The organism is Paenibacillus sp. CFBP13512 (assembly GCF_005233705.1).
Taxonomy (GTDB): Bacteria; Bacillota; Bacilli; order Paenibacillales; family Paenibacillaceae; genus Saccharibacillus; species Saccharibacillus nuruki.
The window spans coordinates 1-57,671 of sequence record NZ_QGAD01000005.1 but is presented as its reverse complement, the minus strand read 5'-3'; the positions used below and the strand labels follow the sequence as shown (position 1 = coordinate 57,671).

Annotated in this window: 59 protein-coding genes (1 of these 59 running past the window's edge); 20 read left to right on the top strand and 39 right to left on the bottom strand. The window is 37.8% G+C overall.

The genetic code is table 11. From position 1 onward, the window contains the following. From PaeCFBP13512_RS08965 to rpiA, 6 genes are all read right to left on the bottom strand, one after another. On the bottom strand, nucleotides 1-941 hold the 5' portion of the coding sequence (locus PaeCFBP13512_RS08965) for an ABC transporter substrate-binding protein (RefSeq protein WP_137222608.1). It extends 595 nt beyond the left edge of the window; only the first 941 of its 1,536 coding nucleotides appear in the window; it begins with the start codon at nucleotides 939-941; its stop codon lies beyond the left edge, outside the window. Nucleotides 942-975: 34 nt separating this feature from the next. Beyond that, a complete protein-coding gene (locus PaeCFBP13512_RS08960) occupies nucleotides 976-2,208 on the bottom strand; it encodes a M20 metallopeptidase family protein (protein ID WP_137222606.1) in 1,233 nt (410 codons plus the stop codon). Then, nucleotides 2,205-2,963 (bottom strand): FadR/GntR family transcriptional regulator, encoded by a 759-nt coding sequence (locus PaeCFBP13512_RS08955; protein WP_069326341.1) that lies wholly within the window; start codon nucleotides 2,961-2,963, stop codon nucleotides 2,205-2,207. Before PaeCFBP13512_RS08955 ends, PaeCFBP13512_RS08960 begins: the two co-directional genes overlap by 4 nt. Nucleotides 2,964-3,181: 218 nt before the next feature. Continuing rightward, a complete protein-coding gene (locus tag PaeCFBP13512_RS08950; protein ID WP_425415566.1) occupies nucleotides 3,182-3,664 on the bottom strand; it encodes a MarR family winged helix-turn-helix transcriptional regulator in 483 nt (160 codons plus the stop codon). Between the two features lie 127 nt (nucleotides 3,665-3,791). Continuing rightward, entirely contained in the window at nucleotides 3,792-4,418 is a 627-nt protein-coding gene (locus PaeCFBP13512_RS08945) for an FMN-dependent NADH-azoreductase (RefSeq protein ID WP_137222604.1), read from the bottom strand. Between the two features lie 194 nt (nucleotides 4,419-4,612). After that, nucleotides 4,613-5,299: a ribose-5-phosphate isomerase RpiA gene (gene rpiA / locus PaeCFBP13512_RS08940; protein ID WP_137222602.1), complete on the bottom strand. Its 687-nt coding sequence runs from the start codon at nucleotides 5,297-5,299 to the stop codon at nucleotides 4,613-4,615. A gap of 176 nt (nucleotides 5,300-5,475) precedes the next feature. On the opposite strand from rpiA, the gene PaeCFBP13512_RS08935 reads away from it, so the two are divergent. The 4 genes from PaeCFBP13512_RS08935 to PaeCFBP13512_RS08920 all read left to right on the top strand — a co-directional run bounded on the left by PaeCFBP13512_RS08935 (nucleotide 5,476) and on the right by PaeCFBP13512_RS08920 (nucleotide 13,310). Next, nucleotides 5,476-5,673, top strand: a complete 198-nt coding sequence (locus PaeCFBP13512_RS08935) for a hypothetical protein (protein WP_069326338.1) — start codon at nucleotides 5,476-5,478, stop codon at nucleotides 5,671-5,673. Between the two features lie 489 nt (nucleotides 5,674-6,162). Further along, a complete protein-coding gene (locus PaeCFBP13512_RS08930; protein WP_069326337.1) occupies nucleotides 6,163-7,920 on the top strand; it encodes a methyl-accepting chemotaxis protein in 1,758 nt (585 codons plus the stop codon). A gap of 185 nt (nucleotides 7,921-8,105) precedes the next feature. After that, complete coding sequence (locus PaeCFBP13512_RS08925; protein ID WP_137222600.1) at nucleotides 8,106-11,828, top strand: non-ribosomal peptide synthetase family protein; 3,723 nt, start codon at nucleotides 8,106-8,108, stop codon at nucleotides 11,826-11,828. Nucleotides 11,829-12,098: 270 nt separating this feature from the next. Then, nucleotides 12,099-13,310 carry a S8 family peptidase gene (locus tag PaeCFBP13512_RS08920; RefSeq protein ID WP_137222598.1) on the top strand — a complete coding sequence of 404 codons (1,212 nt, stop codon included), beginning with the start codon at nucleotides 12,099-12,101 and terminating at the stop codon, nucleotides 13,308-13,310. Between the two features lie 263 nt (nucleotides 13,311-13,573). Here PaeCFBP13512_RS08920 and PaeCFBP13512_RS08915 read toward each other — a convergent pair whose 3' ends face one another. The 4 genes from PaeCFBP13512_RS08915 to PaeCFBP13512_RS08900 form a co-directional block, all read right to left on the bottom strand. Further along, entirely contained in the window at nucleotides 13,574-14,359 is a 786-nt protein-coding gene (locus PaeCFBP13512_RS08915) for a hypothetical protein (protein ID WP_069326334.1), read from the bottom strand. Between the two features lie 342 nt (nucleotides 14,360-14,701). Next, entirely contained in the window at nucleotides 14,702-16,090 is a 1,389-nt protein-coding gene (gene fumC, locus PaeCFBP13512_RS08910) for a class II fumarate hydratase (protein ID WP_069326333.1), read from the bottom strand. Nucleotides 16,091-16,199: 109 nt separating this feature from the next. After that, complete coding sequence (locus tag PaeCFBP13512_RS08905; RefSeq protein ID WP_137222596.1) at nucleotides 16,200-16,874, bottom strand: uracil-DNA glycosylase; 675 nt, start codon at nucleotides 16,872-16,874, stop codon at nucleotides 16,200-16,202. 121 nt (nucleotides 16,875-16,995) lie between these two features. Continuing rightward, nucleotides 16,996-17,895: a methyl-accepting chemotaxis protein gene (locus PaeCFBP13512_RS08900; RefSeq protein ID WP_241669332.1), complete on the bottom strand. Its 900-nt coding sequence runs from the start codon at nucleotides 17,893-17,895 to the stop codon at nucleotides 16,996-16,998. Nucleotides 17,896-18,385: 490 nt separating this feature from the next. Here PaeCFBP13512_RS08900 and fsa point away from each other — a divergent pair, with 490 nt between their 5' ends. From fsa to PaeCFBP13512_RS08885, 3 genes are all read left to right on the top strand, one after another. Then, a complete protein-coding gene (gene fsa / locus PaeCFBP13512_RS08895) occupies nucleotides 18,386-19,066 on the top strand; it encodes a fructose-6-phosphate aldolase (RefSeq protein ID WP_069326331.1) in 681 nt (226 codons plus the stop codon). A gap of 222 nt (nucleotides 19,067-19,288) precedes the next feature. Then, nucleotides 19,289-19,750, top strand: a complete 462-nt coding sequence (locus PaeCFBP13512_RS08890) for a MarR family winged helix-turn-helix transcriptional regulator (RefSeq protein ID WP_083243340.1) — start codon at nucleotides 19,289-19,291, stop codon at nucleotides 19,748-19,750. Between the two features lie 33 nt (nucleotides 19,751-19,783). Next, on the top strand, nucleotides 19,784-21,157 hold the full coding sequence (locus PaeCFBP13512_RS08885; RefSeq protein WP_137222594.1) for an MFS transporter: 1,374 nt from the start codon (nucleotides 19,784-19,786) through the stop codon (nucleotides 21,155-21,157). Between the two features lie 202 nt (nucleotides 21,158-21,359). Here the strand turns inward: PaeCFBP13512_RS08885 and yicI are convergent, their stop codons facing one another. Then, complete coding sequence (gene yicI / locus PaeCFBP13512_RS08880) at nucleotides 21,360-23,672, bottom strand: alpha-xylosidase (protein WP_137222592.1); 2,313 nt, start codon at nucleotides 23,670-23,672, stop codon at nucleotides 21,360-21,362. Nucleotides 23,673-23,737: 65 nt separating this feature from the next. Beyond that, entirely contained in the window at nucleotides 23,738-23,932 is a 195-nt protein-coding gene (locus PaeCFBP13512_RS08875) for a hypothetical protein (protein ID WP_137222590.1), read from the bottom strand. Nucleotides 23,933-24,260: 328 nt separating this feature from the next. Between PaeCFBP13512_RS08875 and PaeCFBP13512_RS08870 the strand changes: the two genes are divergently transcribed. Next, nucleotides 24,261-25,193, top strand: a complete 933-nt coding sequence (locus PaeCFBP13512_RS08870) for a helix-turn-helix transcriptional regulator (RefSeq protein ID WP_342671975.1) — start codon at nucleotides 24,261-24,263, stop codon at nucleotides 25,191-25,193. Between the two features lie 83 nt (nucleotides 25,194-25,276). Here PaeCFBP13512_RS08870 and helD read toward each other — a convergent pair whose 3' ends face one another. From helD to PaeCFBP13512_RS08805, 13 genes are all read right to left on the bottom strand, one after another. Then, on the bottom strand, nucleotides 25,277-27,634 hold the full coding sequence (gene helD, locus PaeCFBP13512_RS08865; protein WP_137222588.1) for an RNA polymerase recycling motor HelD: 2,358 nt from the start codon (nucleotides 27,632-27,634) through the stop codon (nucleotides 25,277-25,279). A 234-nt stretch (nucleotides 27,635-27,868) separates the two neighbouring features. Then, nucleotides 27,869-28,612: a type I methionyl aminopeptidase gene (map, locus tag PaeCFBP13512_RS08860; RefSeq protein WP_069326327.1), complete on the bottom strand. Its 744-nt coding sequence runs from the start codon at nucleotides 28,610-28,612 to the stop codon at nucleotides 27,869-27,871. Between the two features lie 285 nt (nucleotides 28,613-28,897). Next, the gene (locus tag PaeCFBP13512_RS08855) at nucleotides 28,898-29,230 is read right to left on the bottom strand and encodes a four-helix bundle copper-binding protein (protein ID WP_069326326.1); all 333 of its coding nucleotides are present in this window, start codon (nucleotides 29,228-29,230) and stop codon (nucleotides 28,898-28,900) included. 80 nt (nucleotides 29,231-29,310) lie between these two features. Next, nucleotides 29,311-29,751: a MarR family winged helix-turn-helix transcriptional regulator gene (locus tag PaeCFBP13512_RS08850; RefSeq protein WP_069326325.1), complete on the bottom strand. Its 441-nt coding sequence runs from the start codon at nucleotides 29,749-29,751 to the stop codon at nucleotides 29,311-29,313. A gap of 50 nt (nucleotides 29,752-29,801) precedes the next feature. After that, the gene (locus PaeCFBP13512_RS08845) at nucleotides 29,802-30,887 is read right to left on the bottom strand and encodes an FUSC family protein (protein ID WP_069326324.1); all 1,086 of its coding nucleotides are present in this window, start codon (nucleotides 30,885-30,887) and stop codon (nucleotides 29,802-29,804) included. Between the two features lie 93 nt (nucleotides 30,888-30,980). Then, on the bottom strand, nucleotides 30,981-31,517 hold the full coding sequence (locus PaeCFBP13512_RS08840; protein ID WP_069326323.1) for a DUF2062 domain-containing protein: 537 nt from the start codon (nucleotides 31,515-31,517) through the stop codon (nucleotides 30,981-30,983). 168 nt (nucleotides 31,518-31,685) lie between these two features. Then, entirely contained in the window at nucleotides 31,686-32,426 is a 741-nt protein-coding gene (locus PaeCFBP13512_RS08835; protein ID WP_137222584.1) for a glycerophosphodiester phosphodiesterase, read from the bottom strand. 171 nt (nucleotides 32,427-32,597) lie between these two features. After that, nucleotides 32,598-34,034, bottom strand: coding sequence for a serine hydrolase (locus PaeCFBP13512_RS08830; RefSeq protein ID WP_137222582.1), 1,437 nt, complete (start codon nucleotides 34,032-34,034; stop codon nucleotides 32,598-32,600). A gap of 205 nt (nucleotides 34,035-34,239) precedes the next feature. Continuing rightward, nucleotides 34,240-35,163: an ABC transporter substrate-binding protein gene (locus PaeCFBP13512_RS08825; protein ID WP_161594242.1), complete on the bottom strand. Its 924-nt coding sequence runs from the start codon at nucleotides 35,161-35,163 to the stop codon at nucleotides 34,240-34,242. Between the two features lie 312 nt (nucleotides 35,164-35,475). Beyond that, the gene (locus PaeCFBP13512_RS08820; protein ID WP_137222580.1) at nucleotides 35,476-36,090 is read right to left on the bottom strand and encodes an alpha/beta hydrolase; all 615 of its coding nucleotides are present in this window, start codon (nucleotides 36,088-36,090) and stop codon (nucleotides 35,476-35,478) included. A 97-nt stretch (nucleotides 36,091-36,187) separates the two neighbouring features. Continuing rightward, nucleotides 36,188-36,661 carry a DinB family protein gene (locus tag PaeCFBP13512_RS08815; RefSeq protein ID WP_137222578.1) on the bottom strand — a complete coding sequence of 158 codons (474 nt, stop codon included), beginning with the start codon at nucleotides 36,659-36,661 and terminating at the stop codon, nucleotides 36,188-36,190. A 31-nt stretch (nucleotides 36,662-36,692) separates the two neighbouring features. Further along, a complete protein-coding gene (locus PaeCFBP13512_RS08810; RefSeq protein ID WP_069326318.1) occupies nucleotides 36,693-36,899 on the bottom strand; it encodes a hypothetical protein in 207 nt (68 codons plus the stop codon). Nucleotides 36,900-36,980: 81 nt separating this feature from the next. Then, nucleotides 36,981-37,550 (bottom strand): DUF1572 family protein, encoded by a 570-nt coding sequence (locus tag PaeCFBP13512_RS08805; RefSeq protein WP_137222576.1) that lies wholly within the window; start codon nucleotides 37,548-37,550, stop codon nucleotides 36,981-36,983. A 370-nt stretch (nucleotides 37,551-37,920) separates the two neighbouring features. On the opposite strand from PaeCFBP13512_RS08805, the gene PaeCFBP13512_RS08800 reads away from it, so the two are divergent. After that, nucleotides 37,921-38,637, top strand: a complete 717-nt coding sequence (locus tag PaeCFBP13512_RS08800; protein WP_069326316.1) for a TetR/AcrR family transcriptional regulator — start codon at nucleotides 37,921-37,923, stop codon at nucleotides 38,635-38,637. Here the strand turns inward: PaeCFBP13512_RS08800 and PaeCFBP13512_RS08795 are convergent. Then, the gene (locus PaeCFBP13512_RS08795; protein WP_137222574.1) at nucleotides 38,632-40,575 is read right to left on the bottom strand and encodes a bifunctional 2',3'-cyclic-nucleotide 2'-phosphodiesterase/3'-nucleotidase; all 1,944 of its coding nucleotides are present in this window, start codon (nucleotides 40,573-40,575) and stop codon (nucleotides 38,632-38,634) included. The two genes, PaeCFBP13512_RS08800 and PaeCFBP13512_RS08795, sit on opposite strands and share 6 nt — an antisense overlap. Before the next feature lie 353 nt (nucleotides 40,576-40,928). On the opposite strand from PaeCFBP13512_RS08795, the gene PaeCFBP13512_RS08790 reads away from it, so the two are divergent. The 4 genes from PaeCFBP13512_RS08790 (at nucleotide 40,929) to phnE (PaeCFBP13512_RS08775) (ending at nucleotide 44,440) form a co-directional block, all read left to right on the top strand. Next, a complete protein-coding gene (locus PaeCFBP13512_RS08790) occupies nucleotides 40,929-41,876 on the top strand; it encodes a phosphate/phosphite/phosphonate ABC transporter substrate-binding protein (RefSeq protein ID WP_069326314.1) in 948 nt (315 codons plus the stop codon). Nucleotides 41,877-42,024: 148 nt separating this feature from the next. After that, the gene (phnC, locus tag PaeCFBP13512_RS08785) at nucleotides 42,025-42,864 is read left to right on the top strand and encodes a phosphonate ABC transporter ATP-binding protein (protein ID WP_137222572.1); all 840 of its coding nucleotides are present in this window, start codon (nucleotides 42,025-42,027) and stop codon (nucleotides 42,862-42,864) included. Further along, nucleotides 42,861-43,646: a phosphonate ABC transporter, permease protein PhnE gene (gene phnE / locus PaeCFBP13512_RS08780; RefSeq protein WP_083243336.1), complete on the top strand. Its 786-nt coding sequence runs from the start codon at nucleotides 42,861-42,863 to the stop codon at nucleotides 43,644-43,646. The genes phnC and phnE (PaeCFBP13512_RS08780) overlap by 4 nt, the downstream gene beginning before the upstream one ends. Further along, nucleotides 43,643-44,440: a phosphonate ABC transporter, permease protein PhnE gene (phnE, locus tag PaeCFBP13512_RS08775; protein WP_069326312.1), complete on the top strand. Its 798-nt coding sequence runs from the start codon at nucleotides 43,643-43,645 to the stop codon at nucleotides 44,438-44,440. The genes phnE (PaeCFBP13512_RS08780) and phnE (PaeCFBP13512_RS08775) overlap by 4 nt, the downstream gene beginning before the upstream one ends. 176 nt (nucleotides 44,441-44,616) lie before the next feature. Here the strand turns inward: phnE (PaeCFBP13512_RS08775) and PaeCFBP13512_RS08770 are convergent, their stop codons facing one another. Next, nucleotides 44,617-45,234 (bottom strand): sugar O-acetyltransferase, encoded by a 618-nt coding sequence (locus PaeCFBP13512_RS08770; RefSeq protein ID WP_137222570.1) that lies wholly within the window; start codon nucleotides 45,232-45,234, stop codon nucleotides 44,617-44,619. Nucleotides 45,235-45,418: 184 nt separating this feature from the next. On the opposite strand from PaeCFBP13512_RS08770, the gene PaeCFBP13512_RS08765 reads away from it, so the two are divergent. Then, nucleotides 45,419-46,399 (top strand): ROK family protein, encoded by a 981-nt coding sequence (locus tag PaeCFBP13512_RS08765; RefSeq protein ID WP_342671974.1) that lies wholly within the window; start codon nucleotides 45,419-45,421, stop codon nucleotides 46,397-46,399. Nucleotides 46,400-46,536: 137 nt separating this feature from the next. On the opposite strand, the gene PaeCFBP13512_RS08760 is transcribed toward PaeCFBP13512_RS08765, so the two are convergent. Both PaeCFBP13512_RS08760 and PaeCFBP13512_RS08755 read right to left on the bottom strand, forming a co-directional pair. Next, entirely contained in the window at nucleotides 46,537-47,265 is a 729-nt protein-coding gene (locus PaeCFBP13512_RS08760) for a class I SAM-dependent methyltransferase (protein WP_137222568.1), read from the bottom strand. A 122-nt stretch (nucleotides 47,266-47,387) separates the two neighbouring features. Further along, complete coding sequence (locus tag PaeCFBP13512_RS08755; RefSeq protein WP_069326309.1) at nucleotides 47,388-47,897, bottom strand: hypothetical protein; 510 nt, start codon at nucleotides 47,895-47,897, stop codon at nucleotides 47,388-47,390. 454 nt (nucleotides 47,898-48,351) lie between these two features. On the opposite strand from PaeCFBP13512_RS08755, the gene PaeCFBP13512_RS08750 reads away from it, so the two are divergent. Both PaeCFBP13512_RS08750 and PaeCFBP13512_RS08745 read left to right on the top strand, forming a co-directional pair. Further along, nucleotides 48,352-49,083 (top strand): superoxide dismutase family protein, encoded by a 732-nt coding sequence (locus tag PaeCFBP13512_RS08750; RefSeq protein ID WP_137222566.1) that lies wholly within the window; start codon nucleotides 48,352-48,354, stop codon nucleotides 49,081-49,083. Between the two features lie 216 nt (nucleotides 49,084-49,299). Continuing rightward, complete coding sequence (locus PaeCFBP13512_RS08745) at nucleotides 49,300-49,611, top strand: hypothetical protein (RefSeq protein WP_069326307.1); 312 nt, start codon at nucleotides 49,300-49,302, stop codon at nucleotides 49,609-49,611. A 31-nt stretch (nucleotides 49,612-49,642) separates the two neighbouring features. Here PaeCFBP13512_RS08745 and PaeCFBP13512_RS08740 read toward each other — a convergent pair whose 3' ends face one another. The 5 genes from PaeCFBP13512_RS08740 to PaeCFBP13512_RS08720 form a co-directional block, all read right to left on the bottom strand. After that, nucleotides 49,643-50,176: a hypothetical protein gene (locus tag PaeCFBP13512_RS08740; RefSeq protein WP_137222564.1), complete on the bottom strand. Its 534-nt coding sequence runs from the start codon at nucleotides 50,174-50,176 to the stop codon at nucleotides 49,643-49,645. 79 nt (nucleotides 50,177-50,255) lie between these two features. Next, complete coding sequence (locus PaeCFBP13512_RS08735) at nucleotides 50,256-50,777, bottom strand: HPP family protein (RefSeq protein ID WP_241669331.1); 522 nt, start codon at nucleotides 50,775-50,777, stop codon at nucleotides 50,256-50,258. Nucleotides 50,778-50,927: 150 nt separating this feature from the next. Beyond that, nucleotides 50,928-51,416: a GNAT family N-acetyltransferase gene (locus tag PaeCFBP13512_RS08730; RefSeq protein ID WP_137222560.1), complete on the bottom strand. Its 489-nt coding sequence runs from the start codon at nucleotides 51,414-51,416 to the stop codon at nucleotides 50,928-50,930. A 45-nt stretch (nucleotides 51,417-51,461) separates the two neighbouring features. Further along, on the bottom strand, nucleotides 51,462-51,950 hold the full coding sequence (locus PaeCFBP13512_RS08725; protein ID WP_137222558.1) for a tetratricopeptide repeat protein: 489 nt from the start codon (nucleotides 51,948-51,950) through the stop codon (nucleotides 51,462-51,464). Nucleotides 51,951-52,102: 152 nt separating this feature from the next. Further along, nucleotides 52,103-52,669, bottom strand: coding sequence for a ribonuclease domain-containing protein (locus tag PaeCFBP13512_RS08720; protein WP_441343326.1), 567 nt, complete (start codon nucleotides 52,667-52,669; stop codon nucleotides 52,103-52,105). 157 nt (nucleotides 52,670-52,826) lie between these two features. On the opposite strand from PaeCFBP13512_RS08720, the gene PaeCFBP13512_RS08715 reads away from it, so the two are divergent. From PaeCFBP13512_RS08715 to PaeCFBP13512_RS08705, 3 genes are all read left to right on the top strand, one after another. Further along, nucleotides 52,827-53,096 carry an AbrB/MazE/SpoVT family DNA-binding domain-containing protein gene (locus PaeCFBP13512_RS08715; RefSeq protein WP_241669330.1) on the top strand — a complete coding sequence of 90 codons (270 nt, stop codon included), beginning with the start codon at nucleotides 52,827-52,829 and terminating at the stop codon, nucleotides 53,094-53,096. Then, complete coding sequence (locus tag PaeCFBP13512_RS08710) at nucleotides 53,093-53,428, top strand: type II toxin-antitoxin system PemK/MazF family toxin (RefSeq protein ID WP_137222552.1); 336 nt, start codon at nucleotides 53,093-53,095, stop codon at nucleotides 53,426-53,428. Before PaeCFBP13512_RS08715 ends, PaeCFBP13512_RS08710 begins: the two co-directional genes overlap by 4 nt. Before the next feature lie 69 nt (nucleotides 53,429-53,497). Next, nucleotides 53,498-53,773 carry a hypothetical protein gene (locus tag PaeCFBP13512_RS08705; RefSeq protein WP_137222550.1) on the top strand — a complete coding sequence of 92 codons (276 nt, stop codon included), beginning with the start codon at nucleotides 53,498-53,500 and terminating at the stop codon, nucleotides 53,771-53,773. Nucleotide 53,774: 1 nt separating this feature from the next. Here the strand turns inward: PaeCFBP13512_RS08705 and PaeCFBP13512_RS08700 are convergent, their stop codons facing one another. Together PaeCFBP13512_RS08700 and PaeCFBP13512_RS08695 are read right to left on the bottom strand one after the other, a co-directional pair. Further along, complete coding sequence (locus PaeCFBP13512_RS08700) at nucleotides 53,775-54,227, bottom strand: WapI family immunity protein (protein ID WP_137222548.1); 453 nt, start codon at nucleotides 54,225-54,227, stop codon at nucleotides 53,775-53,777. Nucleotides 54,228-54,279: 52 nt separating this feature from the next. After that, a complete protein-coding gene (locus tag PaeCFBP13512_RS08695) occupies nucleotides 54,280-54,732 on the bottom strand; it encodes a WapI family immunity protein (protein WP_137222546.1) in 453 nt (150 codons plus the stop codon). Between the two features lie 145 nt (nucleotides 54,733-54,877). Here PaeCFBP13512_RS08695 and PaeCFBP13512_RS08690 point away from each other — a divergent pair, with 145 nt between their 5' ends. Then, complete coding sequence (locus tag PaeCFBP13512_RS08690; RefSeq protein ID WP_137222544.1) at nucleotides 54,878-55,150, top strand: hypothetical protein; 273 nt, start codon at nucleotides 54,878-54,880, stop codon at nucleotides 55,148-55,150. On the opposite strand, the gene PaeCFBP13512_RS08685 is transcribed toward PaeCFBP13512_RS08690, so the two are convergent. The 3 genes from PaeCFBP13512_RS08685 to PaeCFBP13512_RS23200 form a co-directional block, all read right to left on the bottom strand. Beyond that, on the bottom strand, nucleotides 55,125-56,729 hold the full coding sequence (locus PaeCFBP13512_RS08685) for a DUF2326 domain-containing protein (protein ID WP_137222542.1): 1,605 nt from the start codon (nucleotides 56,727-56,729) through the stop codon (nucleotides 55,125-55,127). The two genes, PaeCFBP13512_RS08690 and PaeCFBP13512_RS08685, sit on opposite strands and share 26 nt — an antisense overlap. After that, nucleotides 56,713-56,946 (bottom strand): ABC-three component system middle component 7, encoded by a 234-nt coding sequence (locus PaeCFBP13512_RS23640; protein WP_441343325.1) that lies wholly within the window; start codon nucleotides 56,944-56,946, stop codon nucleotides 56,713-56,715. Before PaeCFBP13512_RS23640 ends, PaeCFBP13512_RS08685 begins: the two co-directional genes overlap by 17 nt. Further along, on the bottom strand, nucleotides 56,943-57,671 hold a 729-nt coding region (locus PaeCFBP13512_RS23200), incomplete at its 5' end, for an ABC-three component system protein (protein ID WP_161594241.1). The genes PaeCFBP13512_RS23640 and PaeCFBP13512_RS23200, both read right to left, overlap by 4 nt.

Genomic DNA, 57,671 nt, shown 5'->3' with positions numbered 1-57,671 from the left:
CCACCTGCAATACTGTCTACAATCCCTTGCTTGTCAATCGCCAAGTCAATTGCTTCACGTACTTTCGGATCAGCTGTGACTGTACCTTCTGTTTCACGCAAAATTAATTGAAGTACACGTTGGATTGGAGCTTTAACGATTTGTTTGCCTTCTTCGCTCTGAATACGTTCTACATCAGTAGAAGGAATACCTGAAGCAATATCAATGCCTCCTGCTAACAATTCAGATACACGGGTAGAAGCTTCAGGGATTGAGCGGAACACAACCGTATCCCATTTAGGTGCTTCTCCAAAATACTTATCGTTTTTGACCAGTTCTACACGGTCATCTTTTGTCCATTTGCTGAACTTGTAAGGACCTGTCCCGACTGGACTTTTAAGAAAAGCATCGATTCCTTTTTCTTTGATATATTTTGAAGGTAGAATGCCTGCTCCCATTTTGGACAAACGATTTAATAATAGTGGATCAGGACCATCTGTGATCATATCAACGGTGTAATCATCGACTACTTTTACTTCTTTAATAGATTTGAAATACGAGTTTTGTTTGAGCGCACTATCTTTGGCTACACGATCAATCGTGTATTTCACATCTGCCGCTGTGAACGGATCACCATTATGGAAAGTAACGCCTTCACGTAGCTTGAATCTCCATGTTGTATCGTTTACTTGTTCCCATGAAGTAGCCAGCACCGGCACTTTCTTTTGTTCATTATCATTTTTGACTAAATAATCGAACATATTGACCAGTACAGCTTCACTAGAGGTATTGTTATTGTTATGTGGATCAAAGCTTTCAATATCAGTCGCATTCCCGATCGTTAATATTTTGCTATTCGTAGCTGAATCTGTAGATGATTCTTTGCTATTACCACACCCTGCTAATACAATCGCGACTACTAACAATAATAATCCACTGGTTATCCATGATTTTGTTTTCATTTTCTCCACTCCACCCTTTTAAATCGTACTTTTTTTATTGATGCGTGTGACGGATCGGTTGATCCAAATAATGTAATGCCATAGCAGACAACATCGCTACACCATAAGGAAGTGCAGATTCATCAAGATCGAACATGGGATGATGCAATGGATATGAAGTCTCAGGTTGTCCATTACTTGTCCCTAAACGGAAAAACACAGCAGGTACTTGTTCAGCATAAAAAGCAAAGTCTTCGCCACCTGTAGAAGGTCGAGTATATTGCCACTCCGGCCCTTCTGCCATCAGATCGCAAGTAGCAGTCAAAAAATCAACCATTTGATTATCATTTTTGACGACAGGATAATTCATGTGGTAATCGAGTTCGTAATCAGCTCCAAAGGAACCTACAATCCCTTCAATAACCTGCTTAATCTTCGTAGGCATTTGCTGACGGATATCCGCAGATAATGTGCGTACTGTGCCTACCATTTCAACTTCAGAAGCAATCGCAGCTGCCATTGTTCCTCCTCGAATCTGTCCGATACTGACAACAGCTGTTTCTAATGGATCGATCATTCGACTGGTAACATGTTGCAGGGCAGAAATGACTTGCGCTGATACGGCTATCGCATCAATACCTTCATGCGGACGTGCTCCATGTCCTCCTTTACCAATAATACGAAGTGTGAAAAAGTCAGCTGAAGCAAAAGCGACTCCTTTACAAACAGATACTTCACCGATCTGCAAACTCGGATAAACATGTAAGCCTGTCATTGCATCCACATGAGGATGCTCCAGTACCCCATCTTTGATCATGGCATCGGCTCCGGCTAGCCCTTCTTCCGCCGGTTGAAAAACGAATTTGATATTACCGGATGCGGGTATACCCAGACTACTTAGTAATTGAGCTGCCCCCATTAACATCGTTGTATGTGCATCATGACCGCACAGATGAGCTTTACCGGCGGTTTGCGAAGCATAGCTCGTATCTTTGGCATCTTGTATCGGTAAAGCATCCATATCTGCTCGAAGTGCAATTGTTGGTCCGGGTTCTATACCACGCAACAGTCCGACAACACCTGTTTTGCCTATACCCGTCTGCACTTCAAGCCCTAGACTTTGTAAATGCTCTGCTACAATCGCTGAGGTTCGAACTTCCTCATAACCAATCTCAGGATGTCTATGTAGATCACGTCGCCATGTGGTTAATTTTTCTTGCATAGACTGCGCAGCAGGTAATAACTGCGACAGTCTCACTTGTATCCCTTGCGGATCAGAATGATTCATAAGGATTCACTCTCCTTTTCTTGAGTTCGGATATCATGATCAAATACTCGATGATAGATCGAAGAGGCAGACTGTTCAATATGTTGACGCATCAATATTCGAGAGCGTTCCCCATCATGTGCACGCAGTACATCTAACAATTCAAAATGGCTATCTGAATTGCGTACCCGTACTTCTTGACTATAAGGCATAAGATCAAGTGCAGGATTGATCTTGGTACGAATCTCTCGTACTGCTTTTTCAAAATAAGCATTATCAGATGCTTTGGCGATCATCAGGTGAAACTTCACATCCAGCGCACGAAATAACTCGCGTGAACAATCTTGTTCAATACTCATCTCTAGATACTGCTGTAGTTGATGTAACTGTTCGGCTTGAATATGCTGTGCAGCTAGAAAAGCAGCTTCTGGTTCAATAATCAGACGGTATTCAAATACTTTGCTCCATGACTCCCAATTACTCGCAATCTGTTCACGGTGACGATGATGAGAATTGAGCGTTAAAGGTAAAACAAAGGTTCCTCCTTTAGCCCCGACACGCTTTTCAATCAATCCTTCTTCTTCTAATCGAGAAAGAGCCTCACGTACCGCTAATCGGCTAGCATTGAACATAACCGCCATATCTCGTTCATTGGGAAGTTGTTCTTCAGGTAGTAATTCTTTTAAAATAATCGATTCTTCTAATTGGTCGAAAATAAAATCACTAACTTTTTTAGGAGAAACTTTCTCAAATTGTTGTGGAAAATAAGTTCGCATGTCTTCCTCCTGATTTAAAAAGTAATGAGGATATAGTTGTTAATTGTTCTACTTGAATGGTATAAGGTACGAACTTTAGACCATTTAATAAGGCGACAAAAAGTGACTTTTATTTAATATACTCTCTGTTGGAACAGAGGTCAACGATTATTCATACCAAAACGATAGGTTTTATCAATTTCAAATAAAAAAAGCCTAATCAGTGGTATAATCACTGATTAGACTTCTTTGTTCGCGGCAGCATATCCTAGCTTTTTGAGTAATGGAATAATATCTAATTTCTCATCATGATTTAATCCTTGCGTAGCTTTGATAATAGCTTGTTTGTGACCTGTAAAAATGCTCTCAAAAAATTGATTGCCTTCTTCAGTTAGCTCTGCAAAAATAACACGACGGTCATTATCACAAGCACGACGGCATAACATATTTTTCTTTTCTAACTTGTCGACCACATACGTGATATTCCCGCTAGAAATCAGTACTTTTTGCCCTATTTTCTGCAATGGCTGTGGATTCTCGCTGTGATACAAAAAGTCCAATACACCAAATTCAGTCGGGTTCAGACCATAACTTTGAATATCATCATTCACCTGATTCATCACAGCCTGATAAGCGCGTGACAATATAATTAACAAATGAAGAGATTCTTTTTCTTCATCATTTTCCATATCTGGATTCGGTTGAATCGACGAGTGTTTCATCTATGAAACCTCCTAACTATCATAATCGTTATATTCTAAACATATAGCGCCTGCGATGTTTTTCATTTAAATTCAGAAAAATATACGCAGACGCTTTATGATTTTATTTCAATAAAATACGTTTAAATTAGAAGCTTTGTGCAACAGTTGCTGCATTTTGAAGACCATCAGCAACGATTTGTTGTGAACGATCCGGGAATGCGTTGTGACCTTCGATGATGAATTTCTCAACATCTGTAATACCCCAGAAGCCAAGAAATGTTTGTACATAACGTACAGCCAATTCGATATCAGCGCCAGGACCTTCAGAATATACGCCACCACTAGCGTGTAACAACATTACTTTTTTACCGCCAGCAAGTCCTACAGGACCTTCAGCAGTATATTTGAACGTTTTGCCAGCTTGAGACAAGTAGTCGAAGTAGCTATGCAATACAGCAGGAACAGCAAAGTTCCACAATGGGAATGCAATAACCACTTTATCAGCACCCAAAAATTGAGTTAAGTATTTGTTTACACGGTCAACAGCCGCTTGCTCTTCAGCAGATACTTCCATACCTTGAGAAGCTTTGAAGTTAGCACCTAGAACAAATGCATCATAGTAAGGAATATTTTCAGCAAATAAATCAAGTTCTACCACTTCGTCTTGTGGATGAGAAGTTTTGTAGCTGTTTAGGAATGCTTCGTATAGTTGTACGCTGACTGCTTGATCAGCAGGACGGTTATTCGCTTTAACAAAAAGAACTTTAGACATGGATGAAATCTCTCCTTTTATTTGGATACTGTAATAGTATCAATTCATAAATCTTAATTTAAAGATAATATATAAATACACTTTTGTCAACTATAAATTATATAGTGTACTGATAGCAGTTAAACTAAAAGCAACCATCTGATCACTTCCTCTATCAGACAGTTTCTTTTAGTTTTTAGCTTGCTTTATTATATTTATGAACGACGAGCAGGTGCACGTAATACTTCGATAACGCCACTTTCATAAGCAACAACAACTGCACTAGCCATATTGATAAATAATCCATTATCTACAACACCTGGAATATTATTCAACTGATGATGTAATCGTGCTGCATCCTCAATCACATCGAAATGACAATCTACTGTATAGTTGCCATTGTCTGTTTTGAACACATCGCCATCTTTCGTTTGACGCAATACAGGTTTGCATCCAAAGCTAGCTAATTTCTCAATCGTCCACTCATGAGCAAAAGTAACCACTTCTACAGGCAAAGGAAAAGCGCCCAGTTTCTGTACCACTTTATTTTCACCTGTAATGATCATCACTTGACGACTTCGAGCGGCTACGATTTTTTCACGTAGCAATGCGCCTCCGCCCCCTTTAATGAGGTTAAGATTAGGATCGACTTCATCTGCACCATCAATTGTAAGATCAATTTCTCCTACTTCAGCAAAAGGAATGATGGGTATAGACCACTCCCGTGCTAGATTTTCTGATTGAACAGAGGTTGCTACTGCACGTATATGTAGTCCTTGCTTCACACGTTCACCAATTTTTTCAATAGCATAAGCCGCTGTAGAACCTGTGCCTAGACCAACCATCATCCCTTCTTCTACCCAATCCACTGCTTTCTCCGCCGCTAACTTTTTGATATTCATGACCTGTTCACTCCATTATTTAGTCTAATAATTTATTGGATACGATGTTATGGATATGAAATAACAGAATGAGTCTCATCCATAGATTTCATGTAACATTTGCACTATACTGAATACGGGTGAATATTCTCAGCATCATACTATACACATTCACAAATTAAAAGGAGCTTACTATTATGCGAACCGAAAATCAGATCAAATCCAAACTCAACGAATTGACATTGCAGAAAAGAAATATCCAGACACGCCTTGAGGGTCTAACGCCTGAAACTGCTTCTTATACCTCGCTCAATGAACAACTTGCTCGTATCGAAGATATGTCCAATATGCTTGAATGGGTACTTAATGAACCGCTAGGAAAATATCATGCGTAATCATCTTATATCCTATTTTATCTGAATGTATTCAGAATTACAAAAGCAATTCCTCTCTAATTTCTATCCTTCTTATTGCAAAAAATGACAAAAACTATACAATTCTAAATATTTTTTAGGTCTTTTGGTTCAATTCTATAGAACTATGTTTATAAAGTTAAAGAAAATTACTAACTACTATAAATTATTGGAATACAAATTCCGACATATAGAAATGAGTGTTACTGTGCCATTTTTTACAGCTTTATGGAAATAAAGCGACAAATTATTCGAAACAAGCCGATTTATGGGTCATACTAAATACCTAATTTGCTTAGTTCTCTATTAGTTGATTTGTCATTTTATTTCTTATTGATTGTTGTCAACAAACAGGCTCACAACAATCCTTATCCATCTACAAAATCTTAGATTGTTGACTACGTTGACCGATAAGCTTTATAGGGAGTCACGCAACCTTAGATTCACCAACCAAAAATAGGAGTGAGAGCATTGAAGAAAATCAGTAGACTATCTTTTTTCGCTAAAAATTTATTAATCTCAGCAGCTAGTATCATACTTATCGGAGTCATCTTGTTGGTAAGCAGTTATTTTACCCAGAAAACGATCTTAATCAATCAACTTCATGGTCAAGTTCAAGCGGTAACCGACACTTTTGCACAAGGTATTACTCTTGCTGATGTTGAAAAACTTGTAGCTGAAAAAAGTTATGAGGGTGCTAAACAAACAGAAATCCGTAGCTACTTAGATAATATCAACAAATATAATCCTAACATTTCTCAAGCTTACATTTTCGGGACGGAATTGGCAGATGGTAATAAAACATCATTGATCGCTGTGCCAACTAAAGTTATGGAAGCTTTAAAACAGGGAAATATCGATATCGGATATTTGTACGAACAACCTACTGAAATCGTAAACGGAATTCAAGAAATGCTCAAAACGAAACAACCTACATTTACAAGTTTCTACACCGATGATCTTGGACTATGGACGACTATTTTGTATCCTATTCAAAATGGTGACGGTAAAGTTGTTGCTTACTTTGGAGTAGATGCAGATGCAAGTGCTGTACCAGAAGGTCTGAATCAATTGTTAGTACGTGGTATTACGATCATGGTACTCTTCCTTATCGTTATCTTCTTACTTCAATTCTTTGTAGTTCGTAGAACACTAGCTCCTCTTCGCGAATTGATTCGTGGAATTGAAGATGTAAGTAAAGGTAATCTAGATATTCATATCAAAACAGGTAAAGATGATCTAGGGATTATCAATCACAAATTTAACCAAATGGTTGAAAAAATGAACAGTGTTATCGTGAATGTACAATCTGCTTCTCAACAAGTTACTGAATCTGCCAAAATGCTAATGGATACTTCATCTGACAATAGCGAGCGTTCATTAACATTGATTAGCAATATTCAAGACATTGCTAATGGTATGAAATATCAAGAAGAAGCTACTGAAGATACAGCTAAAGCAATGGGAGAAATTTCAACCGTTATTCATACGATTGCTAACAACTCTTCGAACGTAGCAGACCAAGCGTATTCAATGGAGCAAAAATCAGTAGAAGGTAATAAAGTCGTTAACCAAGTCACAGAACAAATGACATTGATCTCTCGTTCTGTACATGATACTTCCAAAGCAGTTGAATTGCTTGAAAGTCGTTCACAAGAAATCGGTAATATTCTAGGTATTATTACAGGAATCTCCGGTCAGACTAACTTGCTTGCTTTGAATGCATCGATTGAAGCAGCACGTGTAGGTGAACATGGACGTGGATTTGCAGTGGTTGCTGGAGAAGTTCGTAACCTTGCAGAACAATCTGCTCAATCTGCGAACCAGATCAGTACTTTAATCACTGAGATTCAAACAGAGATCCAAAATGCAGTAACTGCAATGAAAAAAGGAACAGAAGAAGTGGAATATGGTCTATCTATTGCTGACCAAACTGGCAAACTGTTTGCCGAAATTCAATCTGTAACTAAACAAGTAACCGAGCAAATTCAAGATATTTCTAGTGCTACTCAAGAAATCTCAGCAGGTACAGAAGAAATGACAGCAACTACAGAGAACCTTAAAACAACAGCAAGTGTTGCAGCAGAAAATAGCGCTAAAGTATCTCAGCACGTTGAAGGTCAAAAATCTTCGATTATCTCGACAACAGATGCAGCTAACCAACTTTCAACAATGGCTGAACAACTTCAAGAATTGATCTCTCATTTCCATGTACGTAAAATAGATTAATCTGATTTAGGGAAGAATGCCTTCCACAGAACTTGTGGACGGCATTCACTTTCTATCCTAATATCTTTATTTTAAGAAAATTATATATTTTATTTCATCATTAGATCACATTTAATTCACATATATCGCTTACTCTTTTCTCATATCTACCATTACAGCGATCAACTTCAAAGGAGAGATGTTCTATGTCACTGTCGGAAAATGCCTTTACACCTAACGAATATATTCAATTACCTGCTTTGCAAATTCCACTAGATCAAGCAAGACAACAACAGAAAGATACGTTTGCTGTTTATCGTTTTGACCTAGGTGCCAAAATTGCTTTATACATCGGGACATTAGTCAATCCTATTGAGCGTCAAGCTGTTCTGTTTTCTGCTTACCTTGGATGGCTTTATCGAATCTCGGGGGAACACGAGATTCATGCAGTATCTGGATCAACAACTGGACTTTTCCCTTTTTCTCTTTCTATCGAAGATTATCCTTATTTTCAGTCTTTAGTCGACTATGTTGCTTCACAACTCGATGCAAGCCCAGCTACATCTCCTGTAAAAAGCGAAACGGTTTTTCATTTTGGACAGCAGATTCCTGCACAACCTGGACAAGTCATGAACTGGACATTAGAAGCTCATGCCACCTCACTCTCTATTGCGATTGAATATAACGATTCTTTACTAACAGCAGCAACGATTGAACGCTTTGCGGATTATTATATCCGTTTGTTAGAAGGATTATTAGATAATACAGCACTTGCTATTGGTTCTATTGATATATTAAATGCTCAAGACCACGCGATCTATCAAGAAATGAATAACACTGCTTTCCCTTATCAAAATCAACAAACGTATCATGGCGCTTTTGAAGCTGCTGTAAATAAATACCCTCAACATACTGCTATTTCTTTTCAAGGGACAGAATATACGTATGAAGAGTTGAATCAGCGTGCTAACCAAGTTGCACATTTGTTGTTAAGACAAGGATTGCAACAGGGTGAATTTGTAACGATGTATATTGATCGCAGTCTGGACAGTGTGATCAGCTTACTAGGTATTATGAAAGCTGGCGGTGTCTATGTACCTGTAGATCCTTCCCATCCTGATGAACGCAATCACTATATTGTACAAGATACCCAATCTGCTTTTGTATTGATTCAGCACAAATACAATAATAAAGTTCTTCAACTGACTGAAGGTATTACCACATTACGAGGCATCCTTGATATTGAATATCTGAACTTAACATCTGATCCAGCATTTTTGGTCAATCCGAATATTACTGTATTACCTGATGATCTAGCTTATGTTATTTATACGTCTGGTTCTACAGGTAAGCCTAAAGGTACATTGGTTGCTCATCGTGGCGTAGTCAACTTAGGCGAAATTTTGCAAAGAGAATTTAATGTAACTTCTCAAGATGTGATGACTCAGTTTGCTACTTATAGCTTTGACGGCTCTGTCTGGGAAACAATTGCTGCCCTTTTCCATGGTGCACATTTATTCTTATTAGATGCTGAAGAAAGAGTGTCTATCGAAGAATTTGCAATTGCCATTGAGCGTACACAAACAACAATTGTAACAGCTTTACCTACTGTATTCTTTAATCAATTATCTGCTTATTTGTCTGACGAAGGTTATGCCAGATTAGCCAGTCTCAAATTGATTGCTGCTGCTGGAGAAGCATTGTATGGCAAACGTGTACGGACATTCCAACAGAAAATAGGCAAACCAATTGAAGTGGTCAATGCCTATGGCCCTACTGAATGTACGGTTTGTGCAACTATGCATAAAGTAGATACTACACTTAGTGAAGATGTTGTAAATGTTCCTATTGGACGCCCTATTGATAACTATAAAGTCTATATCATGAACGAATTTCAAATGCTCTCTCCTGTAGGCGTTCCTGGAGAAATTTATATTTCAACTGTAGGTATTGCTCATGGTTATCTGGATCAACCTGAAAAAACAGCCGCAGCCTTTATGCCAGACCCATCCGGTAATGGTGAAAAAATCTATCGTTCGGGTGACTTAGCTAAATTGTTGGCAGATGGTACGATTGAATATGTAGGTAGACGCGATTCTCAGATTAAAATTCGAGGTCATCGTATCGAAATCGGTGAAATTGAAGATAGCCTGAACAAATATCCGAATATGCAAGATGCTGTTGTGGTTCCTAAAGTAGATGAAACCGGTCAAAATATGCTAGTCGCTTACTTTACAACGATTGATGGTACAGCATTATCTCCAGCTGCGATTAAGCAATTTTTGTCTGATCGACTGCCTTCTTATTTTGTACCTAGATTTGTATGTCAGTTAGACGAGATTCCTATCTCTCCAACAGGCAAAGCAGAACGCAAAAAATTGATTGCTTATGATCATATCGAAATGCAAGAAACAGCTACCGATTATGTCGCTCCACAAAACGAAACACAACAATGGATAGCAGATGCATGGTCAGGCGTTTTAAATAAGCAACAAATAGGTATTCACGATGACTTTTTTGAAATTGGCGGAGATTCTCTGAAAGTACTCCATGTTCTTACATTGTTAAAACCACAATTTCCTAATCTCAAAATAGCGGATCTGTTCGCTTACAAAACGATTATCCAGTTAGCCGAATATGCTCTTCAGTTAGACGATAAAATGAATATTGAAGCAACAAGCCCAACGATTGAACACACTATTGATCTGGTGGAGTTCCCTGCTCGTATTCAAACCAGTTATTCAGGATTGCTGAACACCACTCATGTTTTATTAACAGGCGCTACAGGATATCTAGGATCACACTTGCTGTATGAGCTTTTGCAACAAAGTGATGCTCACATCTATGCCCTTGTACGTAAAACAGGTAGTGCAGCTAGTATAGAACGTCTCAAAGGCACAATGGAACTGTATTTCGGACAAGAAGTATTACGTGACTTTGAAAAACGTGTAACTGCTGTAGAAGGCGATCTAGAAAGTAAGCATCTAGGTCTTAGCGATAGCGATTATGAAATGATTACAGAGCATATTGATGCGATTATCCATAGTGCAGCAGATGTTCGACATTTCGGGGATACAGAACAATTTGCCAAATCTAATATTTATTCAACAGCAGAATTACTAGCGATCGCTAGTACACGTCAAGGCATTCGCTTCCATCATATTTCTACGATGGGCATTCCTGAAGATTTATCATTAGAAGGCAAATGGGATCAAGTAAAACAAACCGGCATCCTTGCTGACGATCTTCAAACTGAAAATATGTACACTAACAGCAAGCTAGAAGCAGAAAAATTAATATTTGCAGCTGGAGAACGTGGTATCCCTGTCAATATCTATCGCGCAGGTAACTTATCTAGCCAATCGGTAACTGGTCGCTTCCAACGTAATATAGACAGTAATGCAATGTATCGTATGATCAAAGCGATGCTGTTATTAGGTAAAGCCCCTGCTGCAAATCAATGGATGGACTTTACACCGATAGATTATGCAGGTCGTTCAATTATTCATCTGGCGCTTCAACCGGATACAGCAGGTCAAATGTTCCATATCTGTAACCCACAACAAGTTCACTACGATGACTTGATTGCAATGATCCAAACGTTTGGATATTCGATTGATGTTTTACCAGCTAAAGAATATGCTGAATGGCTGTTAGATTCTTCTATCGAGAAGCAAGCAGATGCTCTTTTGTTAGCAATGGGTCAATTAGATGGTGATGGCGCTAAAGATTCTCCTTACCGACTCGCTAATCCTGAGACTGCCAAGTTGTTAGAGCAACAAGAAGTATTCTGCCCCAAACCTGATTATGAATTTATATCAGCTATGTTGAGTTATGCATCAAGTATCGGTTACTTCCCTACTGCACCTGTACGTGATGTAGCTGATGTCACTGTCGATGAAATGATTTCTAGTGATATGAATAGATAAAATGATAAAAATAAGCGTCTAAATAATTAGGTAAAAGACCCGGTTTATTGAACGGGTCTTTTATTTTTTTGAAATATTTTGCACAACTTAATTGAAAACTATAAACTTTCTCAAAATCGTACCGATATAAATAATACATAATACGACATATTAAGACAAAATAAAACAAAATTTATTTTGTCGATTATTGTATTAATATGTTTCAAAGTGTATAATATGGTTAAATATATAATACTTAATACCTATAATAAGCAGGGAGACCTAAGACTAATGAACTTTAAAAACTCCAAACTAAAATTAACGGCACTTATTGCCACTATCGCTATTCCACTTACGTTGTCACTATATGTACCAACTATGAATACTACAGATACAACTACTCAACGTTATATCGTTTCTTATTCTAACGATCAAGGTAAAGAACAGATTGCACAAGTAGCTGATCAATCTACTAATGATCTTCACGCATTTAACCATCTAAATATGGTTGCTGTCAATCTTACAAATGATCAAAAGAATGATCTTGCTACACAATCAGGCATTACAAGTATCGAACAAAATACAACCTATACTTCGGCTGCTCAAGCTTTTGGTGGAAATATCAAAACAGTAAATGTAAAAGGAAATGAACAAGCTTCATGGGGATACGGTACTATTGATGCTCAAATGGCTTCTGATAGTGGTTACACAGGTAAAGGTGTAAAAATCGCTATTTTAGATACAGGAATTTCTGCTCACTCTGAATTGAATATCGCTGGTGGTGTATCTGAAGTGGGTTACACTCAATCTTATGCAGATGATAATGGACACGGAACATTTGTAGCAGGCGTGATTGGCGCTCAATCGAATGGTAAAGGTCTTGTAGGTGAAGCACCAGACGCTCAAATCTACGCAGTCAAAATTTTGGATAGCAAAGGTAATGGTTCAACAGAAGATTTAGCTAAAGGTGTAGACTGGGCTATTCAGAACCATATGGACATTGTTAACATGTCGATCGCTTTTCCAGAAGATTCTCCAGCGGTTGAACAAGTACTTGCTTCTGCTGATCAAAATGGCATCTTGCTTATCGCAGCTGCTGGTAATAAAGGTACAGCTAGTGCAGCAACAGATACGGTTCAATATCCAGCTAAATCTAGTCATGTGATCGCTGTAGCTGCTATAGACGACAATCTACAACGTGCTGATTTCTCTTCTAGCGGTTCTGATATCGAACTTACAGCACCAGGTGTAGATATTGTGAGTACATCTAGTAACGGTAAATATGAGCTTCGTAGTGGTACATCGGTTGCTGCTCCATTTGTAACAGGTATGGCTGCTATTCTCAAACAAGCTTATCCAGGTAGCACTAATGCACAGATTCGTCAGGCTCTAAACCAAGGCAGTATTGATTTGGGAGCAGCAGGTCAAGACAATCTGTATGGTAACGGTATGATCAGCTTCCAGCATTTATTAGGTAAAGCTTCTATTCTTGCTTCTAAGTAATGATCCCATGTCCACTTTCCCTTGAAAAGCTGGCATGTTCATATAGAGAATACTTTGTCCCTGTTTTGCACTAGATGACGCAGCTTATATCTACTACAACCTACACTATTCATATAGTATTGTGATGATCCACATCAGATAATAATATGCATCCAAATAGCCACGGTTTTATACCTGTGCTCATCCAAAAATAAAAGCGCCGTTCTCAGCCAGAGACACGACGCTTTTATTTTGTTCTTTTATTGTTTCGCTAGAACAAACGTCTAAAGTTCAGCGACAGGCAAGCTACCTTGCATCCAATGAAGCTCACTATCTCGAATGACATAGTCTGCCCATTTCATCTCACCAATTCCCCAATTACGAAACTCGGTAATATGACGGTAAAATTGCTCAATCACAGCTTCTTTCGGTTCAGACATCAACGATTGAATCTGTTCACGTAACCGCTCAGGCTTCTCTCTCACACTGTCTAGTACACGCATCATCCACTTATGTCCGGGATACAACATTTCATTATGTGCAAGCACCATACGGCCACCGAATAGCGCCATATTCATCACTGCTTGATGTAGCAAGTACGTATCATCACGCTTCAACGCTTGTTTGCATTCTCCATACCATGCTTCAAATTGAGCATAAAACCGATGGATATTATTTTGCTTCAGAGACATAGGATATTCTGTGATCGTATTTAATACATCCCGCAGTTCTGGAATATCTGAGAATACGACAATAGCACCTAGAAAAGCAAACCGTGCAGGTTCACTACCACAGCGAGCTACTTTCTCCAAATACGCCATACTAATGTATTTGCCATCTATATTTTGCAAAGAACGTCCTACCTTACATTCGGCTCCATCATAATGCAATGAACCGGATTGGAAACGGTCTTCAAATTCTTGATCTGAAACAATAATCATAATATTCATATCTGAATGAGGTGAAGAATATCCATAAGCGACCGAACCAGTAATCAATAGCCCTTTCACTGATGAATCACCACGAAGATGTTCTGTCAGTTGTGAGAGGCAATCCGATAATATATTCACACGGGCCCTCCTTAATCTCAATTTTTTAGTGTTCGATTGATAATGATAATTATTATCAATTAACTTTGTAACGATATTGTAGCTTATTCAATTTCACTTGGCAAGTATTTATGGCGAATCTGTGTCTATAAAATTCAAACGGTATCGAATGTATTCACAATTACGCTGATAATTGGGATACGAACTAAAGCTTACGCATCTATTGCACCCTATCGCTCAACAGAAAAAAGCCTTTTCTTGTAACTCTGAAGATGAATTCAGAAATCACTTGAAAAAGGCTTCGTCGAATCATTTTATTATACAATACTGTAGTTCACGATCTGCTTTCGCTCACTCTAGCAATTACGCTTTGGGATGAATCATTTGAGAAGGATCAACATATTTGTCGAATTCTTCTTCCGTCAACAATCCACTTTGTAATACAGCTTCTTTCAAAGACAGCCCTTCTTGATGTGCATGCTTGGCAATTTTCGCTGCATTTTCATAACCAATATGTGGGTTTAGTGCAGTTACAAGCATTAATGAATTGTCCAAGTTATGTTTAATCTGATCAACATTCGCTTCAATGCCTACAGCACAATGATCATTGAATGAAATCAATGCATCACCAAGTAATTGAACCGATTGGAGGAAATTATAAATAATTACCGGCTTAAATACATTCAATTCAAAGTTCCCTTGACTTGCCGCAAAACCGATCGCTGCATCATTCCCCATCACCTGCGTAACGACCATCGTCATCGCTTCGGATTGAGTAGGATTGACTTTACCCGGCATAATTGAACTACCCGGTTCATTAGCAGGGATTGTAAGCTCGCCTAGACCGCTACGAGGTCCGCTTGCTAACCAGCGCACATCATTAGCAATCTTCATCAGATCAGCCGCTAGTGCTTTGACAGCGCCGTGTACATAGACCACTTCATCATGGCTTGTTAACGCATGGAATTTATTTGGAGCCGTCACAAATGATTTGCCTGTTAATTCTGAAATTTTCTCAGAAGTTAGTCGTCCAAAATCAGGATGTGCATTAATTCCTGTTCCGACAGCTGTGCCTCCGATAGCAAGTTCTTTCATTTCTTCTACACTATGTGTAATCATGCGTGTACTTTTCGCCAGCATCGCTTCCCATCCACTGATCTCTTGTCCCAGTGTAAGTGGCGTTGCATCTTGCAAATGAGTACGTCCAATTTTGATCAAATCTTTGAACTCTTCTGATTTCTGTGTAAACGTCTGTTGAAGCTTAGCAATCGCAGGAATCAAATGATCTTCTACAGCCAATACACCAGCTACATGTAATGCTGTTGGAAAAGTATCATTCGAACTTTGCGACATATTCACATCATCATTCGGATGTAGACGATCTGTTTTGCCTTGTTCTTCAAGCCACTGATTACCACGATGTGCAATCACTTCATTGACGTTCATATTGGATTGTGTACCGCTTCCTGTCTGCCAGACAACTAACGGGAAGTGTTCATCCCATTGACCTGTTAGAATCTCATCTGCGGCTTGAGCGATAGCTTGTGCTTTATCAGCGGATAATTTACCTAATTGTTGATTGACCAGTGCTGCGCTTTTTTTGAGCAAAGCAAATGCATAGACCACTTGCTTCGGCATTTTTTCTTGACCAATTTTGAAGTTTTCTTTACTGCGCTGTGTTTGTGCACCCCATAATTTATCAGCAGGTACATTAATTTCGCCTATTGTATCTTTCTCTACACGGTATTCCACTCGACAAAATCCTCCTTTGGATCAAATCATCTGTAAAATAGTAGGACAGATTAGCATCATTCTGCTAAAGATCAACCTCTATGATTGTAACGCTTACATGCTCTGCAAATCAATCCTTTATACACCAATCGATTGGTTCCATCCCTTGTGATTCCAAAAATTGATTCGTATGGCTAAATGGCTTACTCCCCATAAATCCTTTGTGTGCTGAAAAAGGACTGGGATGCGTAGAGGTAATCACATGGTGCTTACTGCGGTCGATGGCTGCTCCTTTACGCTGTGCATGGCTTCCCCACAGAATAAACACAGCAGGTGTCTCACGTTCATTTACAGCTTCTATCACACGATCTGTAAATGTCTCCCATCCTTGATTCTGATGCGAAGCCGCTTGTCCACGTCTGACTGTCAGTACAGCATTCAATAATAAAACTCCTTGTTCTGCCCAATGGATCAATGAACCATGCTTAGGGATAGCACACCCTAGATCATCATGTAACTCTTGATAAATATTATGTAACGAAGGTGGAATCGATACGCCTGGCTTGACTGAAAAGCTTAACCCGTGTGCTTGCCCTGGACCATGATAAGGATCTTGACCCAAAATAACGACCCGAGTTGATTCTAATGAAGTGTAATGCAGTGCGTTAAAAATATCATACATATCTGGATAGATCGTTGCTGTCCGATATTCTTGCGCTAGAAATTGACGAAGTTCCAAATAATAAGGCTTTTGCAGTTCATCTTCTAGTACATCTGCCCAATCGTTGCGAAATATAGCACTCATAAATTAGCTTCTTCCTTTCATTGACTAGATTCTTTTATCATTACCCATATTTAAGAATAACCAAAAAAATAGCAGTCTCTTGATGATACTCAAGAAACTGCTATGTGAACATATCTATATTTTACAGACGGGATTGCAAAAATTCATCAGTAAACTTTTTAAATTTATGACTCATTTGAGTTAAACTATCTACCACTTCACTAAATTCATTCACTAAGTGTGCTTGTTCATGAGAAGACGTAGCAATTGCTGAAATTTCTTGTTCCATATATTGAATCGATTGTTGCACACTGGATAATGATTTCTCGATATTTTGTGTCGCTTGCTTCGTATCGACAGACAATTTGCGTACTTCAGACGCTACGACACCAAACCCTGCTCCTGCTTCTCCTACACGGGCTGCTTCAATCGCTGCATTCAGACCTAACAAGTTGGTCTGCTCTGAAATTTCACGGATAAAGCCAGCGACTTTATTCACATCTTTAGAATTTTCAACTGCTTGACGGGTGTTGGACTGAATATCTGTTGTGGTTGCCGATAATTGCTGTGATTGAGCAGCGATTGTCTGAACCATATCACTTAACTGTGCACTGATCGTTTCCAGATCAACTGTGAAATTACCTAACAGCTCATTATGCTGCAATGTATACGCTGTTGCCAAAGCACCGATCACTTTACCATTTGCGTCTTTAATTGGAACCGAAGCCGCATCCAATTCAAATCCATACGCAGAAGCAGGTACACGACTCACAGAAGATATTCCATCTACCAATGCTGCACGTAAATTATTATCGTCTGGCGAGATCGGTGTACCTGGACGCAAACCAAGATCCAATTCTTTAGCAGGACGATAATATTTAAACTCTTTCAAGTCACATACACCTAACATAATATCGTTACCTACAATTTTTTCGAAATATTGCATACAGATAACCATCATATCTACAATGCTGATTGATCCATGACCTGAAATTTCATAATTGCCATTATTATTTATTTGATTTGAAGACTCATTAGACAAGTGATTCACTCCTCATACTATAAATTGTTCATAATTTAATTTCGTCATTTTGAAGTTGTTTGTGAATAGCATTATTGATAATCATTGTATATTTAAGAATGAATCTATCATTTTAAAAAATATTTTTTATTCTTTTGAAAGTCTCATTTTGACAATAATAAGGTCATTTTTATACTATATATGGTCTATTCATATTTTTTAAATCAACATATCGATTTGGGTTTGTCTTTGGTTCACCTCTAATTCCCTCCAAAACCAAAACGTAGAGTTGTGTGAATCCTTTAAATATGGTAAAAATGATACATAGACATTGTTTTTCAGCAATTTGTCTTGGATAATAAACAATCGCTTAAAAGTGTACATATCGATCATTTTGGTTAATAGAATGATAGGTGTTTATTTCTAGGCGTGTTGTAGATACATGTTACAAATTGCAGCTGGATGCCTAACGTTTTACAAATTATAGAATTTTACGAGGAGGAAAAGAGAAATGAAATTTTTCTTAGACACAGGTAACCTTGAAGAAATCAAACGTATTTCACGTTTGGGAATCGTAGATGGTGTAACAACTAACCCTTCATTGATCGCTAAAGAAGGTCGTGTATTTAAAGATGTAATCGACGAAATTTGTGCGATTATCGACGGACCAGTAAGCGCAGAGGTTGTAAGCCTTGATGCTGAAGGTATGTTAAAAGAAGCTCACGAAATCGCAAAATGGGCACCAAACGTTGTTATCAAATTGCCTATGACTGAAGAAGGATTGTACGCTTGTAACCAACTTTCTAAAGAAGGTATCAAAACAAACGTAACTTTGATCTTCTCCGCAGCACAAGGTTTGATGGCAGCTAAAGCTGGCGCTACATTCATCAGCCCATTCGTAGGTCGTCTAGATGATATCGCTGTTGATGGTATGAAATTGATTCGCGATCTTCGTTCAATCTTAGACACTTATGGTTTGAAATCAGAAATTATCGCTGCAAGTATCCGTAATGTAGGTCATGTAGAAGCAGCTGCTCTTGCTGGTGCTCACATCGCTACTATTCCAGGTACTTTGGTTCCAGTTCTATGGAAACACCCATTGACTGACAGTGGTATCGAACGTTTCTTGAAAGACTGGGAATCTGTTCCTCAAGCTAAAGAAGAAGTTAAAGAAGAAGCTGGAACTAAATAAGTCATCCAAGTATAAGTGATTATACTTTATAAGCAGGGATCTTCGGATTCCTGCTTTTTTATTGCAAATTTTAATTGTCTTAGATATAATTGTTATAACATCTATATTGAATGATGCCTTTACCCAATGAAAAGTAAGATATTTAACTTCGTACAAATCACTTTCTTATTCAGCCAGAAAAAATTGCGCTTTTAGTTCCAAGCGCTAAGGAGTGGGTATATCGTGCAAGAATTAGAATCGATCGGGTTTGTGTTAGGAACCACTTATCGTAAAGTCAGTCAGTCTTTGGCTTATCATTTGAAAGAACATGATATTACACCTGAACAATGGAGTGTATTGTATTATGTCTGTGCGCAAGAAGGTATGAATCAGAAAGAACTAGCTTCGCATGTGTTCAAAGATCAACCGACTACAGCTCGTATATTGGATGTATTGCACCGCAAAAATCTAATTCGTAAAGAAATGGACCCTCAAGATCGTAGAGCTTTTCTTGTCTATCCTCTGCCTGCCGGGCGTGAATTAATGGAAAAAATCTATGCGATTGAACAAAAACATAATCAAGACTTAACGAATTTACTTACACCTGAGCAATTCAAAGAACTTCATCATTTACTGCATTTATTACGCAATAAGCTAGAACCTCATGCCGAAGATACACCTGAAGTACCACGTCACAAGAATTAGGATTGGCAAAAGAAATGGAGAGAAATATAGACTATGGAGCATACTAACAAAGAGAACCTTTTATCAAAAGACAGCCTTCCATCCCAACAGGATCAACCGTTAACAGAGATAGCAGATATAGATGCAGACGCCCCTTCTCGTCTTTGGACGAAAGAATTTTTAATTTTAACTGCATGTAACTTACTTGTTTTTCTTAATCTGCATATGATCTTATCTTCTTTACCTTTATACATGCGTGAACATTATAATGCAGGCGACTTCTATGTCAGTCTATGTACAAGTCTGATGGCATTAGCAGCGATCGTTTCCCGTTTATTTTCAGCAAGAGCCTTAGAACTGGGTAAACGGAATGTGATTTTGTTTGGTGGATTGTTGATCGCACTGCTAGGTACGATTGGATACTATTTTAGTGCTACTATTATTTTATTATTGGTGATGCGTGTTATTTTTGGATTTGGATTTGGGATGTACAGTACTACTTTTCCAACGATGGTATCCGATATTATCCCACGCAAGCGTATGGGTGAAGGTATGGGATACTTTGGTCTGTCGACTACCATTTCTATGTCGATGGGTCCACTGATCGGGATGAGTATTGAAAAGCAATATGGATTTACACCGTTGATTATTATTGGTTCAATATTTATTCTTATTTTGTTCCCACTTGCTTATAGCCTTGTCAAAGGGCAAGATAAAAAGATTGCTGAGCAAAAAATCGCAGCAGATCAGCACAAATTAGCTGCCCAAGCCAAAGCAGCTTCAGAAGGAATAGTTGTTGAAACAATCGATACTCCATCGCTTCCTGCTAAAGCTTCTAAATTCGAGAAAAAATTATTATTACCCAGTCTTTTGAATTTCTTAATGTCATTAACATATGGTGGATTGGTAAGCTTTATCGCTTTATTCGGTAAAGAAGCTCATCTTGCTAATCCAGGTTACTTTTTCTTATTTAATGCTTTGGCTGTGATTGCAGTTCGTCCGTTTTCAGGCAAAATCTATGATAGCAAAGGCCCTAAAGCGCTGATCATACCCGGTGCTGTCTTATTAATCGCCGGTTTATTATTGTTATCTTTTGCACACTCTACGCTTGGCTTATTCGGTTCAGCGATATGTTATGGACTAGGATGGGGAGCATTACAACCAACCATGCAGACATGGATGATTCAAGTGGTCAATCCACATCAACGTGGTATGGCGAACGGGATGTTCCTCAACTCACTGGATATGGGCGTAGCGCTCGGTGCGATGATCTTAGGAGCTATTGTAGGGATTACCAGTTATACTTCTATGTACCGCTTCTCCGCTCTATTTATCGTGTTATATATCCTTGTAGGTATTGTCTATATGATCAAAGCCACAGGAACACCTGCTCAGACGCAGCATAGTATTCATATCAAAATTAAATAATATCGATTTTAGATTCAAATGAAATATTTCCCTTTGCACATATTAAAAAGACTGCCTCTACGTCATGTAGAAGCAGTCTTTTTTGATTATTTTCACAAGCCTCATATGATATCAACGTATTTATTGAATGATCTCAAATGTACAAGCTTGTTTGTGGATACTGAAACAGACTCTATGAAGAGTACCATTTATTGTTTATAGCTTACAGCGTTACCGTTACTTTCTGGTCTTGTGCTTGTAATCGGATACCGTGTTCAACAGTAGATTGCTCTGCACCTACGATTCCGCCAACACTTGTAATACCACGTAATACAACAGACCACGATTTGAGTGTACCTTCTGTAGCGATATCAATCGTATTATTTTGACGAGAAGCTTTTACGATCGCTTCTTGTGCACCTTGCATATTCACTAAACGGATTGAAGTAGATTGACCTTCTTCCAGTTCGAAAATATGAAGTTCTACACCATCCGTATAATCATAATCTGGTTTGTTTTCTTCTGCACCTAGAGCAATAATGCTATTTGGCTTAACCAGTAAAGGCAAGTTCATAAAGTCGAATGTCTCGTTATACCAACGTCCACCTTGTACAGAAGCACCTGTTAAGAAGTTCGTCCATTTGCCTTCAGGTACATAGTAAGTCGCTAATCCTTCGGTATTAAAAATCGGAGCTACCAATAGAGAATCACCGAACATGTACTGACGATCTAATGTATGAGTCGTTGGATCTTCATGGAAATCCAGTACCATTGGACGCATCATCGGTACACCCTGCTCAGACGCGTTTACAGCCGCATCGAATAGGTAAGGCATCAGGCGACATTTGAGCTTCGTAAATGCACGTAGCACATCGACAGACTCTTCATCGAACAACCAAGGGACACGATACGATTCATTACCATGTAGACGACTATGCGAAGATAACATACCGAATTGAACCCAGCGTTTGTAAACCTCTGGTGCAGCTGTCATTTCAAAGCCTGAAATATCATGACTCCAGAATCCAAAACCAGATACTCCTAGAGATAATCCGCCACGTAGCGATTCTGCCATCGATTCGAATGTAGAAGAACAATCGCCGCCCCAGTGTACAGGGAATTGTTGTCCACCAACTGTAGCCGAACGCGCGAACAATGCTGCTTCATTTTTGCCTAAGCTTTCTTCCAACAATTCAAATACCACTTTATTATATAAGAAAGTGTAATAGTTGTGCATTTTCACAGGATCAGAACCATCGTAATAAACGACATCGGTTGGAATACGCTCACCAAAGTCTGTTTTGAACGAGTCTACGCCTTGGTCAATTAGCACTTTCAACTTGCTCTTATACCATTTCACTGCATCTGGATTGGTAAAGTCGACCAGACCCATCCCTGCTTGCCATAGATCCCATTGCCATACACTACCATCTGCACGTTTAACGAGATAACCATGCTCCATACCTTCATCAAATAAATATGACTTCTCAGCGATGTACGGATTGATCCATGCACAGATTTTGAGACCTTTTTCTTTCAAGCGTGTCAGCATCGCTTCCGGTTCAGGGAACATGCGCTCATCCCAGACAAAATCACACCACTGGTATTCACGCATCCAGAAACAGTCAAAATGGAACACCGATAATGGAAGATCGCGTTCTTTCATCCCATCGACAAAATGATTTACTGTTGCTTCATCGTAATCAGTTGTAAATGAAGTCGTTAACCATAGTCCAAATGTCCAGGCTGGTGGCAATGCAGGCTTGCCTGTTAATGTTGTGTAATTATCTAATACTTCTTTCGGATTACGACCACCGATGATGTAATATTCTAAGCTTTCGCCTTCAACACTGAATTGTACTTTAGATACATTTTCAGAAGCCACTTCATACGATACTTTCTCTGGATGGTTAACGAATACGCCATATCCTTTGCTTGAAAGGTAAAATGGAATATTTTTGTATGCTTGCTCACTGCTTGTACCGCCATCTTCATTCCAGATATCGACAACCTGTCCGTTTTTGACAAATGGTGTAAAGCGCTCGCCTAAGCCATAAATATATTCGCCAATTCCTAATTCCAATTGCTCACGGAAAAAGACCGTATCTTCAGGACCGTTAATATAACCTGGACCCCGGTGTACACTACCTGTTAAATGACGACCTGCGAAATCAAAGCTGATTCCCCAATTGCTATTTTTACGAATCGTTGCTGTCAGATCTCCTGTTTGAAATACAGTACGATCGTCATCTTCGACGATTTGAATATCGGTCTCCAATTGAGCCAATTCAAATTCAGGTAATTTTTTTAATCCACCTTTGTGATGGTTAAATTGCACTTTGATCACGTTCGGGATAGGAGAACTCAAAGATGCTTTGAGCAATGTCCCATTTAACGTATCGCCTTTATGTACAATTTTCTTAGTTGCTGCATATAACGTTAATTCATCATTTTTGGTTACGATATCGCGAATATCCACTGGATGTTGCATACTGTACCCTTTGCGTGTCATCCAATAGCCATCTGTAAATTTCATGTCATTTCCCCCAATAATATTGATTTGGTTATAAAAATGTATTTGTGCAAATCGTTTTGCTATAGTTATAATAATATTGATAAAGAAAGCGCTTTTCTTCTTTTATTTTGATCATATGTGTAAGGATATTGATATTGGGCTGATTTGGTGAGGGTGGGGGATCTTTGATGGGAGGTGCTGCGTGAAGGAGGCAGTGCTTGTCGTCGCTGGTGAAGAAAAATGCTTTGAATGACTGCTAAAGCAGTCGCATTTTTCTTCAAAGGCGATCGCTTCGCTCTTTCAGCACCGCCTCCTTCCCTCCGCTCGTGGTAGGAGATCATCCACTCTCATAAGAATGCAGGAAATTTCAATAAGGTGGTGGGTAGTGGGAATGGATAAGAACCAAAAAATGAAATCAGTAAAAGAGATGTTGACCTTTAGAGATATTCCTTTATCTGATTAACACTTTACACAGCAGAGCAAATGGAATTGTTCTGTGGGATTAGCTGACAACAGTGATCGTAAGAATAATCTATTTGTGGAGCGTCCAATACCTATATTGTGCAACCAAAATATCTGAAGTACTTTGAATTAAAGGCGGTGAAGTCAGTGATTCAGGAGCAATTGCGGGAAGAGTTAAAAGAAAATCGGATTCATGGGAGTCTGATGTATCCGGTGAGTGTGTATCCGATGGATGATATTGAAGAAGAGACTGTTTTGGAGTGTCACTGGCATGAAGAACCAGAGTTAATTTTGGTGACGAAAGGTCGTGCTTTGTTTCAAATTGGAACGATTCCTTATGAAGTAGATGCGGGTGAAGCGGTGTTTGTGAATAGTGGTGAGATTCATACTGCATATCAGATGGAACATGAATCTTGTAGCTTTGTAGCGACTGTATTTAGTATGTCTTTGTTAAATAGTGCAGGCTATGACATGATACAAGCGCGATTTATAGATCCATTGTTACGTAAGCAAATGGTGTTGCCTGTTCATATTCGCGGACAAGAAGTCTGGGAACAGGAGGTGTTGACATTGCTAAATCAGATTGTGGATATCAATAAACAGCAGACTGTAACATGCGAACTGACTACCAAAGCCTATCTTTATCTGATTTTCGCCCAAATGATTGAGCATATGGATACTCAAGTGGCTCTTATTCCTGCACCGAGCGATAAAGTACAACGACTCAAAACAGTACTCGGTCATATCCATGATAACTACCAACAACCATTACGCTTACGTGAATTAGCAGAACAGATCAATATGAGCGAAGGACATTTTTGTCGCTTTTTCAAAAGTTTAACTCAAAAAAGCCCTATCGATTATATTAATCGCTATCGGACTCAGCAAGCTTGTCGACTGTTAGAAAGCAGTGATCGCAAAATCGTTGATATTTCGCTTGAAGTTGGATTTGATAGTTTGAGTTATTTTATCTCTGTATTCAAGCAACATCGAGGATCAACTCCTTCACAATATCGCAAACAGACCAATGGTGTCTCCAATTCGTTCATTACTGAGTTGCAAAAGAATTCTATTGAGTGACAATGCTAATGACATAAGTAGATGCAAAAAAGGAGAACCTCTGCGAAATGACACAAAAGTTCTCCTTTTTCACTTACTATCTATTAACCACGATGATCATTAAGCACATAGCGATCTGCATCCATACCGGTAATAAATGGAGTCACTTCATCAATCGCATATAAATGTAATACGTGCATCGCCCGTGTACAAGCCGTGTAAAATAATTTGCGTTCGGCTTCACGATGATACTGTTGACTGGAAGCATCATATAATACAACTGCATCAAATTCTACACCTTTAGCTAAATAAGCAGGAATAATAACGGTTCCTTTTTCAAAAGCAGGTGTGTTTTTAGTAATCTTACGCAGTGTGATCTGTTCTTTAAGCATATGATAGGCTTCTTCGCATTCACTCTCCGTTTTGCAAATAATCGCTGTATACTGATAACCTTGCTGTTGTAACCCGTGAATATCTCGAATAATATCGGTATGCATCGATTCACGATCATCATAGAGAGATACTTGTGGCTTATCTCCACGACGATTAAATGGAATAATATGCTCTCCACCTTTAATCATGCCACGTGTAAAGTCTACAATTTCATACGTAGAACGATAACTACGGGTCAAACGAATAATCTCGCTATTTTCTTTACCATACAATTCTAACAAAGGATCTTCTTCATCAAAAACAGAATTATGGCTATAAATCGCTTGATTAAGATCGCCTAAAGCTGTCATGCGAGCACGTGGAAACAATCGCTTCATAAATTCCAACTGGAACGGTGAATAATCCTGTACTTCATCAACAATTACATGCTTAATCGCATGGTTAGAACGGAATCCTTGTAGTTGCTCTTTCAGATACAGATACGGTGTAGCATCTTCGTATCCCAATTCACCTTGATCCAGACGACTAACGGTTTGTTTGGCAAAGTCTTCCCAACCTTCAGGCAATTGACCGTTTTTGATTTTGGCAAATAATACTTCGTCTGTGAACATCTTACGATAGACTGCTTTGATATCTGCAAAGCGAAGCCTTTTCACCCATTTACGTAGTGGTTTGAGCCAATCATTAACGACCATTCGAGCAGCCAATTCGGCTTCTAATTGGAAATCATCAAAAGAAGGCATTTTCCCTTTTTGCTTCCGACGCATCATGGTATAGGCACGATGATAATCATCGGTACTCATCAATTGCACTTGTTCTTCTACCCAAGCTTCTTTACGTTCTTTGCGTCCAAATAAACTTACTTCTTTAAGTAGCCAATCCCGCATTAATTCGATACGATTACCTAATTTGACAGCAGAATCGAATCCATAAAATTTATCTAACATCTGTTCACGGGTCACGATATCTTTACCTTGAAAACGAATCGGACGGAATGCCATTCCTTCGGTTAACAATAGCTCTGTATATCGCCGAATCGCTTTGAGATAAGTTGCTGATGATTTATAGCGAATCCCTTGTACACGTGCATCGTGTTCGAGATCGTCTTTCCATGCTAAAAGATATTCCATTTGCGAAAAAACATCTTCCAGATCAAATTCTCTTCCGATCCGACGTTCTAGATACGCTTGAAATGTTGTTTGTAACATATTCTCTTCGCCAAGCTCAGGTAATACAGTAGATACATAACTGTTAAACATAGAGTTCGGGGAAAAGAGTACCATCTGATCCGCGCGCAAGCTATCACGGTAACGATACAGCAGATACGCTACACGTTGTAACGCTGCTGACGTTTTACCACTGCCTGCGGCTCCTTGTACAACCAGTAAACGACTACGATCGTTACGAATCACGCTATTTTGTTCTTTTTGAATGGTAGCTACAATATTTTTCATCTGATTATCTGCGGTATGACTGAGTACTTGCTGTAACAATTCATCACCGATCGTAACCCCTGTATCAAATAAAACATCAATCTTGGCATCACGAATAACAAATTGACGTTTTAATTCCATATTCCCTTCAATATTCCCTACAGGTGTACGGTATGAAGCTGGCCCGGGAGCACCATCATAATAAAGACTCGATACTGGAGCACGCCAGTCATAGATCAGAAACGTTTCTTCATCATCATCGAGAAAAGAACCAATACCTAGATAAATATGGTCGGTTGCAGGCTCACCCACTTCTTTGAAGTCGATCCGTCCAAAATACGGTGATCCTGATAAACGACGTAATTTGTCTAAGGTTACACTGGAGCGCTTGTGAGCTAATTCAATCTCGGTTAATACCTGTGATTGCTGACGTAAACTGGTTGAAGTCTCACCTACATCATCCGGTTCACTAAAGTTAACAGTTACTTCATCCCAGAAGTCTTTACGCATACCGACAACATCGCCACGTGCTGCTCCTACTTCTTGTTCAAGCACTGCCATTTTGCGATTAATCTGACGGGTTACGTCATCTACCCGTGCTTGTTCGTCTTTCCAATCTTGATCATCTATCGCCATATTGGATCATCTCCTTTATCTATCTCTGAATGTTCTATGCAAATATACATTTGACAATATATATTAATTATGTTATGTTAATTCTATATTGATAATTTTGGTATATTTATGTTCTTTTGCAGACCAATTTTTATTGTACGCTCATCTATTACAAATTGCAAATACCAAAGCCGCATGTCTGGAGTTGTCCAGCAATGCGGCTTTTTTTGATGGTTCTATTTGATTTAAAATGATTTATTTGGTTAAGATAATAGGTTCGCCTTTAGTGATAATCATCGTGTGCTCATATTGAGCTACAAAGCTACCATCATCTGTTTTGAGTGTCCAACCATCGCTACCTTCTGCTACTTCTTCTGCTTTGGTCGATACGAATGGTTCGTAAGCGATCACAGAACCTTCTTTCCATAATCCATTATCTGTTGGATCATAATAACTCAAAATATATTCAGGATCATCATGTAACGATAGACCAATCCCGTGTCCCGTTAAGTTGGTAATAATTTTAAATCCTAATTTTTTGGCGGTATTATATGTTGCTTTACCTGCATTACTTCGCTTAGAACCTGCACGAATTTTTTGAGCCCCTGCTTCAAATGCCAAAATCGAAGCTTCACACAATTGAGTCAGAAGCGGATCGCCTTTACCCACAACGAAAGATACGCCTGTATCTGCAAAATAACCATCTAATGAAGCAGACACATCGACATTCACCAGATCCCCTTCCTGAATCACACGATCCCCTGGAATACCGTGAGCCACTTCTTCATTGACACTAATACAAGTAAAGCCCGGGAAATCATATGTCACTTTAGGGCCAGATAGTGCGCCATGCTGTTCTAACAACTTAGCTGCATGCAAATCAAGGTCTATCGTACGCATTCCTGGCTTTGTCATGTCTTTCAGTTCATCACGGATAATAGCGACCACTCTACCTATTTTTTTTAATCCTTCGATATCTTTTTCTGTTTTGGCAATCATATCTTTTTCTCCTTTGTCGTAAACGTCAGGAAACGCCGACAAATAAGCAGGTGTGATTGAACCTGTTTTTTGCCGGCGACTTCGTGTCGCACTTCTGTATATTTCCTGATTCATCTTCTAGCTCATATTCTATATTGTATAATTAATCTTCACTCGTTACAAATAAATCTACTACTTTTCATCATTGATCTATTCATTCTTATAATGATTATGAGTAAAAGAGCAACGCAAAAAGGAGAGAATCACTCTCTCCTTCTTGTAGATATTTAGTATGACAATCGTTTGTCATGCAGCCATACTCCGACAAGCTTCAGCGCAATGACGGCAGGCTTCTGCACAACGTTGACAATGGTCATGATCATGTTTGGCACATTCTTGAGCACAATCTTCACAGATTTGCGCGCATAATGCACAAATTTGTTGCATATATGGACTTTGAGAAGTCATAGCTTTGGCAGCATATTCACATATATCTGCACATTCACGATCCAGTCGTAAACAGCCTCTCATCATATCCAAATCTTTTTCTTCCAGACAAGCAGCATAACATTGATTACAAGCTTCCATACATTCCAGACAAGCTTCTAGACATTTTTGTCTTTCTGCTACAGATATCATTGTTAAGTCCTCCTTGGTATTAAGTTTCGCTCTACTATTTATGTAACCTAAATAGAGAAAACTAATACAAAATAAAGGAATTAATCCAAATTATCGATAATACGGTCAAGCATTTTGATGGTGATATTACGTTCTTCGACTGTAAAACCATTAAATACATCTTCAATGGTCTGACTGGCTTTATCACCTAGATCGTCAACAATACTACGGCAGTAGTCTGTCAAATAAATTAGATTGGTACGACGATCGTCAGGATGAGGTACACGTACCACCATCCCGCGTTTGATCATATTATCGATCAATCTCGATACGCTAGGCTGATCTTTACGAGATAGGCGTGCAAGGCGGTTCTGTGTCTGCCCGTCCCGTCTCCATAAAAATGAAATCAAAATCCATTGTTCATGTGTGACCGGATAGCCACCATCACGGAAGTATTGATTTAAACGATTGTGTGCAAGACGTGTAGCAATAGAAAGTTTGTAACCGATTGAGTTCTCTAATGTGTAGGGGATATTCGTCATTCCCATAAGTCTCCTTTTAAACAGTCATCTTCGATGTATCGACTTGGTTATTATGATTTCCAAGGCCAAGTCGGGAAATTTCTGCGGTCCTGTTTCTCTTCATTTTCTTTTTCAATAGTATCATGCTTAGAACTGGTATGATCTACTAAGCGATTAAGGCGTTCTAATTGATAGCCATAATCATACATCACAGCTGCTACAATAGACAACCTTAACACGCCACTAAAGTTTTCTTGATAGCGATCAATCATGGTATCCAAAAATTGATCATTGGCTTGCTCAACTTCTTCAGCCTCATGTCCATCATTTTTAATCTTATTATCGAGCTTCAGCAAAATATGCTCATGGAACTTAATTAACTGTTCCAGATGATTGTCAAAGTAATCATCTAACTGTGGAGTTCGTTCTGCTTGAAAATAATGTTGCTCTATAGCAGTTAGTACATCTACCCCTTTCCTAAGCGCTGTTAGCATTTGTTTATTGACTACAATGTGTCGATGTCGACTGAAAGAAGCTCGTTTTAATTTCTTCAGTTCCTCTTCCATCAAATTGTACTTATCACTTAAAGACTGAATCGAATTTTCTAGCGCTTTTTTTTCTTCACGGAAAACAGACTCTTTAATTTCATCTGACACTGCTGTTCGTAACAACAAAGATAATTTAGCGAATGTATTCTCAATCTGCCCTTTAAACTGTTCTAATGGCTTCGGTGGTGCAACCAGTATATTAATTAAAAAGGCAGACACGATACCAATAATACTGAGTGAAAAGCGATTAAGTGCAAATTGCCATTGACCGGAAGCTTCCATTACCGAAATAACAGTCACTAATGTTAGACCAATCGTATCTCCCATTTTGAGACGCAAACAAATCATAATCACCACAACACACATCAAGCCAATCGCAATTGGCTCATTGGAGAAAAACATTCCTCCAAGTAGTGCTAGTATGGCTCCTAATGTATTGGTCTGAATCTGATCCAGAAAATAACGGAAAGAGCGGTAAATAGATGGTTGCATTGCAAAAATAGCAGCAACCGCAGCAATCACCGGTGGCGTCAGATCAAGCCAGGAGCTAATGTACAAAGCAAGCGTAACCGCGATTCCGGTTTTGAGCATGCGGGCTCCAAAATTCACATGTGTTCCTCCTTCTAATGATACGGGTTCGATTAGATTAATCTTTGAGTATAATAGTTGTAAAAATAGTGGAATATATAGTATTACCCCAGATTAGTCCTTTTGTGAAGCAGAAGGTTGAACTTTTTTACCTCGCAGTCTACGCAGTAGCGGTACACGATACTTTACCATCACCCATTTGATCACAATATAAATAATAATCGCAAAGATAATGCTGTTTACAGCGGCTCCTGTAATAAAATCAACTCCTGCATCCCGCCAATGATGAGACTGATGGATCGGCTGCATATAATCTTCGGGCCAGTCTGGAATATCAATATTAGGCATACTTGCTGGAAGACGCGCAGAGCGCCATAATGTCACTAAAAAATGTCCTGTATGATAATTCAGAAAAAACGTTAAAGGCCATACAAAAGAATCTAGTGAAGCGGCGAAAATAGCGGCTGGCATCGCTCCTTTGAATAAACGGGTTAATCCCAATGAGAGTATGGGACCGATACCAATTAAAGGATACCAGCTTGGAAATAGTCCTACTGAAAAACCAATAGCTACTTGATGTGCTCCTTTTTTTAAGCGAAGCAAGCGAATCATGTTTAATTTCAGAAATCGTCCCGGGTGAATTTTTTTCATCAGGACCTCCAATCAGTGCCTTATCCATGTCAGTATTCTTTATTGTAACTGGTTCTTTTACGTAAAGAAAGTCTGGCTTCATGGAATTTGTCGAAATATGACAAAAAGCGCCCTTCCGTATGATAACGGCATTAGGCGCTCTGAAATGTATAGCTATAGAGGTTACATTTATATCATAATTTTCTCTTTTAATAATTCTGCTAAAATATCAGGGTAATCGGTAATAATACCGCCGACTTGCATGTCGATCAGTTCGCGCATAACGATAGGATCATTGATCGTCCATACGTTATATATCACTCCGGCTTGCTCCGCTTGTGCTACCCCGTCAGATGTAACTGCACTGTAATGAGCATGTAAAGCTGAAGCGCCAAATGTTTTGACATAATCCCATGGATTTACTAGATTTTCCATATATAGAATGCCTGTTTGAATCTCAGGTGCTAATTGATAACATGTCTGTAACGTATAATGGTTGAAGCTTGAAATAATCACACGATCAGTCAAATTATACTCTTGTATCATACGTACCAATTTTTCTTCAATACCTATATAGGGTTCAATATTGTTTTTGATCTCAATATTAAGCATCATCTCTGTCGGTGCGATCCAGGACAATAACTCGCTTAATAACGGAACATGTTCATTGGCAAATTCTTCGCTATACCATGAACCTGCATCTAATGTTTTAATTTCATCGTATGTTAAATCTTTAATCTGACCTTCATACCCTGTAGTACGCTTCAAGCTCTCATCATGAATCAAGACAAGCTGTCCGTCTTTGGTCATTTGTACATCAGTTTCAATCCCGGTTGCTCCCAATTTCCAACTTTTCTCAAAAGCCGCCATTGTGTTTTCTGGGCAATACCCGGAAGCTCCTCTGTGCGCGTAATTGATAATCGATTTCATGGAATAGCTCCTTTTCGATATAGCTGATTTGTAATCTACATATTCTACTTTACCAATTATACACATTAATGATTAGGAGAATATAAAAAAAACCACTTTCTTAAATGATCCAGAAAGTGGTTTTTTATTCATTATTATAGATAAATTATTTGTCATGAGTAGATCAAACTATTATTTCACAAGTGCTTTATTGGCTAAAGTCTGTGTATCAGCTAGCATTTTCTGCATATCCATTCCATAATGATTGCCTAGTAAAATAACCAGAACATCATCATCCAAATTATGCGTAAATCCTGTTGCATATCCTGTACCACTACCATTGTGATAGATGGTGCGTTTGCCATCTACATTTTTAATTAAGAACGCATAACCGTATGGCTTCAGATCGGAATATGTTGTAAACATTTTGTTGACGGTATCTTCACTTAGAATCGTATGATTATCAAATGATTTGTACCATTTCATCATATCATCCAGTGTTGAATAAAACGTACCTGTACCGGATTGAGATACATAATATCCTGCTTCATCCCAAGTATCGCCGTCTTTGACATATCCAGTGATCGTTTTGGTTGCTGGTGTTGTCTCGCCAGTGTCTTTCATATTTAAAGGATCTAAAAATTTCTGTTGGATATACTCTCCATACGATTCACCGGATACCTGTTGAATGATATAAGCTAGCAATACATAACCTTGATTACTATAGTTAAATCGTTCTCCTGGCTCAAAGCGTAACGGTTTGGTTTTGATCTCATCTACTGTCTGTTCTAACGTCATTCCTTCTGTACGGGTGAAGTTAGAGTTAAAGCCTGCGGTATGTGATAACAGCATATGCACTGTAATCTCATTCCCACGCGGGAAGTCTGGAATATAATCGGATAGATGATCGGTTAACTTCACTTTACCATCTTCGATTAATTTCATCACTGCGGATGCGGTAAATGATTTGCTCAATGAAGCAATACGAGATTTACCATCAGGAGGTGTTGCTTTTTCGCCACCAGATAATCCGTATCCTTTACGCATAACCACTTTACCTTTGTATGCAACAAGAGCTAGACCCGAATAATTTTGAGATTGTAAATACGTATCTACCGTTCTGGCAGAGCTTGCATATACGGTCGATTGATCGGGTGTCAAATTAATCGTCGTTACTTCAGGTGTAGAACTTACGGTCAAATTCGCTTTAAGTGAATCCGATAAAAAGCGTGCTGGAACCATCATCGTACCATATACGTTACGAGATACTTCTGGCATTTCAATCTCATATCCATCTAAAGTAATCTTATTCGTATTGGGTGTATGTACAACCTTGTCTCCATGACTATACATAACAACAGAACGAGTTGACGCATCCCATTGTGCTGTGGCTCCTAATTCACGAGCAGCTTGACGTAAAGGAACCAGTGTTGTTCCTTTGGTTACAAATGGTGCTGTATCCCAAGCGACTTCTTTGCCAGCAATCGTAATTACTGCGGGCTTTTCTGTACTTGCTGCTTGAGCTTTGGGTACAATATGTGAAGCTGGAACAATAGAAACGGTTAGTGCAGAAACGATTAACAATTTGGTCGCTAACGATACCCAATTGCTTTTTTTAACAAATGTCATAACGGTAAAATCCTCCTAAATCAGATGTAGCATTATAACGCATGCTCACGTAGCCGATAATATGCAGCACTATCTATTATAGTAGTTCAGCCTTCGTACAAGCAAGGCGAATACACATCAAATATGCGATTGATCGAAAAACACAGTCATAGTGTGTACGCTTTGCTTGACCTAAAAGTTGTGCTCCTCTCTGATTTTGTTGAGGTTATGACGAGGTAGTTAGCTGTTTGACAGCATCTTTGATTTTCAATTCATCTGCGATCGGACCCGTACTGATCCAATACTTGGCATTTACAGAATACAGATGATGGTTTTGCACAGCGGGTAGTGCTTGCCAGATCGGTGATTTTTGCAATTCGGCAAATTCAGACTGATCTTTCTGTAAATCTTCGCTTGTTCCTCCTGCACTGCCTGATGTGACAAACACATAATCAGCTTTGACTTCAGGAAGTACTTCTGTCGATAGATTTACATTTTGCTTATCTGGATTGTCTTTCTGCAATTGATACACCAGTGGCATCGGTAGTAATCCAAGATCGTTGTATAACATCCCTGCATAGCCAGGTAACGTTTGACCTTGTTTATTCTGATACCCTGGCAGATACAGACGTATATCTTTACTTGTTGTCCGTAAAAAAGCGATCGTTGCTTTATCACCGACAGCCTCCGTAATAGTAGCTTTGGCTTGTTGAACCTGACGATTATGATCGGTAATGACTTGGTGAGCTTGATCTTCCAGATCCAATGCTTTACCTATTTTGACAATAGAATTTTTCCAATCTTCACGATCATACACAATGGTAGGAGCGATTAAGCTTAACTGATCATATGTAGTTCGATCAATCGTGGCACTGGCTACGATCAGATCAGGCTGTGCATCGGCAAAAGCCTCTAGATTGGCTAAGCCACTATCCATATTTAAAATAGATACCTGCTGCGCTTTGAGACGATCTTCTAAATAATAATTTTCGCCAACAGATACTCCTAACACTAATGGAGCTTTGAGCGAAAGCAACATATCTTCAAGATTGTATGAAGCGATACGCTTAGGATGTAATGGAATCGCTGTCGTTCCGAATAGATGCTCTACCGATTGAGTCTGTGTAGCATCGGTTTGACTTGTAACCATTGATGATTCAGATGAACTTGTAGCACCGCAACCTGCTATACATATACACAGGATAAGGATGAATACAGGAAAGACTTTGCGTAATGATAATAAATACATATTTCCACTCCTTTTATTTATTGAGAATAATTCTCATTCATAAATATAACATAGTATTTGCTTTTATGAATCTAAACGTTCGATTTTCATTTTTTAAACATATATCTACACCAAAAAGCCTTCTATTCCTTTGAAAGATAACTGTCCATCCAAAGAATATAAAAAGCTTTAATGATAATCAGATAAATAATCTATAGGTATAATCCTCTAATATTATAAAAATTCATTATAATGGATAACCACTTGTCTCAAAAATTGTAGCGACTTCTCTGTATTGGACGACTCCAAAGAATGATTAGCTTCTGGCAATACAATCGTCTCCATCTGTTGCAAATGTTTTACTTTTTCACGACTGATCTGACTGAACATCGGATCATCGGTACCGTATAGCAATAATCCTTGCGACTGAGTAATATAAGGCAATGTCTGATCGAGCGGAGTTAGAAATAGATGACGTACAGGTAATGCTTTGTATTGGTCAAATACGCCTCCTGCTACTACCGTCCCCAGACTTTTGCTAATACTGGTGTAATTGGTGTAGTTGTATGCATTGGATTGACGGATCACTTCTGTACACTCTTTAACCAAAATATCCATTTGGTCGGATTCCAGTTCAGTTCGAGCTGCCTGATAACCATACTCTAATTGAAGAACATCGTTTCCTTTTTCTAAAGCACTTTGGGTTGCATAATACAGTAAAGGACGATCACAAGAATAGCTTTTACCTGGAAATAAAATAACAAGTGTAGAGGAACCTTGTGTAATATGTATATGTCTGCATGTTGTTCCCCAATGAGACTGTGTTTCAATAATCTTTCGTTTCAACAACACTATATTCCCCCTATACCGATAGCTTGATCATAGAACCAACAAACGTAGACATGCTCTGTTTATTTATCCTCAAGAAGTCTATACATTAGCTCCTTTATACAGTCAGCCCCCTACGAATCAGATTGGCACTGACAGGCTCACGTCCTAATTCTCGTGCCCAAATGGATAACTGACCGATATGATGAATCTCATGGGCAATCACATGACGCATCACCTCACCATAGGTCAATGATTCGCTTGATCCGTCTTTGCGTATATTGTGAAGAATATGATTTTCTTGATCGGATGTCCATGCTTGTACATATCCGCTTACTTCTACATGCAATTGATCGGACAAAGCCCGTAATTGAGCGACTGTATGGTAGTCTTCAAAATCAGTGAGTAAGCTATGTTGATCTCTAAGGTCATTAATCCAGCTATATTCTACATCTACAATATGATAGAGCGTATACAAAATACTGCCTACGCCACCGGTACGTTGTTGGAGCAATTCTTCTATTGATACGGATTCACACCAATCGAACCACTCTTGACGTACTTGCCAGTTATAGCGAAATAACATTTCCATCGATATACCTCCATTTTCCAGATCGTTTTATCTATTCAAAACAATGATATAGATAGGTCTTCCCGTTCATACTCCGTTGGTCTGGATCATAAATATGAGAAGTGAGTAATTGTTCTACCGTTAATGAAAGAATAAATTTCTGCAATTGAATCTGATCGTCAAATTGCAAACGCAGTACCTGATCATGTTTATCGTCCTCTAGTGTAATATCCCAAGTTCCTATATTAGCGTTTGTCATTTTCAAGCACTCCTTGTTGATGTGTTATCCCTTAGTATACATGACATCGCCCTATCTTTCCTATCCTTTCTCTATTGTTCATTATCGTTCTAGCTCACTATCTGTAAAATGGCGAATGCCTTTTTCTTGTTTAAATTTGTTCTGATTATACGTGGCAGAACTTTGACGTGGGATCGATAAGCTATTCCATTCACCGGTTTTGAGCATTTTGGCAATATATACAATCTGTCCAACATGATATGGATAATGAGCAAGCTGTCGATTGATCGCTTCAAGTAAAGTATGCCCTTCATTACGAATATAGATGATCTGTTCTAACTGCTGAGGTTCAACTTGGTCCAGCGTATCTAATAAACACTTCCACCCTTCTTCCCACTTGCTGATCACATCAGCCGCTGTAGCAAGATCATTTTCAAACTCAGCATCTCGATTACGCCATTCCTTTTCACCATCGGTTGTAAATATTTCTGTCCATCGTGAAAGCATATTGCCCCATAAATGTTTGACAATCATCGCAATACTATTACTTTCTTCACTGGGAATAACAAATAACTGATCTTCTTCTAATTGTGACATCGCTTTATCACCGAGCGTTTTGTAATATAAAAACTGCTTACGTGCACTGGATAAAATGTTAGTATATATTTCCATAATATTAACCTCCACTATTGGGATAGGATCATATTCGTCTTATAATGGTATTTTAAAGCAATATCGACAGCACTCCCAATTATTTTTTATCATGTAAGCGATTAAATATTTGTATAAGCTTCATTTATCACTTTACAAATGTCGATCATATGCCGAAATATACATTACTACCTTTGTCATTTTTTATCAAAATATAGGAGATTTACAGATTTGCGATTGGCATGAGTGTGATACATTGCAGTATGATAGATAAACCGTAGCCTCTTTTTCTCGAAAAATATTACTGATTAATAACTTTTTATTTTGTTTAACCATTTATGTACTCCATTTGTATAGCTAACTGTTATTTTTAGAAAGGAATTAAACGATCATGAAGCACCATGCTAGAAGAGAACGAGATAACGAACAATTACGAAGCAAAATTATGGATGCGGCACGTACTCTTTTTGTCACTGAAGGATATGCTCACGTATCAATGCGTAAAATTGCAGATCGTATCGAATATTCACCGACCACTATTTATCACTATTTTGCGAATAAAGAAGCCATTGTGCAGGAGTTATTGCGTGAAGTCTATTCTCAATTTTTTACTGTGTTAACGAAGCAAGCGAATCAATTAGAAGAACATGGTTACGATATTCCTGCACGCCTATTTCTAGTATCCAAAACGTATGTAGAATATGGGATTATGCATCCTGATCATTATGATATTATGTTTATCAGCAATCTAGAATCCGTATCAAATGCAGAACTTGATGTGAACGATCGACTTAATGGATATACTTTTCTCCATGAAGCGGTACAGATCGCAATTGATCAACAATATATTGTAGATGTCGAAGCAGATATCATTGTACGCTCACTCTGGGCGATGTTACACGGATTAACTACGACATTATCTAGCTTTTCCGAACGGATTGGTCAAGAGCAAGACGAATCACAAACACAGCAAAAGGATACACTGTCTAAAAAAGACAACAGTATATCCCCGTACAAACAGCACATTATTGACTTTACTCTTCGGCATTATATGAAGAGTATTCTACAACCAGGTACACCACTACCTGAGTCTGATCCTGAACTATAATTCTATACGGTAAATAGCAAATCCTTCTCCGTTTATTCCAGCGTACGTTAACTGCGGATAAACGGATAGGATTTTTTGTGCATCCGGTGAAGAAGGAACAGTAATGATCGGCTTGGATAATCCCAGTTCTTTATCAGAGGATGATCCTAATATAAGCGACCAGTTATGATCTGCTTCTGGATGAATCACCTTTTGTGCACGAATATACTGAATCAATACTTCTCGATTCTCTACAGGCACATCTAAAATAACACGATTTCCATCAGGATTAGCAAATGGAGTCGAATATGCCCGGTATTGATTGGTCACCACGATATACTCTGCATGATCCTCTACGTCTTTGCCTTCATAACGTAACTGTTCAATACGATGGGCATCTTTGTTCAATAATTGTCCTGCTGCACTATAACGTGGTGGCTGACACACATTGATCTGATACGTCATTCCGTCGATGATATCGAAATTAAACGAAGGAAAATCGGGATAAAGCAATGATTGTTCTTCAGTAACCTGTGGATCAATATGCTGATAAAGCCCTGCTGACCATTCTAACCATTCACGAATCTCTGCCCCGGTTAGACGTACTGCGCATAACGTATTCGCGTAATTATAAATATCCGATGTATGTTGTAGTGTCATTTTGCCAGCTTCAATATAAGCGTAATATTGTGGTCCATAACGTCCACCTGTTTTGAAAGCAGAAGCAGCCGACACGATAGGAAGATGACTGTACAATGTATCTGCCAATACTTGTTGTGCATACCAGATTTGAGCGTTATTAATAATTTGTACATAAGCACTATCCATTACTAATGCAAAATAACTGTATAACGGAATCGTACTTTCTCCTACAGGTGTATGAATATGATCCAATATGATTTGGTGCGGAATAGCAGCAATCTGTTCTAATTCTAGATCTGGTTCTACAGTAGATACTCTTTGTTCACGATCATAAATCGCACGCAATTGAGATATACCTTGTTCTACACTCCACACATCATTCTTATAGTGCAATTGCAGATCGATGATGCCTAGATGACTCCCCCACACGCCTGCTTCTACCGCAGGCACACCGTTAATCGTACCTTGCTCAAGATCCACTCCTTGTTTACCAGCAAATTCATTGCCCGGAAATAACTTATGCGCATGCCCGAAAAAGATCGCATCGATCCCTTCAATCTCACTTAATGGTAAAACAGCATTTTCACTGAGAACCGTTGTATCGTCAGAGTCTACATATCCAGTATGAGCAAGCATCACAATCAGATCTGCCCCTGCTGTACGCATCTGTGGAATCCAATACTGTGTCGCTCTCACCATATCTTGCACTGTGATTTCACCTTCTAAATGAGCCTTGTCCCATTGCATAATCTGAGGAGGCACTACGCCTATCACACCGATATGAATATTATGTATATCTCCATGATCGTCTACAATTTGTCGTTCTAAAATTAAGTAAGGTGGCAACAATGTATCAGGTGATCTATCTGATCCTTGAGCTGTTGCTGAATCCTTAGAAGCATGATAAATATTAGCATTCGTATATGGAAACTGGGCACCTTCTATACACTGCTGTAAATAATCCAATCCATAATTAAATTCATGATTGCCTACGGTTGCTGCATCATACGATAACGTATTCATTAATTGATGAATCGGATGTACTTTGTTTGTTGCTTCTATATAAGAATCTTGTTGCCAGAACAGACTGGAAGCTGCGTAATCCCCTAATGGATTTCCCTGTAAAATATCTCCGTTATCAAACAGCATATGATTTTCCACTTCTTTACGTGCTTGATGAATCAAAGTCGCTGTACGAGATAGCCCAATATCTACAGTCTCTTCATTACGATAGTAATCATATCCTGTCAGACTCACATGCAGATCGGTTGTTCCTAATAAACGCAATTGAGCTGTAATCGGTTGCTTGGTATTCATTCTAGACTCCTTCTTTCACTCTCATAATAGTAACCACTTTACAAAACATTTGACCACTGTTTAATATTTTACAAATAATTGACAGAAGTCATCATTTGCGCTGACCCTTCTTTCCCAATAAAAACGTAGAATAAATTTTGTGGGTTGTTTATCACCATTTACAAATGTATAACAACTTTAAAAGTGATATTAACTATCATAGTTATACCTTAGCTTATCGTAAATAGTAAATATCTAACCTACAAATGATTACATAAGGGAGTTTTGCATACTTCAAACGGTGCCTACGGTTTATATCATGCACAGCTTTACCTACACAACCAGTAAGACTACTTTTCTAGGGGGAAATAAAAGTGTTCAAAAAAATATTAATGTTAAGTATGACCGTTGCTCTGGCAACAGGACTTGCAGCTTGTGGTAATCAAGCGGCATCTACAGGAACAGGTAATGCAGCAGAGTCTTCTAGCTATGTGCCGACTGAATTGAAAGTTCAATTCGTACCTTCACAAAATGCAGACACGCTTGAAGCCAAAGCCAAACCACTTGAACAATTACTAGGCGACAAATTAGGGATTCCTGTCAAAGTAACAGTGTCTCCTGATTACAATACAATCGTAGAAGCAATGGCTTCCAAACAAATCGATGTTGGATTTTTACCACCGAATGCTTACGTACTTGCTCATGACAACCGTAAAGCAGCAGACTTATTGCTACAAGCTCTTCGTTTCGGTGTAAATGATGAGACAGGTCAACCGACTACAGATAAAGTAAACTTTTATAAATCAATGATTATCGTTAAAAAAGATTCGGACATCAAAACACTTGCTGATCTAAAAGGTAAAAAAATGGGATGGCAAGATGTGACTTCTTCCGCAGGTTATGTATTCCCGGCAGCTGAAATGAAAGCAGCAGGTATTGATCCAGATACAGACGTACAAGGTATCACGATCAAAGGTCATGATGCGGCTGTAATGGCTCTTCTTAATGGTCAAGTTGATGCCGTAGCGATCTTCCAAGATGCTCGTAACAATGTTAAAAAAGATGTTCCAGACGTATTCGAACAAACACGTGTCCTTCACTTCACTGCTCCTATTCCTAACGATACGATCAGCGTACGTTCTGATATGGATCAAGCATGGCGCGACAAAATCAGTCAAGCCTTTATCGATATTGGTAACGATCCAGAAGGTAGCAAAATTATTGAAGAAATCTACAGTCATGTAGGTTATGAAAAAGGCGACGATAAAAACTTCGATCCTGTTCGTAAATATGCAGAAGCTGTAGGTCAAGCAACCAAGTAAACAAAGAATGTAGTGAGCACTTGGCAGCACCGTCCTTCTTTTCGGACGGTGTTTGCTATTTTACATAGCAATCTGCTTGTTGAGTTCATCTATAGGTACGATGCGACTAATGAAGTACATTATTCTGAATATAGAAAGTTGGCAAATCATGATTACATTCAATGACGTTTCCAAAGTGTATCCTAATGGAACCAAAGGGCTTAACCATATCAATCTAACGATTAACGAAGGCGAATTAGTCGTCATTGTCGGACTGTCCGGCGCAGGTAAATCAACTTTACTTCGTTCGATCAATCGGTTGATCGATATTAGCGAAGGTGATATTCAGATTAACGGTCAATCGATCACTTCGGCTTCAGGTGCCAAATTGCGCCGTATTCGCCGTGGGATCGGTATGATTTTCCAAAGTTTTAATCTAGTGAAACGTTCGACTGTAATGCGTAATGTATTGTCCGGTCGTGTAGGTCATCATTCTACACTACGCACTGTATTCGGTATGTTCCCCAAAGAAGACCATGAACTTGCTTTAGATGCGTTAGCACGCGTTAATTTGCAAGAAAAAGCATATAGTCGTGCAGATCAGTTATCCGGTGGACAGCAACAACGGGTGTCTATCGCACGAGCGTTAGCACAACAACCACAGATTATTCTAGCTGATGAACCGGTAGCTTCTCTTGATCCGTTAACGACTCGTCAAGTAATGGATGATCTTCAACGTATTAATCAAGAGCTTCAAATTACTACGATTATTAATCTACATTTTATAGATTTGGCACGTGAATATGCGACTCGGATTATCGGGTTACGGGCAGGAGAAATTGTATTCGATGGAACACCGGAAGAAGCTACAGATGATGTATTTTCTCATATTTACGGACGCCCGATCCATCGTGATGAAGTATTAGGCGCTAATACACCTGGCGAAGATATCGTGACTGTGATTCCAGATGCGGCAGATATCAAAGCGACTTCTGGAGAACCGTTATGAATATGATGATTGAAGCCCCTGCGGCTCCTAAGAAATATAAAAAAATACTGACATGGCTATTTTTTATAGTCGTGCTTGTCCTTTGTAGTATTCAGACCGAAGTCACTCCTTATCAATTGATCCGTGGATTACCACAAATGGGCATTTTGTTAAGTGAAATGTTCCCACCGGATTGGAGTTACTTGCCTACGATCTGGAAGCCGATGGTTGAAACTGTACAGATTGCACTGGTCGGTACGATGCTAGGTGGATTGTTAGCAATCCCTGTATCGTTACTCTGTGCCTACAATATTGTACAAAGTCGTTTGGTTTCTTTGCCTGTACGCTTGATTCTGAATTTAGTGCGTACCATTCCTGATCTATTGTTTGCTGCGATTTTTGTAGCGATTTTCGGGATAGGACCATTTGCCGGAATGTTAGCGATTCTATTTTTCTCATTTGGACTTATTGCTAAGCTTACTTTTGAAGCGATCGAAGCGATTGATCCAGGTCCTATGGAAGCTATGACGGCTGTAGGTGCCAATAAAATTCAATTAATCGTTTTTGGCGTAATTCCTCAAGCGTTGCCTTATTACATGTCTTATCTGTTGTATGCTTTTGAAATTAATGTACGAGCAGCTTCTGTTCTAGGTCTAGTGGGTGCTGGTGGTATTGGTCTATTACTGGATCGCTCTCTTGGATTATTCCGATATGATCGCGCAGCTATGATTATTTTGCTAACGCTTGTGATTGTACTGGTTATTGATTACGGAAGTACTGTATTGCGGAGGAAATTACTATGAATCATACGTTACCGGCTAAGCCACTCTGGCACAAAATTCGTCCGTGGTGTTGGGTTATTTTTCTGGTTGTTGTGTATATCTGGGCATTTAATGGTCTCAAATTCGAAGGGATTCAATCCACTGCCAAAAGTGTCTCCCTCTCTATTTTAGATGGATTTATGCATCCTGATTGGTCATTTGTCTATGATCCTGCGGGTGAAGATTTATTACGTGGACTACTTGATACTTTAGTCATTTCAATCTTAGGTACATTTATTTCTGCTTTTCTGTGTATTCCTTTTGCTTTTTGGGCAGCAACCAATATGAGTCGTCGTCGTCCAGTTTCAGGAACAGGTAAGTTCAGTCTTAGTGTAATTCGCGTTTTTCCTGAAATGATTGTTGCGATCTTATTTATCAAAGCTGTTGGCCCGGGTTCTTTTGCCGGTGTGCTTGCACTTGGTATCCATTCGATCGGTATGCTTGCCAAGTTATTTTCAGAAACGATAGAAAGTATTGAAACAGGCCCTAGTGAAGCCTTAACGGCTGCTGGAGCCACGCGATTACAAATTCTATGGTTTGCCGTATTGCCTCAAGTGATTCCTCAATTTCTCTCGTATTCGTTGTATCGGTTCGAGATTAATATTCGCTCAGCTACAACACTGGGTCTAGTGGGCGCTGGTGGTATCGGAACACCATTGATTTTTGCTTTAAATATGCGTAATTGGAATCGTGTAGGTGTGATTCTGTTAGGAATCATCGTACTGGTTATCTTAACCGATCTAATCTCGGGTTGGATTCGGAAGCGTATTGTGTAAAATGGTTGGTTAGCACTACATGATAAGCAATCAGCAGATCGTATCCGTTGCTAGATAGAAACAAAATAAAAAGGCATGAGCACTCTTGGATTCATAAGAGTATTCATGCCTTTTTGGTTTGGTATTTTTTGGTATGGATCTAGTATTGTCTATAGCTTACCGATCCAAGTCTAATCTTAATGCTCGATATCTGCTTCATACTCTGCTTTTTGCTGTTCCCAGTATTGCTTATCTTCAGCAGTAATCGCTCGTAAGACTTTGCAAGGATTTCCTACAGCAATCACATTGTCTGGAATGTCTTTGGTGACCACCGAGCCTGAACCGATTATTACATTGTTCCCAATCGTTACACCCGGGTTAATCACTGCATTTGCTCCGATCCAGACATCATTGCCTATCGTGATTTCTTTGCCAAACTCTAAAAGGGTATTGCGTACATCAGGGTCAATAGGATGCCCTGCTGTATACACACCTACTCGCGGGCCAAAAAACACATTGTTGCCTATCTTTACTTTGGCAACATCAATAATAATACAATCATAATTGGCATAAAAGTTATTACCAATTGTAATATGACAACCATAATCACAACGGAATGGTGGTTCAATAAATACGTTCTTACCTGCGGATTCTAACAATTGCTGAAGTAATTCAGTTCGATACTTCCACTGCTCTTCGGTTGTGTTGTTAAATAATCGAGTAAGCATCCGAGATTTCTTATTATCTGTTGCTAATTCGCCTACACCAGCCATATATAATTTCTGGGCTAGCATCTTTTCTTTGTCTGTTGCCATGTATACGATTGCCTCCTTGAATATCCACCTGTATCTGCTTATTTCATTAGACAATGATGGGGTATTAAATTATAATATTACTTATTATAATACTTTTAATAACTATTATCAAAATTCGATAGAGGTGATACTCATACAACCGTTTATCCATAACACGATACATGTAAAACAAATCAATACAGAAGTGATTAAAAAAACTCTAAAATCGCTCACTTCAGCGACCAAAGCTAATCTAGCTCAAGCTACAGGATTAAGTATCGCTACCTGTGGAACGATACTCAATGAATTACTAACAACGGGCGAAGTATTAGAACATGAACAAGAAGATTCTCATGGTGGTCGTCCTGCGAAGAAGTTTATGTATAATGCTCACTTTTCTTATATTGCTTGTATCTATATCAAAGCAGAAGAAACTCGGCACTCGCTGACGTATACTGTAGCTAATTCCATAGGTGAATATATCGAAAGCGGGCATGAAGAGGTGTCTTCTGTGAATGCGACAATAATTGATCATTTGATCGAACGATTGATTCATACCTATGGCAATATCAAAGCGATCGGGATAGGGATTCCGGGTGTAGCCCATCAAGGGATGATACAGATCTGTGATGCTTCAGAACTGATTGGGGTTCCTTTAGAATCTCAATTGAACGAAAAGTATGGCATCGATATTATTATTGAAAATGATATGAATCTGACCGCTTATGGATTTTATCAAAAACAACAGTATGATCAAGATAAAACGATAGCAGTAGTAACTTTTATCAAAGGAAGCTTCCCCGGTGCAGGATTAATGATCGATGGGCATATTCACAAAGGAAATACTCGATTTGCAGGTGAAATTTCTTTTCTCCCTTTCGGCATAACACGAGAAGAACAATATACTCAACTTCATCAGTCTTCAACCTTTATTCCTTTAGCCGCCAAAATGCTAATCAGCTTAATCGCTACAATTAACCCGGAGAAGATTGCTTTAACAGGCGATCAAATACATTCAGAACAAGTTAAAGATTTGTACAACGCTTGTCTGGAATACATTCCTATAGAACATATGGCAGAACTTCACATGTTGAAAGAGCCTGATCAAGATTATATGCATGGGCTGGTGTCTATGACTTTAGAAAGTCTTGATTATGCATTACAGTTGGTTGAAAAGCGAAGATAAATGATTAGATGTTGATGACTTTTGGCTTCTTGAAGATCAAAAAAACCATTCCTTAGAAAGTAGGAATGGTTTTTTGACTTGATATCTATCATTACCCGCAGACATTCAATCATCCACTTATACTTTCCTTTATTCATTTACTTTTTTACCGCTTTGAATAAAATAAAAGAAGGCTTTCTCCGCTCCTGTTCAAGCTTGGGCATTTTCTCCAAACCTTCTGGAATAGACTCGGGTTCATCGATGTGTTGTACGATCAAATCATGAGCAATCATACCATTTACCAGTGTAGATACTTTCCGGTGATACTTAATCACATTATCAACAACCCAATGAGTGTTACGTTGCCCTTCTTCCCCATAATTATCTATCGCATAATGCAATCTCTCTCCGTGCTCATCTTCTACCCAACCTTCCATATCTAACTTGGCTGTTGTAATCGGATGCTCGGTTGAAAAGACCAATGTTCCTCCGGAACGTAACCACTTCGCAATCTGCGCCATCAGGCGATCATAATCAGCGACATAATGAAAAGCTAAAGAACTGACAATCAGATCAAACGATTTAGCTTCAAAATCCAATTCTTCTATCGGTGCATGAATATATGTAATCTCCGGAAGCTTGGGTGCAATACTTAACATTTTGCTTGAGATATCTGCGCCAGTCACATGCGCTGCTCCCTGTTCTACCATATAGGAAGCTAACTTACCGAATCCACAACCCATATCAAGTACTGTTAATCCTGTTAAATCCGGCAATAATGCTTTCAAAGCAGGTTGCTCCACAAAATCATTAAAAGTAATCCCTGTGCTTCGTAACTCTTTATAATATTCAAAAAAAGTAGGGTCATCATAAATATTTTGGCGCATCACCTGTAACCTCCTCGACGCATTTACTTTTGGCGACAAACTACAATGTTCTGTCCATTTAAACTCATTATACAATATAAAGCAAAACAAAAGAGCCGCTAAACACGGCTCTCGTGTATGTATTAATATCCGCCTGTATTCGAAGCCCATACTGGACCTTTGCCAGTAGCATAAAGAACAACGTTTCCATCATCTTGTACCACCAGGCTATCTCCAATTAATCCAGCAGGTACATTACCTTTATAATGTGCATTACTCCATCCTTTCACATCTGCTGTCCAAAATACGATACCTTTAGAAGGATCAGTAACGCGTAGTGTGTTAGGGAAAAGTGTTAATGCTTCTGGATATCGTTGAAATTCACGACCTAAAAATGTGTCATAGTATTTGAATACATCACCATCAGTATTCGTATCCCACATTGGAATGCCCGCATCACGATACAATACCAAGTTGCCATCATTTTGCATGACCAAATTAAATCTACCGCTTGGGGATGATAACATCTGACCTTTAGCCAATGTCTCGCCAACGTTCAGTGTACTTTTAGCAGATGCAGCTGAAGCATGGTTGAACTGAAGCATAAATACTGCAAGTAAAACTAGAACAAACTTTAACGAAATACTTTTCATCATCATTTCTCCCTTTGGATATAATTTTAATTCCTGAAATAATATATTACAATTTCAAGGTATTATCAACTAATATTTAACATTATATACAATTAAGGGATTTTAAAATGATCGGTTATTTTATACGATTTTTAACACAAATGGTGTATATTTTAATGAAATTATTCTATTATACGTATAATTTTAATACTTCTTATGATTATTTAATCATTCTACTGTTTTTTTATTTCTATATATTTATACCGATTTGATTCGATTTCGTTCTAATATGTATGTCTTCCCCTTTCTTCTTAAAATCGATAATTTATATTTTATTTATAATAAAATGGTTACATATGCTAAATATTATTGTGTATATAGATTCCGGATAACTTTGAGTCCTTCTGCTTACAATGTAATTTTAAGGGTATAAATGTAAAAAGAACCTATTTTAATTACAGGAGGAATAATCGTAATGAAAAAACCTTTAGGTAAAAAACATCTCGTCCTTTCTTTTCTAGGTGGAGCTTTATTTTTTTCAGGTATTTCATTTGCAGCAGATGCTACAACGGTGACTCCGAATACAGAGGCGTTAAAATTTTATGTAGATGGTGAACAAAAAACCACTTCAGCACAATACAATAATCAAGGCAGTATGGTTCCAGAGTCTTTTAGATATAGTGGTACTACATATGTACCGATTCGCCATGTGAGCGATCTTCTAGGTAACAAAATGTACTGGGAACCCCAATCTGCAACGATTTCTGTTAACAGTCCAGTGGTAGAGATCAAAAATAGCAAAGGTGAGTCGATAGGAACAGCCATCCTTACGCAAGATCAGAATAATGTGAATATCAAAGTGAATGTCAAAAATCTACCCGCAGGTAAACACGGGATTCATGTTCACCAATCAGCTATTACGAATAACGACTTCGCTACAGCAGGATCACATCTGAATCCAGAAGGACATGAACATGGACGACTCAATCCCAAAGGACAACATACAGGTGATCTACCTAACTTAGAAGTAGCCGCAGATGGTACAGCTAATACTACAATGGTATTACCAAATGCCAGTCTAGAAAAAGGAAATGAACACTCTCTTTTAGGGGCTTCTATTATTATTCATGCTGCTCCTGATGATGAGATGACTGATCCGACAGGAAATTCAGGAGATCGTATTGCTGGAGGAAATATTCCGCAGTAATCGAATTTATAAGGATAGGAAAAAATATAGATTTATTCAAAAACTCTCTATATGGTTTAGAGAGTTTTTTCTTTTATGTTTCTTTGGATTGCAGAACTTTATGTTGGATGGCCTTTGTACAGGCAAATTAAAGTTCAAAATGGTCTAACGTAGAAGTATCTTTCGCTATCGACTATACTGGTTATATCTCATTTTTAGGTGAAAGAGGTGATAGATATGCCCATTCTTCGCAAGCCGATCAGACGTACACGCCAGATTATCACATTGATTGCTATTGCGGTAGTGGCTTTGACGTTTCTATATGTAAGCAGTATAAAGACAACAGAAGGTGTATTCCGCGTGGTCGGCGTGACCGATCAAGGTATTGTGGTTCAACAAGGTCAAGACACTGCTAATCTCAAAACAACACCAGATATTATGCAGTTAGTACAGATCGATCAGCTTTATTTTATCCGCTATCATTCAGACTGGATACGCCATCCCAAGTTAGAAGATATTCAATTGGTCGCTCCAAAAAGTGCAGGTTAAAGCATATATGATCACATGCTTACCTGCACTTTTATTTAAAAAACTTATCTACTAATCCAGTAGCACTAACATATTTGGTATTGTAATGAATCCGCAGTAATGTTTCATCTGTGGGATCCCCTTTCACTCCTTTAAAATAAACAGTGCCTTTACCTTCATCTGTTATTTGACTTGTTTCTCTTTGAGCCTTTGTATCGTTACTGTTAAGTTGGTTATCTTGTGAATACATAAATGCTGTCTCAAACGTTCGATATCCTTTACCAAATACATACATATACTTGTAGCCGTCATTGGCATCTTCTTCTACGCCAATACTAAAACAATAAACCTGATTCTTCTTATTATCTGCACGAGATTCTTGTAGCCATTCGTCTATAAGTTTTTGGTGCTGTGGTTCAATCTTATCAAATTCATATGTATAAATATCTTGTAATAACGGTTTTTGTACTTCTTGCTTATACTGTACAGCAGCTTTCGGAACTTCAACGCTAGGTCGTGCAGGTGCGGTGCAACTAGCAAGCAAGATCATACTACTTATAGATAAACCACTTATTATTTTACGCATAATGACTCCTATTCTCAGATAAATAAATATCAAAGGAACTTATCTATAGAAATCGCAATAGATGAGTTCCTTTGTTTGTTTATAGCCAAAATGTCGGATATTTTCGATGCTTGATTAAGTTATTGTATAGCAAGGCAACACAGACTACCACGATAGAACCGATTAACACCGGCGTAATTAGAAAAGACCATGAACTCGCTGCGGTAATGACAACGATCGGATTTGCACCGGCAGGAGGATGAGTCGTTTTCGTTAATATCATAAGAGCAATACCCAGTCCAACTGCTAAAGATAAAGCCCAGATGCCGTTCCCTAACCAGTGATATATCACCAAACCGCATAAAGCAGTAATAAAGTGTCCACCAATAATATTTCTAGGTTGCGATACAGCCGCCTCTGGAAGTGCAAAAGCCAGTACACAACTTGCGCCAAAAGGAGCTATCAATAAAGACAAATGCAACCCTTCTGAAAGACTCACCAGTATAAATATAGTGATAAATCCACCGATAAAAGCTAAAATAGCCTGCCACATACTAACCTTCAGTGGAGAACGAGCTTGTGTTGAACTTTTGTTGAAATATAACTTTAGATTTTTGTACAAAATGATAACCCCTCTACAGATGTTTATTTCCCTATAGAAGTATACATCAAAATGAGACATCTTTATAATGAATAATACTAATAATGATTATCTAATAATATGCTTATATTTGAATAATAATTTGTGTTTATTGCGCTCAATCGTAAAAAATTATAAAACCAATAACATCGTAATCGATGTACCGACGACAGCTACTTTTTCAAATCCTAAACGTTCATATAACCTCACAACGGGATTGCTCGGATCTACACTCAATGAGACTTGAGCGATCTGTTGTTGTCGTAATTCAGTTAGTAATGCTTGCATAAGCGCTGTACCTACCCCTTGTCCACGATACTCATCCAATACAGCTAATCCTAACTCTGGTGTTACCTCGTCAATATAACCATAACCTTGATTGTCTGCTGGTAATACTCTAGCCGTCACAGCTCCAATCGGTTGTTGCTGGTCATTGATTGCAATATAACCAACATCTCCAGCTTGACCCCAATCTTCTACATATTTAGCCAGATGTGGTTCATAGATCGCTTCTCGATCAAATGGGGCTTCTCCTTCACGCACATAAAGAGACAAATATAACGTTTCCCACAAAAAATTCTGATCGTCTGCGGTAACTGCCCGAATACTCCATGTATGCATATCCAACCACTCCTTTATTTATATATGTACTCTATCTATACCGGCTTATTCCCATACCTGATCTAACTTATCGGCATAAAATAAAATCGCTCGCTGATACCGTTCAATCCCTTTATCATTTGTTGTCTCTGCTAGTTCAGTCATTAATAACTGCATGCCTTCTGCATATTGTTCTAGATTGTACAGCACCATTGCATAAAACACTCTAAATTCTCGTGCCTCCGGATAGTCTTGAATCGCTTGCTTGAAAAGAGTCGCTGCTTTGTCATAATGAGCCAATGTGCGGTACGTGCTACCTAGTCCAAGCATCGCTCCCTGACGATCTTCGCCTTGTAGTCCATTAGCAAGAGCTTGTTCATAATAAGGCATAGCTTGTGCTTCTAATCCTAAATTGTCATACGTCCATGCCACCTGATATAACAACACAGGATCATCGGGATCTTCCAATAATAAATGGAGTAATTTCGTGCGTGCTTCTTCTAATTGTCCATTTTGACGTAATTCAATCGCTTCTTGCATCTGAGTATTGGTCATCTTGGTTCTTCCTTTCGACTTGTTGTTTCTGTACTCCATTCTTGATTCGATACATCAGTGTAGCTATAAGATCGCTATCATTATAACAAAAGACCGACAATGATTGTCGATCTTCGATAGATGAATATGAAGTTGAAGTTGTACAGACGCATTTATTGGATTTGCTGAAATGAATCGTAGTGATCGGTTGTTTTGTAGATCAAGCCATCGGTAGAATACAATATCCGATTGGCTCCCCGAAAACCAGATGTATAGTTGATATCGGCTTCATGCCATTTGCGTCCTTTGGAAGCTGGCAGCAGCTTTTCATAATTACTAAAATAATCGCCACCAATACTTTTACCAGGTGCCACTTTATTCAAATTACCTTTCGACGATTCCCAGCCCAACGATTCTGCTTTGGACTTGGTGATATAGTTACAAGGTAATTTTTTATATTCTTTCAGATAATCGGCAACGCCATCAAAAGTATTGATAACTTTGCATGTATTTGCGGAGTTCGTTTGGTTATTGTTACTCTGGTTATTTGAGGTTTGGCTAGTATTGCTTGTCGGTTTAATCGAAGATTCATTCTGTGTCTGCGAATTATTCGAATCAACCTGTGCTGTCTGATTAGATGCTGTGGTACTTGTATTTGTAGACGATCCATCTTGTAACTGGGTGATAAAGATAACACCCAATACAAGGATTAATACAATACCTGATAATATCTTTTTCAAAAAAATGCCCCCTATTTATAAATCTTATTCTAGATGTTTATTTAAATATTCTTTTATAGTTCATAAAATTTATATAATTTAAATGTATATCCTATAGATATACATTACAATCTAAATATCTTATACTATATTTATAAAATAAAATGAGGTGATGAATATGTCCAAAGCTACACTTAGCAAATGGGGAAACAGTAGTGCTATACGTATCCCTACAGATCTAATTAAGCGTTTAAATTGGTCTGAAGGTACAGAAATAGAAATGATTATTACCAATGATAATGAAATTCTTCTACGTCCGATTCTTCAACAGGAAGAATCTAATCAAGATTTGAAAGCTCACCTCAATAATCTTTTAGCTCAAATCAAACCAGAATCTCCCCGCCATAAAGAAGTAGATTGGGGTATTGAAGGAGACGAGAAACTTTGAAAATTCCAACTCGTGGCGATTTAATATGGCTTGATTTTGATCCACAAGCGGGTCATGAACAAGCTGGTCGCCGTCCTGCTATCGTATTATCAGAAGAAAATTTTAATCAAATTACTGGTTTTGCTGTCGTATGTCCGATTACAAATCAAATAAAGAATTATCCTTTTGAAGTTGAACTCCCTGCTGGTCTTCGATTTCAAGGCGTTGTTTTAACCGATCAAATGAAAAGCTTGGATATTAAAAAACGTAACTTTTCTATTGTAGATCATTTGTCTATTCAAACAAAATCGATGCAAACCATTTTGCGTAACACACGGTCTATTTTAGCCTGATTACAGTACTAAGCATTCAGGACTTTAAAGTTTTAGAATTCTCCTGATGCAGATATAAGGAGAAATAAATTGAAATTCGTAAAATTAATGCTAAGCCTTACTATAGCTTTATCCGCAATAAATATTCAACTCCAACCGATGTATGCACAATCATCTAGTAAGGTCGATCCAGCACTCAAAGAACGCCTGATGAAACAATACGGTCTATTACCTGCTTCATCTGAAAAACAGCCTTCTCTACTTGATCTAAGTCAGGGTAATTTTGGATTCAGTTTTGGAGAAAGTGATTCTGTATCTTCTTTTTTACCTACTGCACTTTTACGCGTTTATTTTCGCTTGATCTGATCTAGTTGTTATATCGACTGCATCGCTCTGGAAATTTTTTTAGCATTTCATCAATTTCTTCAATCTTTTCTTGTAATACTTCTTTCGTAGACGAGATAATAAACTTTTTCTCATATTCACCTTGATCTAGTTTTATTAGCTTATGCGGATAAAACGCATGACTTAAGCTAAGTTCAATCTGCCCTTCTTCGATATAAGAAACTTCAATTTCCGGATCCATAAATGCTGCGAACTTCCATGTCATCTGGTTATCTCGCACCGAAATTAACCAATCTCGCAAACTTTTCAATTCCGAAGTCATCATAGACGGACTGATGGCTTTCCACTGAAACCCATTTTGATCTTGAGCGATAATCTGTACGGTTAGCCAATCGTCATACCATTCTTCTATAACTTCATATTGATACCCTAAAATCTTGATTTCTACTCTTGCCTTACCATCTATCCATAACATATGATGTACCGCCTTATTTTAAAATGTATGTATAAGATATTTTCTAAATTGTCTATTGCTTGGTGGAACGCTGTGGAAATTCTACAATCATATGATCCAATTGCTGTATAAGATCGTACAAAACATCTTCAGGCAATTCCATAATGAGACTTTTTTCTACCGTTTGTCTACCATGCTCCATTAAGGCTTTAGGATAAAAAGACTGAGATATACCTATTTCTACTGTTCCATTTGGAATATATGTAAAGCTTAATTCAGGTTCCATAAAAAAGAAGGTCTGCCACACCACATTCTGTACTCGTATCGAACCAAACCAATCTCGTAAGTCCTGTAATTCTTTAGCAAACATACAAGAACTGCTCGCCTCCCACTGTAATCCATTTTCATCTTGAGCGATCAACTGCACCGTTAGCCAGTCGTCATATAAGCATTCAACTCTTTCTAAGGGATAATCATAATGTAAGATGTTGAGTTCAAATCGGATATTTCTACTAATCCATAGCATGTGTGTACCGCCTTTATTAAATTTAAGTGTAAAAAGACAGTATACCAAACTTTACGAGTGACATCACTTTGCTATCAGAGTGACCGTATACAGCTAAAATAAGCGATGCTACGATAATAGCATCACTTTTTTGGAGGTTTAGTTTATGGATGATTTTGAAAAAGATTTTAACCAATTCAAGTCAATGCGTATGGAAAGTATAGCGAATAAAATTATTTATGAATCAGAAGATTATAAGAAGTTGATGGTAGAAAGTGATCGGCTGTTTACCGAATTATGTACATATGTGAAGCCAGAGGGAATGAAATTGTTGATGGATTATTGTAATGTAGTGACTCTACTACAGGGAATAGCAGAGTCGGTGATGTATGAACAGGGGTTAAGGGATGGAACTAATTTTTTCTCCAATCTTTTATAAAAAGTAAATGATCTTTAGACAAATTAATTACAGATCCCTTTTCTAAAATTTCTTGTGTTTTTTCATTGTATTTACTAATTTCATCAATAGCAATAAATATTTGTTTATCATAATTTTGATAAACATTAATTATATTTTCAATTACGCTATTTTCAATATTTTTGAACAAAAACGAATCATGTATTAAAAATGGTAATACAGTTAAAGAAAATACAGAAAGATCCAAAACAAATAAATTGCTGTAAGCTTTACCTGTACCTGTATTATCAAAAATTTTATATTCGTAATCCTTATCGTGTAATATAAGTGATGGAGTACGACGTTTATCTATGTGAATAAAATTATTTATTTCTTCAATTTTATTGTTTATTAGTCCTTTTATTTTGTTAATAGAATTTCTTTTATTTTTTACAAGCAAACTTTCTGCATTTTCTATATCAATTTTTAACGTTTCTTGCTTTTCGTAAAAAGAATTTTCTAACTCTAAAGTTTTTAAACGATTAGATAATTCTAGAATATTTCTTATTAAATAATTAGGTTGCTCATTTGTATCAATTAATTCGTTTATTTTTGAATCAATTTTTTTAATTTCTAAATCAAAAATTTCCAGCTTAGTTTGTACTTCCTTTCTGGCATTATTTAATTCTTGACCTAAAACTCTTGTTATTCCTTTATGAAAACTTTCTATATTTTCTAGCTTCTCTAAATTAACCTCCGGAAAAAATTCTGTTAGCTTTTGGAAATTTTCTTTTTTATTAGTTTTTGGGTCAATGTTGTTATTAATTCGTTCCAAGCGATTTTTATAATAATTTTTTTGTACCAAATAACTTTTTTTCTCTAATTGTAATTGAAATGCTTTATTCGATATTTCTTCCGAAATATTTATTGTAATATTAACAATACTACTTTTTGCGTTCTCAATTTCCTGATTCAATTTTTCTAATTCTTTTACATTTTTAGAATATATCTTTTTATTTACTTTTGGAATATATTCAAAATTCATAGCCTTATTCATAACTTTTTTAGATGTTTGTAAAATCTCTAAATTTTTCTCAAAATCAATAATTTGATCATATTCATTAAAAAGACTTAGAAATCTATTTATAGTTTTATCATTTTTTTCTTTTGGATAAGTATGTAAAGGACGTTTAACATCTGAATTATATTTGCCCCAAACACGACTATATAGACTTACAGCTGCTCTAAAAGTTAGTGATTTTTGAATTATATTATATTTTTCTTTAAGAAATGTATTATATGCAGTGACAGATAATTCTTCAACTACTTTAAAATTAGAATTACATCTGTATACTTTTTTTGGTTCTTCTGTATTTCTAGAAAAATAAAATTTTTGTTCAAATTCCATTATAAAATCAAATTTGTGATGACCTAACTCTGCCATAACATCTTTATTATGATCAATATATGTTGTTCCGCCGAAAACAAAATCAATAATCATTAACAATGTAGACTTCCCAATAGAATTAGAGGCTTGATTATCCCCTTTCACTACATTCAATCCTTTATGAAATTTTATTTTTTTTTCTTTAAAAATTTCACAATTAATTTCTTTTAACATAATTCACCATCCTACTCTCCCAGTTAATTTCAATTGCATCTAATAAATACAATGTATCTATTGAATAAATAAATTCCTCAATACTGTCTAATTGGTCATTTGTATTTTCGTATAGTTCACTGATCGTCTGTTCGTGTTCAATTAATTCTGATAAAACTATTAACATTTTACTCATGATTGTATCTTGAAATTTCAATACTTTATTTGGAATTATCATGAGAACACCTCACAATTTTGAATAAAAAAAGAGACCACAATCTTACTTGCTTCTAAAGAGATATTGCTAGTTTTTTTGTTTATCCAATCTGATAAATGAGTATAAATCTCCTCTTGATCACATCCATTTCTTTGAAGTTGCATATACATACTTTTCACTTGTATTGCGATTGTCTCGAAAGATGCCTCATTTATTTTATCAATCTCTGCAAACTGATTTTTCACAAATAAAAAGTAATCTGTAACATTATTTTTTATAGCTCTTTTGGTTAACTTAGATAATGTATTATCAGCTTTTTCATCGATCTTTAATGCATTCAAACTGAGCTCAGTAGATTCCAATTCTGTAACTTGTAAATGAAGTTGATTTAAAATAATAATAATTTCTTCTTCTATTTGATAATTAACATATTTATTTTTTATTTTCCCTTTTTTGATGCAGATTTTTTTTAAAGCTAATAACTGTTTATATTCTTTTACAGTTCTTGGATTATCAAATTTATTATGACACTCTATACATACTAATATTACATTTAATAATGAATTTAAATCCTCACTTATAACTTCTTCATTCTTTAATAATTCTTTTTCTTCTTTTGTAGCATTTAATGGATAAATATGTGCTATTTCGTATTTTTTTTGACTACTACCTTCTTTAACATACATTAGCTCTTTGGTACATAAAGGACAAACTCCATCTACCTCTCCATAAAGTAAAATATTATC

Coding starts and splice junctions, on each gene's coding strand:
- phnE (WP_069326312.1), top strand. CDS start 43,643: ATGAATCATACGTTACCGGCTAAGCCACTCTGGCACAAAATTCGTCCG.
- PaeCFBP13512_RS08725 (WP_137222558.1), bottom strand. CDS start 51,950: ATGACCAATACTCAGATGCAAGAAGCGATTGAATTACGTCAAAATGGA.
- PaeCFBP13512_RS08840 (WP_069326323.1), bottom strand. CDS start 31,517: ATGAAAAAAATTCACCCGGGACGATTTCTGAAATTAAACATGATTCGC.
- PaeCFBP13512_RS08830 (WP_137222582.1), bottom strand. CDS start 34,034: ATGACATTTGTTAAAAAAAGCAATTGGGTATCGTTAGCGACCAAATTG.
- PaeCFBP13512_RS08800 (WP_069326316.1), top strand. CDS start 37,921: ATGAAGCACCATGCTAGAAGAGAACGAGATAACGAACAATTACGAAGC.
- PaeCFBP13512_RS08715 (WP_241669330.1), top strand. CDS start 52,827: ATGTCCAAAGCTACACTTAGCAAATGGGGAAACAGTAGTGCTATACGT.
- PaeCFBP13512_RS08950 (WP_425415566.1), bottom strand. CDS start 3,664: ATGAAACACTCGTCGATTCAACCGAATCCAGATATGGAAAATGATGAA.
- PaeCFBP13512_RS08885 (WP_137222594.1), top strand. CDS start 19,784: ATGGAGCATACTAACAAAGAGAACCTTTTATCAAAAGACAGCCTTCCA.
- PaeCFBP13512_RS08920 (WP_137222598.1), top strand. CDS start 12,099: ATGAACTTTAAAAACTCCAAACTAAAATTAACGGCACTTATTGCCACT.
- rpiA (WP_137222602.1), bottom strand. CDS start 5,299: ATGAATATCAAAAAGTTAGCGGCGGAGAAAGCAGTGGATTGGGTAGAA.
- PaeCFBP13512_RS08750 (WP_137222566.1), top strand. CDS start 48,352: ATGAAAAAACCTTTAGGTAAAAAACATCTCGTCCTTTCTTTTCTAGGT.
- PaeCFBP13512_RS08955 (WP_069326341.1), bottom strand. CDS start 2,963: ATGCGAACTTATTTTCCACAACAATTTGAGAAAGTTTCTCCTAAAAAA.
- PaeCFBP13512_RS08740 (WP_137222564.1), bottom strand. CDS start 50,176: ATGCGTAAAATAATAAGTGGTTTATCTATAAGTAGTATGATCTTGCTT.
- PaeCFBP13512_RS08935 (WP_069326338.1), top strand. CDS start 5,476: ATGCGAACCGAAAATCAGATCAAATCCAAACTCAACGAATTGACATTG.
- PaeCFBP13512_RS08835 (WP_137222584.1), bottom strand. CDS start 32,426: ATGAAATCGATTATCAATTACGCGCACAGAGGAGCTTCCGGGTATTGC.
- PaeCFBP13512_RS08805 (WP_137222576.1), bottom strand. CDS start 37,550: ATGGAAATATATACTAACATTTTATCCAGTGCACGTAAGCAGTTTTTA.
- map (WP_069326327.1), bottom strand. CDS start 28,612: ATGATTGCCAAAACAGAAAAAGATATCGAAGGATTAAAAAAAATAGGT.
- PaeCFBP13512_RS08770 (WP_137222570.1), bottom strand. CDS start 45,234: ATGGCAACAGACAAAGAAAAGATGCTAGCCCAGAAATTATATATGGCT.
- PaeCFBP13512_RS08945 (WP_137222604.1), bottom strand. CDS start 4,418: ATGTCTAAAGTTCTTTTTGTTAAAGCGAATAACCGTCCTGCTGATCAA.
- PaeCFBP13512_RS08925 (WP_137222600.1), top strand. CDS start 8,106: ATGTCACTGTCGGAAAATGCCTTTACACCTAACGAATATATTCAATTA.
- fsa (WP_069326331.1), top strand. CDS start 18,386: ATGAAATTTTTCTTAGACACAGGTAACCTTGAAGAAATCAAACGTATT.
- PaeCFBP13512_RS08695 (WP_137222546.1), bottom strand. CDS start 54,732: ATGCTATGGATTAGTAGAAATATCCGATTTGAACTCAACATCTTACAT.
- PaeCFBP13512_RS08960 (WP_137222606.1), bottom strand. CDS start 2,208: ATGAATCATTCTGATCCGCAAGGGATACAAGTGAGACTGTCGCAGTTA.
- PaeCFBP13512_RS08760 (WP_137222568.1), bottom strand. CDS start 47,265: ATGCGCCAAAATATTTATGATGACCCTACTTTTTTTGAATATTATAAA.
- PaeCFBP13512_RS23640 (WP_441343325.1), bottom strand. CDS start 56,946: ATGATAATTCCAAATAAAGTATTGAAATTTCAAGATACAATCATGAGT.
- PaeCFBP13512_RS08795 (WP_137222574.1), bottom strand. CDS start 40,575: ATGAATACCAAGCAACCGATTACAGCTCAATTGCGTTTATTAGGAACA.
- PaeCFBP13512_RS08690 (WP_137222544.1), top strand. CDS start 54,878: ATGGATGATTTTGAAAAAGATTTTAACCAATTCAAGTCAATGCGTATG.
- yicI (WP_137222592.1), bottom strand. CDS start 23,672: ATGAAATTTACAGATGGCTATTGGATGACACGCAAAGGGTACAGTATG.
- PaeCFBP13512_RS08700 (WP_137222548.1), bottom strand. CDS start 54,227: ATGTTATGGATAGATGGTAAGGCAAGAGTAGAAATCAAGATTTTAGGG.
- PaeCFBP13512_RS08815 (WP_137222578.1), bottom strand. CDS start 36,661: ATGGAAATGTTATTTCGCTATAACTGGCAAGTACGTCAAGAGTGGTTC.
- PaeCFBP13512_RS08755 (WP_069326309.1), bottom strand. CDS start 47,897: ATGAAAAGTATTTCGTTAAAGTTTGTTCTAGTTTTACTTGCAGTATTT.
- helD (WP_137222588.1), bottom strand. CDS start 27,634: ATGGCGATAGATGATCAAGATTGGAAAGACGAACAAGCACGGGTAGAT.
- PaeCFBP13512_RS08730 (WP_137222560.1), bottom strand. CDS start 51,416: ATGCATACATGGAGTATTCGGGCAGTTACCGCAGACGATCAGAATTTT.
- PaeCFBP13512_RS08810 (WP_069326318.1), bottom strand. CDS start 36,899: ATGACAAACGCTAATATAGGAACTTGGGATATTACACTAGAGGACGAT.
- phnE (WP_083243336.1), top strand. CDS start 42,861: ATGAATATGATGATTGAAGCCCCTGCGGCTCCTAAGAAATATAAAAAA.
- PaeCFBP13512_RS08905 (WP_137222596.1), bottom strand. CDS start 16,874: ATGAGTGCTATATTTCGCAACGATTGGGCAGATGTACTAGAAGATGAA.
- phnC (WP_137222572.1), top strand. CDS start 42,025: ATGATTACATTCAATGACGTTTCCAAAGTGTATCCTAATGGAACCAAA.
- PaeCFBP13512_RS08855 (WP_069326326.1), bottom strand. CDS start 29,230: ATGATATCTGTAGCAGAAAGACAAAAATGTCTAGAAGCTTGTCTGGAA.
- PaeCFBP13512_RS08850 (WP_069326325.1), bottom strand. CDS start 29,751: ATGACGAATATCCCCTACACATTAGAGAACTCAATCGGTTACAAACTT.
- PaeCFBP13512_RS08825 (WP_161594242.1), bottom strand. CDS start 35,163: ATGGTTACAAGTCAAACCGATGCTACACAGACTCAATCGGTAGAGCAT.
- PaeCFBP13512_RS08685 (WP_137222542.1), bottom strand. CDS start 56,729: ATGTTAAAAGAAATTAATTGTGAAATTTTTAAAGAAAAAAAAATAAAA.
- PaeCFBP13512_RS08745 (WP_069326307.1), top strand. CDS start 49,300: ATGCCCATTCTTCGCAAGCCGATCAGACGTACACGCCAGATTATCACA.